This window comes from Methanocaldococcus sp., assembly GCF_024490875.1.
Lineage (GTDB): Archaea > AGJL01 > Methanococci > Methanococcales > Methanocaldococcaceae > Methanocaldococcus.
Genome location: NZ_JACCLX010000007.1, coordinates 1 through 57,671 on the forward strand (window position 1 = coordinate 1; position 57,671 = coordinate 57,671).

General features: G+C 27.6%; 54 protein-coding genes (1 of these 54 running past the window's edge). 34 read left to right on the forward strand and 20 right to left on the reverse strand.

What is annotated here, in order from left to right; genetic code table 11:
• A partial coding sequence (locus tag HZY31_RS01040) for a 5,10-methenyltetrahydromethanopterin hydrogenase family protein (protein WP_297317633.1) occupies positions 1 to 486 on the forward strand: 486 nt, incomplete at its 5' end.
• A 182-nt stretch (positions 487 to 668) separates the two neighbouring features.
• Positions 669 to 1,013: a roadblock/LC7 domain-containing protein gene (locus HZY31_RS01045; RefSeq protein ID WP_297317634.1), complete on the forward strand. Its 345-nt coding sequence runs from the start codon at positions 669 to 671 to the stop codon at positions 1,011 to 1,013.
• On the opposite strand, the gene HZY31_RS01050 is transcribed toward HZY31_RS01045, so the two are convergent.
• From HZY31_RS01050 to HZY31_RS01080, 7 genes are all read right to left on the reverse strand, one after another.
• A complete protein-coding gene (locus HZY31_RS01050) occupies positions 1,010 to 1,948 on the reverse strand; it encodes a PLP-dependent aminotransferase family protein (RefSeq protein ID WP_297317635.1) in 939 nt (312 codons plus the stop codon). The genes HZY31_RS01045 and HZY31_RS01050 overlap by 4 nt on opposite strands.
• A 19-nt stretch (positions 1,949 to 1,967) precedes the next feature.
• Entirely contained in the window at positions 1,968 to 2,759 is a 792-nt protein-coding gene (locus HZY31_RS01055) for an isopentenyl phosphate kinase (RefSeq protein ID WP_297317636.1), read from the reverse strand.
• Between the two features lie 10 nt (positions 2,760 to 2,769).
• On the reverse strand, positions 2,770 to 3,555 hold the full coding sequence (locus HZY31_RS01060) for an RlmF-related methyltransferase (protein ID WP_297317637.1): 786 nt from the start codon (positions 3,553 to 3,555) through the stop codon (positions 2,770 to 2,772).
• 68 nt (positions 3,556 to 3,623) lie between these two features.
• Positions 3,624 to 4,913: an MBL fold metallo-hydrolase gene (locus tag HZY31_RS01065; RefSeq protein WP_297317638.1), complete on the reverse strand. Its 1,290-nt coding sequence runs from the start codon at positions 4,911 to 4,913 to the stop codon at positions 3,624 to 3,626.
• Positions 4,914 to 4,973: 60 nt separating this feature from the next.
• The gene (trxR, locus tag HZY31_RS01070; protein WP_297317639.1) at positions 4,974 to 5,882 is read right to left on the reverse strand and encodes a F420-dependent thioredoxin reductase; all 909 of its coding nucleotides are present in this window, start codon (positions 5,880 to 5,882) and stop codon (positions 4,974 to 4,976) included.
• Between the two features lie 1,445 nt (positions 5,883 to 7,327).
• The gene (gene hisB / locus HZY31_RS01075) at positions 7,328 to 7,909 is read right to left on the reverse strand and encodes an imidazoleglycerol-phosphate dehydratase HisB (protein WP_297317640.1); all 582 of its coding nucleotides are present in this window, start codon (positions 7,907 to 7,909) and stop codon (positions 7,328 to 7,330) included.
• 28 nt (positions 7,910 to 7,937) lie between these two features.
• Positions 7,938 to 8,624 (reverse strand): fibrillarin-like rRNA/tRNA 2'-O-methyltransferase, encoded by a 687-nt coding sequence (locus tag HZY31_RS01080; RefSeq protein WP_297317641.1) that lies wholly within the window; start codon positions 8,622 to 8,624, stop codon positions 7,938 to 7,940.
• Positions 8,625 to 8,708: 84 nt separating this feature from the next.
• Between HZY31_RS01080 and HZY31_RS01085 the strand changes: the two genes are divergently transcribed.
• From HZY31_RS01085 to HZY31_RS01100, 4 genes are all read left to right on the forward strand, one after another.
• Positions 8,709 to 8,939 carry a hypothetical protein gene (locus HZY31_RS01085; RefSeq protein ID WP_297317642.1) on the forward strand — a complete coding sequence of 77 codons (231 nt, stop codon included), beginning with the start codon at positions 8,709 to 8,711 and terminating at the stop codon, positions 8,937 to 8,939.
• Positions 8,932 to 9,246 carry a hypothetical protein gene (locus HZY31_RS01090; protein WP_297317643.1) on the forward strand — a complete coding sequence of 105 codons (315 nt, stop codon included), beginning with the start codon at positions 8,932 to 8,934 and terminating at the stop codon, positions 9,244 to 9,246. The genes HZY31_RS01085 and HZY31_RS01090 overlap by 8 nt, the downstream gene beginning before the upstream one ends.
• A gap of 22 nt (positions 9,247 to 9,268) precedes the next feature.
• The gene (locus HZY31_RS01095; RefSeq protein ID WP_297317644.1) at positions 9,269 to 9,718 is read left to right on the forward strand and encodes a protein-tyrosine phosphatase family protein; all 450 of its coding nucleotides are present in this window, start codon (positions 9,269 to 9,271) and stop codon (positions 9,716 to 9,718) included.
• 99 nt (positions 9,719 to 9,817) lie between these two features.
• The gene (locus HZY31_RS01100; RefSeq protein WP_297317645.1) at positions 9,818 to 10,285 is read left to right on the forward strand and encodes a C2H2-type zinc finger protein; all 468 of its coding nucleotides are present in this window, start codon (positions 9,818 to 9,820) and stop codon (positions 10,283 to 10,285) included.
• Between the two features lie 14 nt (positions 10,286 to 10,299).
• Here HZY31_RS01100 and HZY31_RS01105 read toward each other — a convergent pair whose 3' ends face one another.
• Positions 10,300 to 11,517, reverse strand: coding sequence for a hypothetical protein (locus tag HZY31_RS01105; protein ID WP_297317646.1), 1,218 nt, complete (start codon positions 11,515 to 11,517; stop codon positions 10,300 to 10,302).
• 104 nt (positions 11,518 to 11,621) lie between these two features.
• Between HZY31_RS01105 and HZY31_RS01110 the strand changes: the two genes are divergently transcribed.
• The 4 genes from HZY31_RS01110 (at position 11,622) to pyrG (ending at position 16,559) form a co-directional block, all read left to right on the forward strand.
• Positions 11,622 to 12,239 carry a ThiF family adenylyltransferase gene (locus HZY31_RS01110; RefSeq protein WP_297317647.1) on the forward strand — a complete coding sequence of 206 codons (618 nt, stop codon included), beginning with the start codon at positions 11,622 to 11,624 and terminating at the stop codon, positions 12,237 to 12,239.
• A gap of 139 nt (positions 12,240 to 12,378) precedes the next feature.
• On the forward strand, positions 12,379 to 13,659 hold the full coding sequence (locus HZY31_RS01115) for a proteasome-activating nucleotidase (RefSeq protein ID WP_297317648.1): 1,281 nt from the start codon (positions 12,379 to 12,381) through the stop codon (positions 13,657 to 13,659).
• A 140-nt stretch (positions 13,660 to 13,799) separates the two neighbouring features.
• Complete coding sequence (gene aroC, locus HZY31_RS01120) at positions 13,800 to 14,924, forward strand: chorismate synthase (protein ID WP_297317649.1); 1,125 nt, start codon at positions 13,800 to 13,802, stop codon at positions 14,922 to 14,924.
• A gap of 24 nt (positions 14,925 to 14,948) precedes the next feature.
• Positions 14,949 to 16,559, forward strand: a complete 1,611-nt coding sequence (gene pyrG / locus HZY31_RS01125) for a glutamine hydrolyzing CTP synthase (protein ID WP_297317650.1) — start codon at positions 14,949 to 14,951, stop codon at positions 16,557 to 16,559.
• A 5-nt stretch (positions 16,560 to 16,564) separates the two neighbouring features.
• Here the strand turns inward: pyrG and fwdC are convergent, their stop codons facing one another.
• From fwdC to HZY31_RS01160, 7 genes are read right to left on the reverse strand one after another with little or no spacing between them, the layout of a single operon-like run.
• A complete protein-coding gene (gene fwdC, locus HZY31_RS01130; protein ID WP_297317651.1) occupies positions 16,565 to 17,389 on the reverse strand; it encodes a tungsten-dependent formylmethanofuran dehydrogenase subunit FwdC in 825 nt (274 codons plus the stop codon).
• A 14-nt stretch (positions 17,390 to 17,403) separates the two neighbouring features.
• Complete coding sequence (locus tag HZY31_RS01135; protein WP_297317652.1) at positions 17,404 to 17,673, reverse strand: heavy metal-binding domain-containing protein; 270 nt, start codon at positions 17,671 to 17,673, stop codon at positions 17,404 to 17,406.
• Positions 17,674 to 17,699: 26 nt separating this feature from the next.
• Positions 17,700 to 19,403, reverse strand: coding sequence for a tungsten-dependent formylmethanofuran dehydrogenase subunit FwdA (fwdA, locus tag HZY31_RS01140; RefSeq protein WP_297317653.1), 1,704 nt, complete (start codon positions 19,401 to 19,403; stop codon positions 17,700 to 17,702).
• A 27-nt stretch (positions 19,404 to 19,430) separates the two neighbouring features.
• Complete coding sequence (gene fwdD / locus HZY31_RS01145) at positions 19,431 to 19,832, reverse strand: tungsten-dependent formylmethanofuran dehydrogenase subunit FwdD (RefSeq protein WP_297317654.1); 402 nt, start codon at positions 19,830 to 19,832, stop codon at positions 19,431 to 19,433.
• Positions 19,833 to 19,841: 9 nt separating this feature from the next.
• Positions 19,842 to 20,090: an ATP-binding protein gene (locus HZY31_RS01150; protein WP_214400629.1), complete on the reverse strand. Its 249-nt coding sequence runs from the start codon at positions 20,088 to 20,090 to the stop codon at positions 19,842 to 19,844.
• A gap of 46 nt (positions 20,091 to 20,136) precedes the next feature.
• The gene (gene fwdF, locus HZY31_RS01155; protein WP_297317655.1) at positions 20,137 to 21,207 is read right to left on the reverse strand and encodes a tungsten-dependent formylmethanofuran dehydrogenase subunit FwdF; all 1,071 of its coding nucleotides are present in this window, start codon (positions 21,205 to 21,207) and stop codon (positions 20,137 to 20,139) included.
• Positions 21,200 to 21,646 (reverse strand): 4Fe-4S binding protein, encoded by a 447-nt coding sequence (locus HZY31_RS01160; protein ID WP_297317656.1) that lies wholly within the window; start codon positions 21,644 to 21,646, stop codon positions 21,200 to 21,202. The genes fwdF and HZY31_RS01160 overlap by 8 nt, the downstream gene beginning before the upstream one ends.
• A gap of 261 nt (positions 21,647 to 21,907) precedes the next feature.
• Here HZY31_RS01160 and HZY31_RS01165 point away from each other — a divergent pair, with 261 nt between their 5' ends.
• The 9 genes from HZY31_RS01165 (at position 21,908) to csx2 (HZY31_RS01205) (ending at position 32,932) form a co-directional block, all read left to right on the forward strand.
• Entirely contained in the window at positions 21,908 to 22,861 is a 954-nt protein-coding gene (locus HZY31_RS01165; RefSeq protein WP_297317657.1) for a transcriptional regulator, read from the forward strand.
• 195 nt (positions 22,862 to 23,056) lie between these two features.
• Positions 23,057 to 24,802 carry a TIGR02221 family CRISPR-associated protein gene (gene csx2 / locus HZY31_RS01170; RefSeq protein WP_297317658.1) on the forward strand — a complete coding sequence of 582 codons (1,746 nt, stop codon included), beginning with the start codon at positions 23,057 to 23,059 and terminating at the stop codon, positions 24,800 to 24,802.
• A gap of 167 nt (positions 24,803 to 24,969) precedes the next feature.
• Complete coding sequence (gene csx20, locus HZY31_RS01175) at positions 24,970 to 25,353, forward strand: CRISPR-associated protein Csx20 (RefSeq protein WP_366863776.1); 384 nt, start codon at positions 24,970 to 24,972, stop codon at positions 25,351 to 25,353.
• Positions 25,354 to 25,390: 37 nt separating this feature from the next.
• Positions 25,391 to 28,057: a type III-A CRISPR-associated protein Cas10/Csm1 gene (cas10, locus tag HZY31_RS01180; RefSeq protein WP_297317659.1), complete on the forward strand. Its 2,667-nt coding sequence runs from the start codon at positions 25,391 to 25,393 to the stop codon at positions 28,055 to 28,057.
• Positions 28,058 to 28,062: 5 nt separating this feature from the next.
• Positions 28,063 to 28,476: a type III-A CRISPR-associated protein Csm2 gene (csm2, locus tag HZY31_RS01185; protein WP_297317660.1), complete on the forward strand. Its 414-nt coding sequence runs from the start codon at positions 28,063 to 28,065 to the stop codon at positions 28,474 to 28,476.
• Positions 28,477 to 28,493: 17 nt separating this feature from the next.
• A complete protein-coding gene (csm3, locus tag HZY31_RS01190) occupies positions 28,494 to 29,444 on the forward strand; it encodes a type III-A CRISPR-associated RAMP protein Csm3 (protein ID WP_297317661.1) in 951 nt (316 codons plus the stop codon).
• Positions 29,445 to 29,469: 25 nt separating this feature from the next.
• A complete protein-coding gene (gene csm4 / locus HZY31_RS01195; RefSeq protein WP_463671212.1) occupies positions 29,470 to 30,459 on the forward strand; it encodes a type III-A CRISPR-associated RAMP protein Csm4 in 990 nt (329 codons plus the stop codon).
• Positions 30,460 to 30,471: 12 nt separating this feature from the next.
• Complete coding sequence (gene csm5 / locus HZY31_RS01200; protein WP_297317662.1) at positions 30,472 to 31,587, forward strand: type III-A CRISPR-associated RAMP protein Csm5; 1,116 nt, start codon at positions 30,472 to 30,474, stop codon at positions 31,585 to 31,587.
• Positions 31,588 to 31,597: 10 nt separating this feature from the next.
• Entirely contained in the window at positions 31,598 to 32,932 is a 1,335-nt protein-coding gene (gene csx2, locus HZY31_RS01205) for a TIGR02221 family CRISPR-associated protein (RefSeq protein WP_297317663.1), read from the forward strand.
• A gap of 7 nt (positions 32,933 to 32,939) precedes the next feature.
• Here csx2 (HZY31_RS01205) and HZY31_RS01210 read toward each other — a convergent pair whose 3' ends face one another.
• Entirely contained in the window at positions 32,940 to 33,944 is a 1,005-nt protein-coding gene (locus HZY31_RS01210; protein ID WP_297317664.1) for an HFX_2341 family transcriptional regulator domain-containing protein, read from the reverse strand.
• A gap of 126 nt (positions 33,945 to 34,070) precedes the next feature.
• On the opposite strand from HZY31_RS01210, the gene HZY31_RS01215 reads away from it, so the two are divergent.
• From HZY31_RS01215 to HZY31_RS01280, 14 genes are all read left to right on the forward strand, one after another.
• Entirely contained in the window at positions 34,071 to 34,613 is a 543-nt protein-coding gene (locus tag HZY31_RS01215; RefSeq protein ID WP_297317665.1) for a hypothetical protein, read from the forward strand.
• A gap of 109 nt (positions 34,614 to 34,722) precedes the next feature.
• A complete protein-coding gene (locus HZY31_RS01220; protein WP_297317666.1) occupies positions 34,723 to 35,097 on the forward strand; it encodes a gamma-glutamylcyclotransferase family protein in 375 nt (124 codons plus the stop codon).
• The gene (locus tag HZY31_RS01225) at positions 35,090 to 36,157 is read left to right on the forward strand and encodes a class II glutamine amidotransferase (RefSeq protein WP_297317667.1); all 1,068 of its coding nucleotides are present in this window, start codon (positions 35,090 to 35,092) and stop codon (positions 36,155 to 36,157) included. Before HZY31_RS01220 ends, HZY31_RS01225 begins: the two co-directional genes overlap by 8 nt.
• Before the next feature lie 24 nt (positions 36,158 to 36,181).
• Complete coding sequence (locus HZY31_RS01230; RefSeq protein WP_297317668.1) at positions 36,182 to 36,517, forward strand: DUF6677 family protein; 336 nt, start codon at positions 36,182 to 36,184, stop codon at positions 36,515 to 36,517.
• 51 nt (positions 36,518 to 36,568) lie between these two features.
• On the forward strand, positions 36,569 to 36,889 hold the full coding sequence (locus tag HZY31_RS01235; protein WP_297317669.1) for a hypothetical protein: 321 nt from the start codon (positions 36,569 to 36,571) through the stop codon (positions 36,887 to 36,889).
• A 38-nt stretch (positions 36,890 to 36,927) separates the two neighbouring features.
• A complete protein-coding gene (locus HZY31_RS01240) occupies positions 36,928 to 37,329 on the forward strand; it encodes a hypothetical protein (protein ID WP_297317670.1) in 402 nt (133 codons plus the stop codon).
• A gap of 89 nt (positions 37,330 to 37,418) precedes the next feature.
• A complete protein-coding gene (locus HZY31_RS01245) occupies positions 37,419 to 38,372 on the forward strand; it encodes a hypothetical protein (RefSeq protein ID WP_297317671.1) in 954 nt (317 codons plus the stop codon).
• Between the two features lie 49 nt (positions 38,373 to 38,421).
• A complete protein-coding gene (locus tag HZY31_RS01250; protein ID WP_297317672.1) occupies positions 38,422 to 40,026 on the forward strand; it encodes an McrB family protein in 1,605 nt (534 codons plus the stop codon).
• A 10-nt stretch (positions 40,027 to 40,036) separates the two neighbouring features.
• A complete protein-coding gene (locus HZY31_RS01255; protein WP_297317673.1) occupies positions 40,037 to 41,398 on the forward strand; it encodes an McrC family protein in 1,362 nt (453 codons plus the stop codon).
• 14 nt (positions 41,399 to 41,412) lie between these two features.
• Positions 41,413 to 43,521, forward strand: coding sequence for a sacsin N-terminal ATP-binding-like domain-containing protein (locus HZY31_RS01260; protein WP_297317674.1), 2,109 nt, complete (start codon positions 41,413 to 41,415; stop codon positions 43,519 to 43,521).
• A gap of 149 nt (positions 43,522 to 43,670) precedes the next feature.
• Positions 43,671 to 47,675, forward strand: coding sequence for an AAA domain-containing protein (locus tag HZY31_RS01265; RefSeq protein ID WP_297317675.1), 4,005 nt, complete (start codon positions 43,671 to 43,673; stop codon positions 47,673 to 47,675).
• A 38-nt stretch (positions 47,676 to 47,713) separates the two neighbouring features.
• Complete coding sequence (locus HZY31_RS01270; protein WP_297317676.1) at positions 47,714 to 48,550, forward strand: hypothetical protein; 837 nt, start codon at positions 47,714 to 47,716, stop codon at positions 48,548 to 48,550.
• Between the two features lie 123 nt (positions 48,551 to 48,673).
• Positions 48,674 to 51,163 carry an AAA family ATPase gene (locus tag HZY31_RS01275; protein WP_297317677.1) on the forward strand — a complete coding sequence of 830 codons (2,490 nt, stop codon included), beginning with the start codon at positions 48,674 to 48,676 and terminating at the stop codon, positions 51,161 to 51,163.
• A gap of 249 nt (positions 51,164 to 51,412) precedes the next feature.
• Positions 51,413 to 51,535, forward strand: a complete 123-nt coding sequence (locus tag HZY31_RS01280; RefSeq protein WP_297317678.1) for a hypothetical protein — start codon at positions 51,413 to 51,415, stop codon at positions 51,533 to 51,535.
• Positions 51,536 to 51,655: 120 nt separating this feature from the next.
• Here the strand turns inward: HZY31_RS01280 and mer are convergent, their stop codons facing one another.
• Positions 51,656 to 52,651 carry a 5,10-methylenetetrahydromethanopterin reductase gene (mer, locus tag HZY31_RS01285; RefSeq protein WP_297317679.1) on the reverse strand — a complete coding sequence of 332 codons (996 nt, stop codon included), beginning with the start codon at positions 52,649 to 52,651 and terminating at the stop codon, positions 51,656 to 51,658.
• 217 nt (positions 52,652 to 52,868) lie between these two features.
• On the opposite strand from mer, the gene HZY31_RS01290 reads away from it, so the two are divergent.
• Positions 52,869 to 54,782: a PINc/VapC family ATPase gene (locus HZY31_RS01290; RefSeq protein WP_297317680.1), complete on the forward strand. Its 1,914-nt coding sequence runs from the start codon at positions 52,869 to 52,871 to the stop codon at positions 54,780 to 54,782.
• A gap of 10 nt (positions 54,783 to 54,792) precedes the next feature.
• On the opposite strand, the gene HZY31_RS01295 is transcribed toward HZY31_RS01290, so the two are convergent.
• From HZY31_RS01295 to ppsA, 3 genes are all read right to left on the reverse strand, one after another.
• A complete protein-coding gene (locus tag HZY31_RS01295; RefSeq protein WP_297317742.1) occupies positions 54,793 to 55,050 on the reverse strand; it encodes a DUF2097 family protein in 258 nt (85 codons plus the stop codon).
• Between the two features lie 13 nt (positions 55,051 to 55,063).
• On the reverse strand, positions 55,064 to 55,579 hold the full coding sequence (locus HZY31_RS01300; protein WP_297317681.1) for a nicotinamide-nucleotide adenylyltransferase: 516 nt from the start codon (positions 55,577 to 55,579) through the stop codon (positions 55,064 to 55,066).
• A gap of 64 nt (positions 55,580 to 55,643) precedes the next feature.
• A protein-coding gene (gene ppsA / locus HZY31_RS01305) for an intein-containing phosphoenolpyruvate synthase (RefSeq protein WP_297317682.1) crosses the window boundary here: on the reverse strand, positions 55,644 to 57,671 show its 3' portion. 1,539 nt of this gene lie beyond the right edge of the window; the window shows 2,028 of its 3,567 coding nt (coding positions 1,540-3,567); its start codon lies beyond the right edge, outside the window; its stop codon occupies positions 55,644 to 55,646.

The following is a 57,671-nucleotide window of genomic DNA, read 5'->3' on the forward strand; positions in this document are numbered from 1 at the left end:
GTTAATAAAAAACCTTATGTAGCTCCTGCAGATGTAGTTCCAGTAGTCGCTGATATGGGTGTGTTGGTTACTGCTATTGCATTGGCTGGTATTTTAGATTATTATAGTATAGGTACAAGAGTTATTAAAGCTCCTAAAAAAATGATTGAAATGCAAATTGTTAGGTCTTTAGAGAGTTTAGGATCAATAATTGAAATTTTAGGCGTTCCAGGATTATTAAAAATAATAGATCCAGAATTAGTTGTCAATAGTGTCATATCTATGAAGTTATTAGAAGAGCAAAAAGATATAGATATATGTTTAGAAATCCTTAGAAGAAATATTAATGAGTCATTAATAAAAGAAAGTGAAAAAGTAGAATTAAAACCTATAACCTTGGTAGCCACCCAAGCATTAGTCCAAGAATTAAGAACATTATTGGGTGAAAAGGCATCTGAGGGGGCTATAAAAAGAAGTAGATTAAGATTATTTAAAGAATTCAGATAAATAAATATTAAGGATAATAAGGAAAAACTAATATAGAAGAAGTTATAAACTATTTAATTCAAAATTTGTAATCTACACTATCTTAAATCATATTCAGAAATGATATTTAAAACTTTAAAAAATTTTATATAGTAAAACAATGATATAATTGTGGTGAGGTACTTTATAATTTAGGTGAAAATATGATAGATAGGGTATTAGTAGAACTAAATAAGACAGAAGGAATTAAAGGTTCAATGGTAGTAGGAAAGGATGGTTTAGTCATTGCCTCACAATTGCCAGGAAATATCGATGCTGAACTTGTAGGGGCTATGGCTTCTGCGGCATTTGGGGCTTCTGAAAGAACTGTATCAGAAATAGGGATGGGTAATTTAGAGCAGGCAATGGTTGAAGGAGAGCATGGAAAAATATTGATGATTGATACAGGAGAAGGGATTTTAGTCGTTTTAACAGATGCAAAAGTTAATTTAGGTTTAATTAGAATTAACATGAAAAGAGCCGCTGAAAAGATAAAGGCAATGATTTAATCTAAAATAGAAATTAATATATTAAGAATTTCATTTATAGTTTCACTGTTTAACTCTGAAATTTCAATTTTCTTTGTTTCAAAAACAATTCCTTTTTTTAAAATTCTATCATAATTTGGGCATATAGTTGTTATTGACTTTCTATTGTCTAATTTTATTAGACTGTTAATTTTCTTAGAAATAGTTTTTGGGTTATCACATTCAATAAATGTAGAGATTCCTTCTAAATCCTTAAAATAAGCATTTTTAATATTTTTCTTAATTATCTTATTAACTTCAACATACTTTTTATATGTTTTTTTAGCATTTAATAATTCTTCTTTTAAAAGACCAAAATAGTTTATAGTTTTATATGTTCTATAGATTAATTTAATTCTATTTAAAATATCCTCTAATTTTTCCCCAACTTCATAACTTATTCCTAAAAATCCCCCATACTCACAGTTCAAGATTTTTGGACTACCAGTTGAACATACAATTATATCTCCATAGCCACAATCTCCTCCAATTTTGCCAGATATATCTTCAATAAATAGGATTTCTTTTTCTTCACATATTTTTTTTATGTCTTTCAATGGTTGTGGGGCTAAATAACCTGATAAAGATGTTAAAATTATTGATGATTTATTATTTACTTCTTCTAAATTTTTTATATCTATAATTCCTAAATTTGTTTTTAGTTGTTTGGTTTTAATATCTAAAATTTTTGGAAATTTTAAAAATCCATTCCATCCTCCCATATCTGGAATTAAAATTTCGTCACTATAATATTTAGATATCCACAGTGATAAAAATACTGCTGAACTTCCAGAGGGTAAAAATATTATTTTATAGTCATTATATAAAAGTTTATTTATAATTTCCTCAACTTCTTCTTTATTTCCTTCTTTTTTCACTAATCCATATAAATTTGGTCGTCTATGCCTTAGTATCACTTTACTTCACCAATAAATGTTATATTTTGCTTCTAAAATCTATTTCAGTTCCTCCTTCCACTATGCCCAACAAAGATTTATAAATATTATTTATTTTATTTCCATTAAATATAATACCCTTACATTTATTTTTCATAATTGTTTCTATTTTGTATCTCATTCCACCAGTAACATCTATTTTATTAGATTCCTTTAAATATTCTAAGATTTTAGAAATGTTATTTTTGTCAATCCTTTTTATAGGTTTGTTATTTATCAATACTCCATCAACATCAGTAGCGTAGAGTATTACATCAGTTTTTAACTCCTTAGATAAATACGGAACTATATCATCGCCAGATAGAATTTTATAGTTATTATTGTCATCAACTACTATATCTCCATGAACTACTGGAATTAAATCTCTTTTAATCATCTCCCTTATTGCCGAAGTGTCAAAAATCAATTTTTCTCCAAAGACGACAAATGAAGATGGCTGTATAGAAACTGCTGGAATGTCATAACTCTGTAAAGTGTCTATAATTATATTGTTAAATCTTCTCATAGCCCTTTGAATTTCCCAGAAACCTTTTTCCATATTTACAAATGTTTTTTTGTCATTCTCATTTTTTAAGTATTTTTTAGCAACAGGATGCCCAAAAGAGCCACCACCATGGACTAATATTAACTTTATATCTTTATTTTGGCTTTTGTAATAATCTAAGGCATTTTTTATTTCTCTCGAAATTCTATCAAGATTATCCCAATTAACTGAGTAAGGAATATTTTTATTTGATAAAATACTTCCTCCCAATTTTAGTATAATTAACATTCTATCCCCTTTACTCTTTTATTCCTTTAATTACATATCTTAATCTATTTCCTGTTTTTATTTCATCAACTTCCACATCTAAGTTAATATTTTTCATTTTTTCAATTATTAACTCTCTCCTTTTCTCAGGTTTTTTTGGCATCATTAAAGAAATTACTCCTTTTTTATTTAAAAAATTAATACCTTCTTCAATTATTCTAAATGAAAATTCCTCTCCATACTTACCTCTACCTATCAATTCAACGCTCTTTGCCTTAGCTCCTCCAAATTTTCTTCCACTACTTACAGAATTTTTTGAATAAAATGGAGGATAGGATATAATTAAATCAAATTTTTTACCTTTAATTTCTTCTATTCCATCAATAATTTTTCCCTTAGAATTTATAAGTTTTATATCTAATTTATTTTTTTCAATGTTTCTTTTAGCAAATTTTAAAAATTCTTCATCAACTTCTGTAGCATATACATCAGCATCGTAAAACTTTTTTATTAATAGAGAAATTATTGCTGAATGTCCTGTTCCTATCTCTAAAACTTTAGGTTTTTTTATTCCCAATCTATATAATGTTTCAAAAGTAGATTTTACAAAGTAATATCTGTTTATTGGTGTAGGAACTAAACCATTTTTATGAAAGTCCTCATCTAAATTAAATAAAACCTTTAAAATAGTTTTATTGTATTCTATTAAAGCATCTTTATTTTTAAAATCTATCCTAAGTTTATCCCCTTTTTTATAGACATATTTTTTTAAATTTTCATTGTATTTTAATGCTGTCTCAATTTTAAGTCCTAACATATCCACACCAAGTATTTTTAAATTTTAAAAATTTAAGACAAAAATAAAATCTAAAAAATAATTTAATACTATAATCTTATCTTCTCTCCTAATTTTGGAACTATTGCATCAAATCCATGCTCCAAAGCCCAGTTTCTTAATACTGTTGCCTGAGTTTCCTCTCCATGCTGTATAATTAACAACTCTGGATTTACCTTTTTAATTATTTCATGTAGTTCATCCATTCCAGCGTGGCATGAGAAGTTATATAAACAAACCTCTAAGTTTGGTTTAACCTCATTTTCTCCAATATATATTTTTCCAGTTTCAATTAAATGTCTACCATTAGAATCTCTAACCTGATAACCTGTTAATAATAGAGCATTCCTTGGATCATGCATGAATAATTTTAAATAATATAGTATTGGTCCTCCATCTAACATTCCAGCAGTTGTTACAACAATTCCCCCATTTTTTGATAGATTTTCAATTGCTTTAACTCTATCTTCTGGCTTTTCAATTAATTTAACATTTTTTAAACATTCTTCCAATTTATACCCTTCATTTAATAGTTCTTTATATTTAAGCATCAATTTGGTTACATCAACCGCCATTCCATCTAAGTAAATAGGAGCATCAATATTATAGTCATTCAATATTAATAAAATCTCTTGAGCCCTATCAACAGCAAATACTGGAATTAAGGCAATTCCTCCTTTAAATAATATTTCCTTAATTTTTTCTATAAATGACAACTCAACAGCCTTCCTATTTGGATGGATACTATTTCCATAGGTTGATTCTATAATTAAAATATCAATATCATCTTTTATATAACTCAAATCAGCCCCTTTTGTTAATCTTGTATTTCTTAACTTTGTATCTCCAGTATAAAGTATAGTTTTATTTTTCTCCTCATACTCTAACAAAATTGAGGCACTCCCAGGAATATGTCCAGCATTAAAAAATTCGTATGAAAAATCTTTATAGTATTTTTTATCTTTGTAATTTAAAGGAATTGTATGTCTTATAGTTTCCTTCACATCATGATTATTAAATAAAATTTTTTTATTTTCAAATTCAGCAATTTTAACCATATCCTTTAACAAAATTTTAATTAATTTTTTTGTTAATTCTGTTGTTACTACTGGAACATCTATTTTTTTGTGAAATAGTATTGGCAAAGCCCCAGAATGATCCAAGTGAGCATGAGAGACAAAAACTTTATCAACATCTCTTATAGATTCATCTAATATTGGGTATTCAATAGTTTTTCCAAGTTTAACTCCGCAATCTAATAATATTTTACTTTTATCGGTTTTTATTTCAATACAACTTCTACCAACCTCTAATGCTGCACCCCTAAAAATAATTTTCATAGTTACCCAACCTCTAATAATTTCTTTTTTAATTCTATAAAAAAGTTAGAAAAGATAAAATTACTTTAAGCTTTGCAAATATTTAATAATATTTGCCATAGCAACACATCCATCTCCAACAGCCTTAGCTACTTGCATAACTCCTCCTCTAACATCTCCTACGGCATAAATTCCTTCTATATTCGTTTTGCAATTCTTATCTGTTATAATAAATCCTTTTTTATTTAATTCTATTCCACTATCTTTTAAAAATTCAGTATTTGGAATGTGCCCTAAACTTATAAATATCCCATCAGCCTTTATAATCTCTTCTTTTTCATTGACTAATATTTTTACACCCTCTGCCTTTTCATTTCCAATAATTTCTAAAGGTTTTGCATTGTATATTATTTCAATATTTTTTGCCTCTTTAAGTTTATCTAACATTATAGGCTCAGCAGCCTTTAACTCTGATTTATCAGTAATTACAGTAACTTTTTTGGCAATGTCTTTTAAATTTATAGCACTCATTATTGCTGGAGTATCTCTTCCAATAACAATTACCTCCTTATTTAAATAAAAAAAGGCATCACACATAGTGCAATAACTAACACCCTTACCAATAAACTTATCCTCATTTAAACCTAACTTTTTAGGTCTTGTTCCTGTGGCTATAACGATAGTTTTAGTTTCATATGTTGAATTTTTTGTAATAACTTTGAAGGGTTTTTCTTTAATTTCTATTTTAATAACTTCGTCATATATTATAGGTAGTTTAAACTTTTCAGCGTGATTTTTAAATTTTTCTGCCAATTCAAATCCTCTAATTTCTTCAAATCCAGGATAATTCTCAACAATCCCCGCCTCTGCAATTCTGCCTCCTGCATTTTCTTTTTCTATACATATAGCATTTAACTTACCTCTCATTGCGTATATTCCTGCTGTTAAACCTCCTGGACCAGCTCCTATAATTATTGTGTCGTATATCATATTACCCCTATACTAATTTTATAATATATTTAATCAATATTATCTCTATAATTTCTCTTTTTTATAATTTGTCTTCCCTCGCTAAAAATTTTTATTTTTTAATTTAGAGGAGTTTAATTTATTATTTTTTAATTTTAAGGAATTTTATCAAATTTCGAAGGGTCGCCTGTTTTGATTAATTTTAATATTTAATTTTATTAAATTATTAAGATTTTTTGGAGATTTTATTTAATTGTTTCTATTTTCAATTTTCCCCGATAAATAAATTAATAATAAAAATTTTAAGGATTTTTAAGTAAATAAATAAGAATAGAAAAGTATAAATAAAAGTTCGGAGGTATATAAATAACAGGGGTAATTGACCCTCCGAACTATAACCCCTATATAAAGGAGAATAATAAAGTAATTTTAAAAGTTTATCTCTTCAAATTGTGTCCTGTTTAAAATCAAGCCCCAAAGGGGATGGAAACTTTTTTCCTCGATTGCTTCCTCTATCGCTTTAATTTGGTTTAAAATCAAGCCCCAAAGGGGATGGAAACTACCTGCAAACGTAATCTGTTTCAATTGATATAATAGTTTAAAATCAAGCCCCAAAGGGGATGGAAACTCATTATTGAATTTAAAAATATCGATATAAATAAAGTTGTTTAAAATCAAGCCCCAAAGGGGATGGAAACATCATAATCAATTGTATGTTTTGCCATAAGTTCCCCGTTTAAAATCAGGCCCCAAAGGGGAAAGGCAAAAAGAGGCATTGCTTCTTAAAAGAAGCAATGCATCGGGGGTATCCCAATAGGGCGGAGCCCTATGGGTATAAAATCATGCCCCAAAGGGGACAAAAGCATTTAAATTCTTTATTTTTTTAATAATATAAAATATTTATAGATTTATATATTTACATCTTTTTTAAGAGTAATACTGACCCTCGGGAAAATCTTGATCTGAATATTATAAAATATGAAAAATATCAAAAAAATATTATGGTAATATGAGAAATTTCAAAATTGTAATATTGTTATAATAAAAATTTTCTATTTTTTACGATTTGATATTATCAAGTCCCGAGTGTGGATAATATGCTTATATGAAAATCTATAAGAGTAATATTACGAACATACTTCATAAATTTAAATCTTCCGATATGGTTATAATTTTTAGGTATAAAAGAAAGGCAAAATATCCTTTATTTCCTATTAAACTCATAAATTTTTATATTTATATACTTTTTAAGAGTAATATCGAATCCCGGGAAAATCTCTATCTGAATATTACTAAATCATATAAATATCTAAAAAATATTATACTAATATGAAAAATCTTAAAATCATAATATTACTATAATAAAAATTTAAAATTTTTTACGATTTAATATTATCGAACCCCGGGAAATTTTCTTGCTGAATATGATTTATTATGAAAATTTATAAAAATAGTATTATCAACAATTATGGCAGTTTAACTTCTCCCTTGGTACTTATCATTCCCTTTCTCTCATCAAACTTGGTGGCTAAATCTAAGGCAACACCAAAAGCCTTAAATAATGCTTCAACTTTGTGATGCTCATTTTTTCCAATAACTTCATAGTGTATATTTAGCATTCCATAACTTGCAACTGACTCAAAGAAGTGATTTATATTCTCTAATGATAAATCTCCAATTTTTTCTCTTTCTGGTTTGTAACTTCCCACGCAGTAACTTCTACCACTTAAATCAATAGAAACCATCGCCCTTGCATCATCCATAGGAATTATTGCCCATCCGAATCTGAAAATATTTTTCTTTTCAATTTGATTTAAAGCCAAACCTAAGCAAATTCCAACATCTTCAACTGTGTGATGGTCATCTACATCTAAATCTCCTCTTGCCTTAACAATTAAGTCAAAGCATCCATGCTTAGCAAATGCTGAAAGTAGATGATCAAAAAAAGGAATTCCAGTGTCTATTTTGTATTTTCCTACACCATCAATGTTTATTTTCAAATATACATTTGTCTCCTTTGTCTCTCTCATAACTTCAAAAACTCTCATACTTTCACCATATAATTTAAAAATTGATTTATCCTAACCACTTACCTACAAACATTATGTGATCTTTTTCAAATGGCTCTATATCTACTTCATCGACTATTTTAAATCCATTACTTTCTAAAATTTCTTTTTGTTCTTTAAATATTTCCTTAGGGTCTTTTGTAACATCTATACTTCTGGCTTTTATTGCTATCATTCCATATCCTCCCTTCTTTAAAAACCATTTAGCATTTTTTATTAAAATCTCTGCTTGGTTTGGTTGAGCAACATCCTCATAGATGACATCAACTTTCTCAACGATATTTGAATACTCCTGTGGCTTATTTGCATCTCCTAAAATTGGAATTAAGTTTATTCTATCTTTACATGAATCTAAAAATTCTCTCATAATTCTTGGAGCATACTCAACAGCGTAAATTATTCCTCTATCTGCAATGTCAGAGACATGAGAAGGAGTTGTTCCAGCAGATGCCCCTAAGTATAAAACCTTTGAATTTCTCTTTATAGGCATGACTTTTAAGCCTTTAATTATTGCTGCACCTAACTTACTCTTATGAGGATTCCAAATTCTATATTCTTCATCATCAACTTTTACAATTTTTTCATCATAAACTTTTTTTCCTTTAACAATTGATTTTGTTCCTATCCTTTTTACACCATCTCCTAAATCAATTTCATAAACATTTTCAAAGATTTCTTTTATCTTAATGTCCATTTTATTCACCACAGTAAAAATTATATCTTAAAATAATCTATTATTATTTAATATATTAAGTTATTTGTTAAAATGAGGGAAAATATGGATTTCTTATTATTATTTGTTTTTATGATTCTTATAGATAGTTTAGTAATTTATAGAATAACAAAGTATTCAAAAGATAAAACCTATAATGATGTGATTAAAAAGATAAAAATGAATTATCTCTATCTAATTTATGGAGATAAAGCAAAGTATGATAAAAAATTTTTCCCAATTTTGATAGGAATCTTAATATTATTTGGTAGTTTTATTAAATATTTTTATGTATAATTCAAATATAAACATTTATAAATTAATTGTAGAAATATCTTTTGAAACTATAATAATCTTATTATTAATTATTTTCTGGAAAAATCTAAATATAGAAATAGATGTTTATATTTGCAAAGAGGGAATAGGTTTCAAAAATGTATTCGTAAAATGGGATGAATTTGAAGGCTACTCCAAAAAAGATAACTTTATTATTTTAAAAAGAAAGTTAAAACCACAGATTATTCAAAAACTATCAACGTCAAAAAATATTTATTTAAATAAAGATGTTGAAGATATTATAAAAAATTTTTTACCTAAAAAATAATATAAAATAGGTGTGAATAAAAATGGGAAAGTGTAAGCATAATGGAGAAGTGAGTATTTTTGGTTTAAGACCTGTCAGTTTTCCAAACTTTCCATTTCACTTATTGGATAAAATAGGAGGGTTTGTCATATTAGATGAATTGTGGTTAAGGATGTGGAGTGAAATTATAAAATATCCAATAAGAACTCCAACATTATATATACCTATTGAAGACTATGGAATCCCTACTGTTGAAGATATGGATTTAATCGTTGATTTCATAAAATATCATGTTTCTAAGAAAAAAGAGGTCGTAGTTTCATGTATTGGAGGACATGGAAGAACTGGGACTGTATTATCTGTTTGGGCTGGATTAAATGGTATTGAGAATCCAATAAAGTATGTTAGAGAACATTACTGTAAGTGTGCTGTTGAAACTGAGGAACAAGAGAAGTTTGTAGAATATTATTTAAGCATAAGAAAAAAACATTAATTATTTTAAAATTCCTCCAATGAGAGATGAACCTATATATTATATAAACCATTACTTTTAATATGTTGTTAGAAGAAAATTTTTAGAGAGTTGATAAGAATGGATATAGAAAAAGTATTGCAAAAGTTAGAGATACCAAAAGAGGGAATTTTTTATAAATGTCCATATTGCGACTATAAAAATGTAGATAAGAAGGTAGTGGTAAAGCATATAAAAAGTAAGCATCAGGATGAATTAAAAAAGGAGGTTGAGAAAATGAACAAAAAACAGCAACAGAAGAAAAAACAACAGGCAAAGAAAAAACCACAAAAGAAACAAAAACAAAATACTGAAATAATAGAATACAAAGATTATATATATTTATTTGCTCATAAAAAGACATGTATGATTATATTAGAAGATGGGACTACTATAAAAGGTTTAGTTAAGGCAAAGGATAGATATACAATAATGGTTTTGAATAGCGATTATATACCTAAAGGATTCGATAAACCACCAGAAAGAATTATACTGCATAAAGGACATATTGTTAGTGTCATCCCATTAGAAGAAAATAAAAATGAGTAAAGTAATTAGACAAATTACTTACCTCTCGTCTTACCTATAATTTTCCTCTCTTTTTTTCTCTTTTTGTCTTTCTTTTTAGGTTTCTTTTTACTCTTATCTTTTTTATCTTTTTTCTTTTCTTTAACTTTTTTCTTCTTTGGTTTAGGATACTTTCTCTTTATTTCTTCAACTCTCTTATTTAATTTCTCTAACAATTCATCTGCAATATAATCTCCAATATAATCTCCTCTTGCCGCTATTGCCAACTTACATGCCAAAGCCCTTGCTATCTTACCTCTCTGCCATGGAGGAGAACCTTTAATTAAAGGATGATTAAATATAATTCCATGCTTTGGTGGAGTTGCTTTATTTCTCAAATGTGCAAACAACGCCTTTTCAGCACCTAAAACTTGTATAGTTGAGGCGGGCATCTTAGATAACTTTTCCAAACCTCCTGCCAGTCCTATTAATTTTGCCCCCAAAGAAACGCCAGCGAGTTTTGTAATATTTGGACATTCTTCACTCATCAATTTCTCTAAGTATTCATAAAGTTCTTTTCTCTTTTCATATAGATGATTAATTTCCTCGGTAAATTTACCTATTACATCTAAATCGTAATCTTCTAACTCTCCACCCATTGAATTTTTTGCCGCCTCAGCAATTTTTTCAGCCAACTTTGATGGTAGTATCTTTTTTAATTGGCTCTTTGTAAAGTTCTCTCTCTTTTTTAACTTTGCTACTAAATAGGCATAAACCTCGTGCTTACTAACTAAGTGGTCCAACTCTGGGAAGTATAAGGAATACCACTCCCTTAATCTTTCTGAAAGTAAATTTAAAGTTTTATCTAAATCAGATATTGCCTCAGCAACTTGAATAATTATTTTATCTTTCTGTTGAGTATAACTTTTTATAAGTTTTTTTGTTAGTTCTGTATTCCAATAGTGCATTTTATTTTTAAAATCCTCATAATCTTTAAAGTATTCAAACTCCTTACCAATTTCAAATAAATTATTTCTCAAATACTCTCCAATTTTGAATGGCTCAATACTTAAAATTTCTAACTTTACTTCCTCATTCCACTCTTCTTTTAACTCATCTGCCATTTTATTTGGATTAGTTCTTAATAAAAACAGTATTTCTGGAATTTCTTTCTCATCAAATAATTTTTTATATTCAATGTCATCTAAATTATTAACTTCCTTGTTATCTTTAACTCCAAACGCACCATAAGGAGTAAATGCTACATATATCAAAGTAATCCCCCCATAAATGTCATAATTTTTTAAGAATATTTTTATAATAAAGAGTTATCAATATAAAAGTTTAGTTATAAAATATTTTTGAATAGGAGATACTTATGAATGTTGAAGATTTAGAGAGGATGTTAATTCCTAAGGGAGAGGTTTCAGTTATAGGTTGTGGTAGATTAGGAGTTAGAGTTATATTTGATTTATTGGAAGTGCATAGGGGTGGAGTAGAGAAAGTTTATGTTTTTGACAGCGCTAAGATAGAGAAAAACGATATTATTCATAGAAAATTAGGAGGAAATGTTGGTGAGTATAAAGTAGATTTTATAAAAAGATTTTTTAAAGATAGAGTAGAATCTTACAAAGTAAATATAAATGAAAAAAATTTAAACTTAATTAGAGGAGATGTTGCAATTATATGTATCGCTGGTGGTGACACTATTCCAACAACAAAGGCTATTATAGAATACTGCAAAAGTAAAGGTATTAAAACGATAGGAACTAATGGAGTATTTGGCATTGATGAAAAAGTAAAGGTTTGTGATGCTAAGTATGCAAAGGGTCCAGCAAAGTTTTTAAATTTAAATGAAGATGGGCATATTGTAGTAGGAACTGAAAAGTTTATCAAAGATTTTGAGCCAATAACTCCTTATACATTAGATGAAATTGCCAAAAGGATGGTTATTGAATGTTTAAGAATACTGTGGAAAAAATATTATTCTAAATAATAATATAAATAATAATATAATTCATTAACCCAAAGGTATAAATATAATAAGATAGTAATAAATTATTACCAAACATTATTTAAATAATTAACAATACAATTATACCGTGTAATGATTATTATTTCACTTGGTGATGATTATGGTTTTTGAAGAATTTTTAGGATTAAATAAAGAAAAAAAATCTTTTGAAGAATTTAAAGAAGAAAAAACTAAAAAAGAAACTTTAAGTAACAATATAATTAATAATGATCTAAAAGATAAAGCAACTATTGCAGAATTAGAGAGTAAAATTTTAAAATTAGAATTAGAAAAAAAAGAACTTGAAAGAGAAAATTTACAATTAATGAAAGAAAATGAAATTTTAAGAAGAGAATTAGACAGAATGAGAGTTCCTCCATTAATTGTAGGGACAGTAGTTGATAAAGTTGGAGAGAGGAAAGTAATTGTTAAAAGTTCAACAGGTCCAAGTTTTTTAGTTAATATTTCACACTTTGTAAATCCAGACGATATCACTCCAGGAAAAAGAGTATGTCTAAATCAGCAAACATTGACTGTTGTTGATGTTCTTCCAGAAAATAAAGATTATAGAGCAAGGGCTATGGAAGTCGATGAAAGACCTAATGTTAGGTATGAAGATATTGGAGGTTTAGATAAACAAATACAAGAAGTTAGGGAGGTTGTAGAACTTCCAATGAAACATCCAGAATTATTTGAAAAAGTAGGAATTGAACCACCAAAAGGAGTTTTACTTTATGGACCACCAGGAACTGGTAAGACATTATTGGCTAAGGCTGTTGCAACAGAAACCAATGCAACATTTATAAGAGTTGTTGGTTCAGAATTGGTTAAAAAGTTTATTGGAGAAGGTGCTTCATTAGTTAAAGATATATTCAAATTAGCAAAAGAGAAGGCACCGTCAATAATATTCATTGATGAAATTGACGCTATTGCCGCAAAGAGAACTGATGCTTTAACTGGAGGAGATAGAGAAGTCCAAAGAACTTTAATGCAGTTATTGGCAGAGATGGATGGTTTTGATACAAGAGGAGATGTTAAGATAATAGGAGCTACAAACAGATTAGATATTTTAGATCCAGCAATATTGAGACCAGGAAGATTTGATAGAATTATTGAAGTTCCACCACCAGATGAAAAAGGTAGGTTAGAGATATTGAAAATACATACAAGAAGAATGAATTTAGCTAAAGATGTTAATTTAGAAAAAATAGCAAAAATGACAGAAGGATGTGTAGGGGCTGATTTAAAGGCAATCTGTACAGAGGCAGGAATGAATGCTATAAGGGAACTTAGAGATTATGTAACTATGGAGGACTTCAAAAAAGCAGTTGAAAGAATTATGGAAAAGAAAAGAGGTAAAGTTAAAGAAGAACCAAAACATCTATCAGTTCTTTACAGATAAAATTAAACTTTTTTATTTTTGAAAATTTTAATTTTTATTTTGAAATATTTTAACTATTTTAGTTATATTTTAATTTTTATGAGAAGATTTTTATTTTACTTTAATATAAAATAAGATTATTAAAATTTTGGTGATTTTAAATGAACACCTATGGGGATATGTTTAGAGTTACAGTTTTTGGCGAGAGTCACGGAAAGGCTGTTGGGGCAGTTGTTGATGGCTGTCCTGCAAATTTACCATTATCTGAAGAAGATATTCAAAAAGAGCTTAATAGGAGAAAGCCAGGAAGTAGTATATTCTCGACTCCAAGAAAGGAAGATGATATTGTAAATGTATTATCAGGTATTTTTGAGGGAAAAACTACTGGAACGCCAATATGTGCAATTGTCTATAATAAAAATGCAAGACCAAAAGATTATTCATTGATAAAGGACACTCCAAGACCTGGACACGCAGATTTAACCTATAAATTAAAATATAAAAATTATGATTATAGAGGAGGAGGTAGAGCCAGTGGAAGAGTAACAGTAGGGCATGTTATTGGTGGAGCAATTGCAAAAAAATTACTTTCTTACACATATAACATAAAAATCGTTGGTTATACAATAAAAATTGGAAAAATAAAAGGAGATTTTAATTATTACAAAAATCCTGATATATTTGAAGATGAAAAATCTCTTGAAAGTTTGATAGAAAAAATTGAAAGTAATCCTTTAAGATGTCCTTCAATGAATGAAAAAGAGATGGAAGAGTATGTGTTAAACGCCATGAAAAATAAAGACAGTGTTGGTGGAGTTGTAGAAATAATAGTAGTAAATGTTCCTGTTGGAGTTGGAAATCCAATATTTAATAAGTTAAATGGAGAATTGGCAAGAGGTTTAATGAGTATAAATGCAGTTAAAGGTGTAGAGATTGGAAGAGGTTTTGAATCAACTGAATTGTATGGAAGTGAGATGAATGATGAAATGTATTTTGATGAAGACAAAAATATAAGATTTAGAACTAACAACTGTGGAGGAATTTTGGGAGGAATTAGTTGTGGAACTCCAATTGTTATAAGGATTGCTGTAAAACCAACGCCTTCAATAGGTAAAAAGCAAAGTACTATAAATTTAAAAACATTAGAAAATACTGAAATTGAAATTAAAGGGAGACATGATCCAATTATAGTTCCAAGAATTATCCCAGTTGCAGAATCTATTGTAGCAATAACCTTAGCTGATTTAATGATTAAAGGAGGTTTTATTCATCCGTGTAGTTTATAATTATATTTTTTGTATGGTGAAAAGATGAAGTTTATATTTATTACAGGAGGAGTTATATCATCATTAGGGAAAGGAATTACAGCGGCTTCTTTGGGCAGATTGTTAAAAGCAAGAGGTTTTAAGGTAAATATGGTTAAGGTAGATCCTTATTTACAAATTGACGCTGGAACGATGTCTCCCTATGAGCATGGGGAAGTATTTGTTACAGAAGATGGTGGAGAGACAGATTTAGATTTAGGACATTATGAGAGGTTTATTGATGAGAATTTAACTAAACATAATAATATAACAACAGGAAAGATATATTGGAGCGTTTTGACAAAAGAAAGAAGAGGAGAGTATTTGGGAAAAACTGTTCAAGTTATTCCTCACATAACTAACGAAATAAAAGATTGGATTAAAAAACTTGGAGAAAATTATGACATTACAATTGTTGAGATTGGAGGAACTGTTGGAGATATTGAGAGTTTACCATTCTTAGAGGCTATTAGACAGTTTAAAAAAGATGTTGGCAAAGAAAATGTTTTATACATTCATGTCTCTCTTTTGCCATACATAAAAGCGGCTGGTGAGTTAAAAACAAAGCCAACACAGCATAGCGTTAAAGAGTTAAGAAGTATTGGAATTCAACCTGATATATTAATTTGCAGAACTGAATATCCAATAAGTAGTAAAATCAAGGAAAAATTATCCCTATTTTGTGATGTAGATAGAGAGGCAGTTATTGAAGCAAGAGATGCAAAAACCATATATGAAGTTCCACTTAACTTAGAAAAGGAAGGTTTAGGAAAATTAGTCACTAAAAAATTAAATCTTCCAGATAGAGAGCCAAATTTAGAAGATTGGAGAAAATTCGTTGATAGAGTAATAAATCCATTAAATGAGGTTGTTATAGCAGTGGTAGGTAAGTATGTTGAGTTAAAAGATGCCTATCTAAGTATAAATGAGGCTTTAATTCACGCTGGGGCTAAGAATGACACAAGAGTTAATATAAATTGGATACATTCAGAAAGATTGGAGTGTGAAGAATTTGAAGAAATTTTAGATAAATATAGAGAAAATAATCAATTAGATGGAATTTTAGTTCCCGGAGGATTTGGAGATAGGGGAGTTGAAGGAAAAATAAATGCAATAAAATATGCAAGAGAAAATGACATTCCATTTTTAGGCATTTGTATGGGTATGCAGTGTGCTGTTATAGAGTTTGCAAGAAATGTATGTGGCTTAGAGGGGGCTAATTCAACGGAGTTTGATGAAAATACAAAATATCCTGTTGTAGATTTGTTGCCAGAACAAAAAGAGATTGACGCAAAAGGAGGGACTATGAGATTAGGGGCATATCCGGCAATACTAAAAGAGGGAACATTAGTTCATAGATTATATAAAAAGATCAAAGTTTATGAGAGACATAGACATAGATATGAGGTAAATCCTGAATATCATGAAATATTGGAAAATTATGGCTTAACAATTTCTGGAAAATCTCCTGATGGTAGATTGGCAGAGTTCATAGAGATTGATAAAAATAGATACTTTGTAGCAACTCAGGCACATCCAGAATTTAAATCAAGACCAAATAAGCCACATCCTTTGTTTGATGGTTTAGTTAGAGCGGCATTGGGTGAAAAAATTTAAAAATTTTAAATTAAATCTGGGTTGCTATCTACTGAAATATACAATTGCCCTTTTGGTTTTCTATTTACATAGTCTCCTGTAAATTTGTAGAATGTTCCTTCTATTGGAACTCCTTCATCTTTTTTACGTAATTTGATTATTGGATTTTCTACTATTCCTTCAAACTTAAATGAGGGTAAAACATCCTCAACCTTTCCATAAACTACTATAGCTCCTGCTTTCATTTCACCTCCTACTCTAACATCTACATTTCCATCAATATATATTATTCCCCCATTCTGGTGAATTCCTGCCATTATACCTACATTTCCTTTTATATGAATAACTCCATTTTTCATAAACTCTCCAATTTCATCTCCAGCATTACCTTCTACAATAATTTTTCCTCCACTCATCCCTCTCCAATCTCCCCTATAAGATGAACCAACGTAATCTCTTGCATTTCCTTTAATTAGTAACTTTCCTCCTTTCATATTCTGCCCAGCCCAACTGTCAGCATTTCCATTTACAATAATTTTTCCTCCTTTCATTTCAGCGCCAACATACATTCCTACATCTCCTTCAACAATTATCTCCCCTCTACTCATCTTTGAGCCAATATATTTTAATTTTTGATTTGAATTCTTTATAATAATTCTTGGCTCTCCTTCAATATCATTTAATTCAACATCAAAAATATCGCCAACTTTAACTTTTTTTCTACCTTGTATTAACTCAATATTTTTTATTTCATCTAAACTCATCTTTTCAATAACTTCTGGCAATACTTTGTCCATCTCTACCGGAACAATTATATCCTCCTTTTGTAGAGTTAGTATTAACTCTTTCATAACATCACCAATTTTTATTTTTCATTATCTTTTGGTTCGACAATAACAGCAGTTCCATATGCATAGTATGTTAATTCAGGAATAGAATAATTTTTATCACATGCGATTTCTGTCATAATTTCATTAGAAATTCTTATCCCTATGATTGCATTAGCTCCTAATTCTTTAGATACATCTATTAAATCATCTAAGGCATCTTCTGGATCATCTCCATATCCTATTACAACACCTAAATATTTTACAATTTTAAAACCTTCTAAATGGTCTGTTGTCGATGTTATCATTAAAATCCCTTTATTAAAAATTATAATTAGGTAATATCAGTTGCATCTATCTTTATAACCTTCCAACTATTTGCATATTCCTCAGTAACTGGATAGTTATCTAAATTGACTGAATAGTATTTTGTGAATTTCTCTTTTAAATCTTTCATAATTTCCTGTTCTAATGTTTCATCTACTTTAACATCTACATATATTGTGTCTCCAAAAATCTCTTTGACAACATTTCCATCTTTAACGACTAATTTTCCTCCTTTCAATACATACTTAGCATATCTAAATGCTCTCTCTATTTTCTTACCATCTTTTTCTTCTGGGTTTATTTCATAAATTGCTATATCTGCATCAGCCCCAATACCTAAATGACCTTTCTCTTTGCTTAATCCTAAAACTTTTGCTTGATTTGCTCTTGTAACTTTTGCTATTTCATACAAGTCATATTCTTTATCACTATCAGCCACATGGCTTCTCTGTTGAGCCCACTTATGAACTTTGTTATATAACCACTCATCTCTGTATTTTTTACTCATTAACCATGCAATAATTCTTGGATATCTTGTGAATGGCCCTGCATTGGGATGATCAGTTGTTAATAATACTTTATCTGTGTCTATATTTAGGAAGATATCCAAACCAATTGCCCATTGTAGAGCATAAACAGGGCCCTTTGGAGAGTAAATAAATGGAACGACTCCTGAACCTGTTTCAAGTTCAACATCACAGTTTGCCCATTTTAAACCATTTGTCATGTGTAAATCATATTCCATTGGTCCATCTGCTGTCATTGTTGTAGTTTCATCTAATGTAATTTGCCCTACATCAACCACTAAATGGTCGTTTTTATTAACATATTCAGCAATTTCTAAACCTTTACTTACAAAATCTTTCCATGAAGTTCCTCCATAGGAGTGGAATTGGACATGAGTATTGTAGTAAATGGTTTCTCTCTCTCCATATTTTGGTTTTGCTTTTATACCTTTAACACAATCCATTGTTTCAAGAGTAGTTTCCCAGTTTCCAGGGTGTCCTAAGTTGTTTGGATGGACGTGGATTGAGTGAGGTAATCCAAGAAGTTCATTAACTTCACATAAACCTCTTACAATTTCTCTTGGAGTTATATCAAAGTATGGAACTGGATCATCAAGGCTATGGACATTTTTACCCCAACCCCATGCCTCAGTTCCTCCTGGATTAACTATCTTTATTGCAAAACCCCTTGTGGCTTTTAAAAGCCATGCTACATAAGCGGCACATTTTTTAATATCACCTTCTTTTAAATACTCTAAAACAAACCAATTATTACCAAATAGTGTTAGAACTCCTTTATCTACTTGAGGAGTTTCTATAAATTCCTCATGTGTATGTCTTGCTAATAATGGAGGCATTGCTGCTTCAAAAACTGTTGTATATCCCATCTCTGAGTATTGATAACCAGTTTTGTATGTTGATGGGACTGAAAACCCAGTTCCAGTTCTTAAACCTTTTTTTGCATAAATTTCTTTTTTACTGTCCTCTGGTCTAAACATTCTACCTACATTAACTTTTGGTCCTGCAACGTGGGTGTGGGAATCAATACCCCCTGGCATAACAACGCAGTTTGATGCATCAATAATCTTTGCATTTTCAGAAACTTTTTCAACTATTTTCCCATCTTTTACACAAATATCCATTTTTTCTCCATTAATGCCATTTAATGGATCATAAACAATTCCATTTTTTATTATATATTCCATATCTATCACCATAAAAGATTTTTAGATTTACTCAAGATTTTCAATGTATTTTTTTCTCATTAAAGTTTTCATATCTAAAAATTCTTCATCAGTTTTTTCTATCTCAACATAAAATCCAGGATATCCTTTAAGACAGGGCATTCCTGTACTGTGAGTGTCTGGCTTAACTACACAGTTTGCCCATGGGCCCATAGGGATAAATACCATACCTTCTGGCATTCTCTGGGTAGCTTTTTTTACATAAACTACAACCTCTCCATATTCAGACTTAACTTTTACTTTATCTCCTTCTTTAACTCCTAATTTTCTCATATCTTCTTCATTAATGTAAATAACTCCTGCTGCTTTAACATACAAATCGAGATTTTTTCCAGCCTCTATTGCTTCACCTTGCCAAATAGTTCTACCTGTATTTAAAATAAACTTCATTTTTTCACCTTATTTTCTTATGAAAACTAATTCTATGGCGTTAACTGGACATGCCTCTATACATGCTCCACATCCTCCACATAAATCAGGATTTACTATATTAACTACTCCATTCTCAACTCTAATAACTACATCGTCACTGTATGGTCCCTTTCCTCCCCATGTTTCTGGATGTTTAGCATTGACAGGACATGAAACTACGCAATTACCACATCCATGACATCTTTCTGGATAGACAACTAATTTATAAGCTTTCATTTCCTCACCTTTAAAGTTTTTAATATTTTTTAATGATTATATAATATTAATTTTGTAATAGTTTTTCAAACGCCTTTTTCCAGGCAATTGCTTTTGGTTCTCTTTCAAAGTTAATCTCTTTTCTAACTACCTTTATAGCATTAATTGGACATGCTTTGCTACAAGCTCCACATAAAACACATAAGTTTTGATTAACGATTAATCTTGGAACTTTTTCAGCCTTATCTTTTGGTTTAGGGAATTCTAAAGCACCACATGGACATATTGAGATACAAGCTCCACATGCGTTACAGGCATCAACATCAATTATAACCTCTCCCTTGAATGGTTTCTCAACTTCTATGGCATTTGCTGGACATATATAAGCACACCATCCACAGGTTACACATAAATCTTTATCAACGACCGTTTTTCCTTGAATATCTTCATATAACTTTGCTTGAGGTATTCTTTTCATCATTGGACACTTATAACAAATAACCTCTATTGCATCATGAGGACAAACAAATTCACAAACTTTACAATAGACACATTTATCACTATTAACTTCAATGTCAGTTATTGGTTTTGGATTTGATGGAGTAGGATAGTTGTATTTTAAATCAATAGCATCTGCTGGACAGTATTCAGCACAAATTCCACATAAAACACACTTATCTTTTTTTATATTTACCTCACCAATAACAAATTTACTTCTTTCTGCTAAACTTCTATCAACGGTAATAGCCGCCTGAGGACAAACCATTTCACACTGCTCACACAAGACACACTTATCTTGATATATCTTAATATCTCTTTTAATTTTTGGATATCTTTCATCCTCTTTTATTGATTTTCCATTGATTTTTAAATCTAATGCGTCAAATGGACATGCTGATGCACACATTCCACATAAAACACAAGTATCTTTATCAATATCTAATTTTGGAGCAACAACATCTCCTTTAGCAATAGCCCCTAATGGTCCCATAGCTATTGCATTTACTGGACAGATATCGGCACAGATTCCACAGCCAACACAAAATTCATCGTTCCAGAAAAGTTCTCTTTTTTCAATTTTTCCATCTCTATATATTGTGAATCCATTTTCATATACTTCTTTTACCTGTTCAATCATAACTCTCCCTCACAAATTTTAATGAGTTAGTTGGGCAGTTTATTATACAATTTCCACATAGTATGCAAGAATTGTAATCGATATTTATAGTCAAATAATCGAGTGTGAGTGCTTCACACATAAGGCAAGTGCCACAAAATATACATGAATCTTTATCCCAAGAAAGTTTTATTCCATATAACTCTTTTATTAAATTCTTTGCAAGTTCTTTATCATCAGTTAAAGAATGTATTATTCTTGCTCCATATTCAGGAGGGATCTCTCCAATAGTTTTTGCTATTTTTAAAATTTTTTCCTTTGGATATCTTCCAGAGAGATAGTGAGAAACTATTGACCTATCACTCTTAATAATTTTTGCTATTTCTTTTTGTGTTAAACCTTTTCTTCTCAGTTTCATTGAAACTATTGCCTTTATTCCAGAGAGAATATGATCTGGCATTGTCTCACATTGACATAATTTTAGTTAGTAATACTCACTATATAAATGGTTTATACTAAATTTAAGTAGAAATTAATATATAATATTGTGGGTTTTACTCACATCATTATCTCTATTGTAGAACTATTATTCAAAATATATGAATGATTTATCTATTTTTGGTAGATAAAGTTTATATTAGTAAAGTTCAATAATATGAAATATAAATCGTAAAAAATAAATATAACCTTGATTTGAATTAGAAAAATTTATGGTGATATTATGAGAGAAATGTTAATATCCGAATGTATCGAATTATTAAGAGCACATAAATTTATTGTTTCAAAACCATTAAGTAGAAGTTGTTTTGACATAATTGCAAGTAAAGATAGTATTAGACTTATTTTGAAAGTTTTAAAAAATATTGATAGTTTAAGTAAAGAACAATCAAAGGAATTAAAAAAAATTAGTAGAATATTACGTGGAACTCCTTTAATAATTGGTATCAGAACAAGAAATGCTCCAATGGAGCATGGAGTAGTTTATGATAGATACAACATAAAGGCTGTAACTTTTAAAACATTTAAGGACTATTTAGAAGGTAGTCCGCCAGTTGTTTATGCAAAGAGAGGAGGGTTTTTTGTAAATATAGATGGAAAAGTTTTAAGAGAGGCTATAGAATCTATGGGTATATCTGTTGGAAAATTGGCCGAAGTTGCAGGAGTTTCAAGAAAGACAATATATAAATATGAGACACAAATGGCTAATCCTTCTGTAGAGGTAGCAATGAAAATTGAAGAATTTTTAGATGTTCCATTAGTTAAAGGAATTGATTTATTTGAACCTATTGAAGAGGAAGATTTTGAAAATAAATTAGAAAAATTAGAAGACTACAAGAAAGAAGCTTTACATTTCCTAAATAGATTAGGATTTAACTTATTTGTTATTGATAAAGCTCCATTTGATGCTGTAGCAGAGAAAGATTTAGGAGAATCTCAAAATATTCTATTGACAAATATTGAACAACAAAACAATGAGGAAGTTAGAAGAAAGGCATTATTTGTCAAAGAATTATCAAAATTATTGGAAGGTTATTCATTATTGATATTAGAGAAAAAAGAGAAAGAATATAAGAACTTACCAGTAGTGAGTATTGAAGAGCTAAAAAAGATGGATGATGCTCTTGATTTAATTGAGCACATAAAATCAATATTAAGAAAAAATATGTCATTTTAAAGTCTATTTTTATTAATTTTTTACTTTAAAAAAGTAAATTTATTCTTAATACTTTACACTTTGCATTTAATTTTTATAGAGGTATATTTCGAAAACTTTATATATTATTTTGTTGTTCTACTTATCATAATTTTAAAGTTATTCTATAGGTTTAGTAGGAGAATTTTATTATTTTTTAGTGTTAGGTGATGATATTTGGCTAAAATATTAATAGCCCCATTGGGTGTGGGAGATACTAACGAAGATATATACAAAAGGCAATATCGAACCGCAAAATACAGATTCGAAGGGGATAATAAAGAAATAGAGAGTCCATTTGTTTTATCAGTTTTAGTTGAAAAGTTAAAGATAGATAAGATTATAGTTGTTGGAACAAGTAAATCTATGTGGGAGGAACTCTATAAACATTATGCTCAAAAAATTGGGAAATTTAATGAAGAATATTGGAAATATATCGGAGAAAATGTTGGAAAATCTAATTATAAAAATCATGAATTGAAAGAAGAGGATTTAAAAGAACTATGTAATGTTTTAGATGAATATTTAAAAAAGATTAATCCTAATGCAAAAGGAGGCTCTAAGTGTTTGCTTATTAAGTATGGAATAAATAAAGAAGAAATTTGGGAGAATTTCGATATTTTTATGTCTTTAACTAATGAAATAAATGACAATGACGAAATTTATTTAGATATTACTCATTCATTTAGGTCTATTCCTCTATTTATGTATGTAATGTTAGAGTTCCTTAGATACTTCAAAAATGTTAAACTTGAAGGAATATATTATGGAATGTTAGATGTTTATAAAGAACTAAATTATGCTCCAATTGTGGATTTAAGCCCTATATTTGAAATTCTTGAATGGATTAAAGGAATGTATGAATTTACAAAATATGGAAATAGTTATTTAATCTCTGATTTGTTGGAAGAGGAAAACAAATTATTGGCTAATAATCTTAGAAAAATCTCAATCCATATAGATGCAAACTATTTAAGGGAAGTTAGGGAAGATATAGAGGAATTAAATAAAATATTAAATAACATCAATGAAGATTCTGGAAGATTTACAAAATATATTATTCCAAAGTTAAAGGAATTTAGTGAAAGATTTAATAATGTATCTTCATACTATGAGTTTCAAAAATTAATGGCAGAGTGGAATTTTGATAATAAAAAATACAGTTCTGGCTATCTATGTTTAACTGATTCTATATTTTGGATGCTATGTGAAAAATATGGATTAACTCCAACACACAAAAATAGGGACTTAATGAAAAGATTATCTTATGCCGTAGATTTATTGTTCTTTAAGGAAGTTAATGCAATTTATGAAAAATTGAGAGATATAAGAAATACAATAGCACATGCAGATGCTGTCCGTAAAGGTGTGGAATTTAATACTGAAAAAGATTTAGAAAATATTGAAGAATTATATAAAAAGAACCCTCCAGATATAGAGGAAGTTATAGACAATTTAATAGAGAGAATTAATAATAATGAGAAAAATAGAGAATATTATTTAAATTTACTAAATAGATTACTTAAAACTTTGCTAATTCAAAAAGTTATTAATGCATATAAACTTGAAAATAATGAAATATATTGGAATTTTGTAGAGAAGAATTTGTTATCTCCTAAATGTAAAAATAGATGTACTAATGAAAAATTAAAGGATGTTATTGAAATTTTGGAAGAACTTGATAATAACGAGAATGTAGTAGAGAAGGTTAATACTATAATGAATATAGTTAATAACTACAAAGATGAGGATTTCTATGATTTTAATGCTTTAGAATTTGCTCTATTAAATTATATTTCCTTCAATCTATCAAAAACATACAATGTGAGGGGTAAATATTCTTTCGAATTATTTAAATGGCTCATATTGAATAGAAGATTATGCTCTAAAAATCAGATTATGAATTCTCTAAATAATAAATAATAATAAATATTATAAAATTTTCAGCTATATAACGAAATTCTTTCCTATGTGAAGGATATAATAAATCAATTGAATGAGGATTTATCGTCTATTAAAGAAAATTTACCTCTTGATATGTTAAAAAAAGAATATGAAAAATTCTCAAATTCTAAAAATAGGTGATAATTTTGCCAAAGATGTTTTTATTATTTTCTCATAATCTTACTGATGACCAAATAAATGATGCAAGAGAAAATTTAAAGGTAGATAAATTTATATATTTACCAAAAGAATTACAAAATATTTGGAGCAATATTCCTCCAGAAATTGAGGATATAACCGATTATCTAAAACCAATAAAAGAATTTCTAAAAAATAATGCAAATGATGGGGACTATGTATTAATACAGGGGGACTTTGGAGCAACATACAATATGGTTAATTATGCCTTTGAGAATAATTTAATTCCTATTTATGCAACTACAAAAAGAGTGGTTAAAGAAGTTATAGAAGATGGTAAAGTAATAACAATTAGAGAATTTAAACATTGTAGATTCAGAAAATATAAATAGATCTATTAACAAATATTACTTATTATGGGGGATTGGTATGGATAACGATTATAAAGCGTTAATGATTGGAAGTTTATTGCACGATATTGGGAAGTTTATACAGAGGGCTAAAAATCCAAGAATAAAACATCAAAAGTGTGGGCCAGAGTTTATTGAAAAATATTACAAAAACTTAGGAATTAATGAAGAGATTAAAAATTTAGTCATTGAATTGATTAGAGAGCATCACAATAAAAGTAATTCTAACCCCTTAGTTAAAATTCTAATATTATCTGACTGGCTAAGTAGTGGAGAGAGGGAAGATTTTGAAGAATGCCTAAATGTACCAAAAAAAGATCAGGCATTACTGTCAGTTTTTGAACTTATAGATATTAGTGATGATAAGTTTTATCATAAAAAAATAAAGAAAAACAAAGAGGAACTATACAGAAATGGAATGAAATACTATTTAAAACCTCTTTCAATTAAAGAAGAGGTAATTTTTCCATACTTTAATGATGAAGAAAAGCAATCAAACAGTTCAAGTTCAGATAATCCCTATAAAGATTTATACAATGCATTTAAAAATGAATTAGAAAATAAAAATAAAAAAGTAAAAATTGACAACTTTGAAAAGTTATTCCAGTTAATTCAAAAATACTTATGGTGTGTTCCCTCAGCAACCAATTGGAAAAAGGAAGGTTATTTGCCAGATATCTCATTATTTGACCATTTAAAAACTACTTGTGCCATTGCCTGTTGTTTATATAAATTATATAAAATAGAGGAACATTTAGATGCTAAACTAACTGATGATATGTTATCTAAATTATTAAAAAGAATCCCATTAGAAAAAGGGAAATATAAAAAAGAGTTAAATCCTTTCTGGGAAAAATATGAGTTATTTTCATTAATTCACGGAGATATATCAGGAATTCAGAATTTTATCTTTAAAGTAACTACAAAATATGCCACAAAGTCGTTAAAAGGTAGGAGTTTTTACTTAGATTTTTTAACTGAAATAATTGCAAACTACATAATACAAAAGTTGGATTTGCCAATAACAAATATACTATTTTGTGGAGGAGGACACTTCTATATTTTATCATATAAAGTAAAAGATAATTTTATTAAAGATATTGAAGAAGAAATAAATGACTTAATCTATCAGAAATTCAGAACTGATTTATACATTACTTTGGGAAAAGTAAATATTAAACCATATGAATTCTTATCACAAGCAGAATCTAACTTTTCAAAAAAATGGAAAGATGTTGGAGAAGTTACTGCAATAAAGAAAATGCAGAAGTATCATTATAAGATAAAATTAAGTATTGAAAAGTTCTTTAAACCAGAAGGTTCTGGTGATGAAAATAAGATATGTAGATGTTGTAGAGGAGAATTTGAAAAAGGAATACAACTATATGATGAAGGAGAAGACAAAGTATGTGAAAATTGTTATTCGTTCGTAGAATTGACAGAATTTTTAAAAGAATTTAAAAAATTAGGGCAGATAGATTATAACTATGAAAAACCTTCAAGAGCTAAGGTTATAGAAAACCCAGATAGAGAAATTACAATGAAAAAACTTCCAGCCCTGCAAGAGTTATTTGAAAAAGTTAAATTTGAAAATGAAACATATTACCTTCCAAAAGAAAATGGAGATTTAGAAATTCCCTATAAAATTTGGAGTATTGCCTTTCCATTAGACGATAATAAAAAAATAAAAGATTTTGATGAATTGGCAGAACAGGCAGAAGAAAGAACTGGAACTAATAAGATAGGAATTTTAAAGATGGATGTTGATAACTTAGGAAAGGTTTTTACTAAGGGTTTAGGAGAATTTGCATCTATATCAAGAATGAGCACATTGAGTTCTATGCTAACTTTGTTTTTCACTGGCTATATTCCTCACTTAATTGAGACAGGATATTGTAAAATTAAAGATAAAGAAGTACCTTACAAAGATAATGTTTATTTAGTTTATTCTGGAGGGGATGATACTCTTATAGTAGGTTCCTGGGATGTTATATGGGAGTTAGCAAAAGACATTAGGAGAAAATTTAAAAGATTTACGTGCTACAATCCTAATTTATCTCTAAGTGCTGGAATTGTTATAGTTAATCCAAAGTTTGAGTTTAAAAAGGCAGTTAATATGGCTAATGTAGAATTGGACGATATTGCAAAAGAAGATAAGATAGTTTTACCAGTTAATGGTAAGTATGAGGATATTAAGAAAAATGCCATATCTATCTTTGGTTGTCCATTAAATTGGGACTTTGAAGTTTATTACGATGAAGATTTAATAAAAAGATTAGAAAAACTTTACTCAATAAAATATAATAAAGAAATTAAAATCGACGATAAGATTAAAGAACTTATGAAAAAATACAACGAGACAGAGTTAGAGAATCATTTTGAAAAAGCCCTTAAGTCAAATATTAGTAGAAGAATATTATTTATCTCTCAAACTGTTGCAGATAAGTTAAATAGAGTTATAGAATACAAAGGAGAGGAATTCCTTATAAACTTTCCATATTATTGGAGAATTTTGTATTACTTACATAGAAATTTCAAAAGTGGTGATAAATTGGATGTAAATGTTAAATTCTTAGAAGATTATGTCAAAGAGAAAATAACCTATGGGCTTAAATGTGGAAATGTAAGATTCAACGACTTAAAAGTTTCTGCAAAAATTATAGAACTTAAAAATAGAAATGGGTGAGAATTATGAATGGATATGTGAAAAGAACAGAAATTGACAATAATTTGAATGATATATTAAATCTAAATGAAAATAATGCTCTAAAAGTTATGAATCTTGCAGAACGATTTGGAAAATATAATCTTAGGAACTTAGCATCAACAAAATTAAGAAAGTTTTATGATTATATTCTTGATATTGATACCAATAAAAAAGAATGGTTTGTTAGGTTGGTTTTATTAAAACCAAAAATAGCTTATAATATAGGTAAAGAAACAAAAGAGGCTAAAAAATCTTTAGAAGATTTGGAATACTTAGTTAATAAAGTTATTGATAAAATTGAAGAAGCTAAAAATGACGAAAAAATTAAGAAATTCAATAATTTTAAAAAATTCTTTGAAGCAGTTGTTGCATATCACAGAATCGTAAATAAAAATTAATTGTGGGGTGTTAATATATGGAATTAACATTGAAAGGAAAAGTAATCTTAAAAGGTTATATCATAACTGAAACTGGATTACATATTGGGGGTTTAAGTGAAACTTTAAAAATTGGGGGTGTAGATATTCAAGTTATTAAAGATCCAGAAGGAAAAATTATAATCCCAGGAAGTTCATTAAAAGGAAAAATTAGAAGTTTATTAGAAAAGAAGGATGGTCAATATAATATAAAAGTAGAATACTATAAAGAAGTTGAAAAAAAGGGTAAAAAAGATTTCGAAAAGACAAGAACTATAGAAATATACTATGAATATGACGAAAAAAGGGAGAGTATTAATAAAAAAATGAAAATAACTTATGAAAATGATAAAAGCAATCCAATAATAACTGATTTTGATGCAGATAAATTAAAATTAGATGATAATGAAGTTCATAAAAAAGTTTCAGGTATGCCATGTAGTTGTGGAGCGTGTGATATTTGTAAATTATTTGGACCACACAATTCAAAAAATATTAAAGAATCTGCAAGAGTAATAGTTAGAGATGCATTTTTAATTAGCAAAGATAATGATAAAATTTTAAATAAAAAAGACAAGAACTATGAAAATTATTTAGAAATAAAACCAGAAAATGTTATAGATAGAGTTAAAGGGATTGCACAACACCCAAGGCAAATTGAAAGAGTCGTCGCAGGTAGTAAATTTAAGTTTGAAGTTGTATTTAACATATACAAAGATGGAGACAAAGAATTAATAAAAAAATTTGTTGAAGGGATGAAACTTTTAGAAGATGACTACTTAGGGGGAAGCGGTTCAAGAGGTTATGGTAAAATTAAATTTGAAAATATGGAATTAATTTATAAACCAAAAGAATACTATGAAGGTAATAATGAGGCAATAGTAATAAAAGAAAATATTAAAGATGTTGATGAAATGTATAACAAAGTTGAAGAACTTCCCTTTAAATAATTTATTTTAATTTTTTGGTGAAATTATGATGAAGTTAGTGAGATTAATACCAAAAGAAAACAGTAAATATCATTTTGGGGAGGGATATTTGGAAGAGAGTTCTTTAATATTCCACTCTCACAGTTTATTTTCTGCAATAGTTAATAATTTTGTTAAACTATATGGAGAATTTGATAAAAGATTATTAGATTTAAAGGTATCATCATTACTATTTAAATTTGAGGATATTTACTTTATACCTAAGCCAATAGTTCCTTTTTTTAATATTCCAAAAAGTGACGATGCTAAAAAAATAAAAAAGATAAAATTTATATCTTTAGAGGCATTTAATGAATATTTAAATAAATCTCTAAATATAGAAAACATAAAAGAACGAATTATTGGAAAAGAGTTTCTTATCGGAGAGAAAGAAGTTGATAGTTTAAAAAAATATGGCAGTTTAAATGAAATAAATCTTATCTCAAAAGAAATTGAACAAAAAGTAGCAATAGATAGAATTAAAAATACAACTCTCGAAAAAGATGGAAGAGGACAACTTTACAGTGTAGAATTCATTAGATTAAATTATGGAGCAGAATTTTATTTTTTAGTTGATTATGATGGATTAGATAAAGATTTAATAAAAAAAATAAATGCTTCAATAAAACTTATTGAAGATGAGGGATTAGGAGGAAAAAGAAGTGTTGGGGCTGGATTTTTTGATAAAGTGATTATTGAGGATTTAGATAAAAGATTTATTGAGTTGTTTGATAGAGAGAAGAATTGTTATTTAACATTATCCACAGCAATTCCAAAGAATGACAAAGTAAAATATTACAATTTAGTAGAAATTGGTGGCTACATATATACACTAAAAAAATTAACATACTTAAAAAAGAGAATTTTGGCATTATCAGAAGGCTCAATTGTTGAAAAAGGATTTGTTGGAGATTATAAAGATTTAAAACCAAATAATAGTATAAATCCAGTTTATGTTAATGGAAAACCAATTTTAATGCCTACTAAGGTTTATTGAGGAGGGAAGTTTATGGAAGTTAAATGTAAAACTATAACACCAATTTTTATAGGTTGTGGAGATGAATATTCTCCTTTAGATTATTATATAGTAGGTAAAACGGCAAAAATCATTGATTTAGAAAAGGCTATGATGAGTTTAAAAAATATTGATGATATAAATTATTTATCTGAACTAATAAAATCATATATCTATAACAACAGATTAGAAGTTAATGTAAAAGACCTTTTAAAAGAAGTAGGTATTGACGCTGAGAAATATGTGATTAGAGAAGTTGAATGTGAAATTGAAGAGCATAGAAATATTAAAGTTAAAAAATTCATAAATCAAAATGGGTTTCCATACATTCCCGGAAGTTCAATAAAAGGGGCTATAAGAACGGCGTATATCTTTGATTACTATGATGATAAAAAAAGAATTTATGAACTTATAGATATTTTAAAAAGAAGAGATATCGAAATCTGGAAGAAAGGAGAGGCTGTTGTTAAAAATGCTATTTCAAAAAATATTCAGGATGATTTTTTTAAACATTTAATAGTTTCTGATAGTGAATGTTTAAATGGAAAATTTAAGTTTATTATGACAAAGAGATGGAATATTAAAAAGAGAAAACTTCAAGTTCCTACACCATTAGAGGCGTTTATGAATAACAATGAATTTAATTTAAGAATAATAATTAAAGATGAATTTATAAAAGAAATGTTTAAAAAAACTGAAAGGACTTACAAGGATATGGACGAAAAGAAAAAATTTGATGAATTAAAAAGAATGTGTAATAAATTAACTGAAACTGTTATTGATTTTGAATTAGAAAGAGAAAATAATGAAAATTTAAAAAAATTTTATAAAGATTTAAAAAATAAACTGAATAATAAAGAAATATATTTAAATGTTGGCTTTGGTGGAGGTTTTTTAACAAAAACGATTTATTTATTGTTATGGAAGTATGATAAAGGAAATAAATATCTAAATCTAATGAAAAAAATCTTTAGGAATGAAAAAAATAAGAATTTAAGGACATCTTGGAATAAAACCTATAAATATTATGATTTCCCAAAGACAAAAACCGTTTATGTTAAAGATGATGAGATAATTAGTCCATTAGGATGGATTAAAATAAATTATTGAGGTGGGTGTATTGACATTGCTAACTTTTTTAGGAACAGGAAATTATGATGAAGTAAAATATTACTATGGAGATAAAACAAATTATTTTAAATCAAAGTTTATTCAAGAAGCATTAATGAACATTTTTAATGAGAATAAAATGATAGTATTTGTAACGCCTCAAGCAATCGTTAATAAAAATTTTGAGGAACTCTTAGAAAAATTTCCAAACTTAAAAGCTGTTGAAATACCAGTCCCTAAATCAGAAGAAGAGTTTTGGAAATTATTTGAAATTATAATTGAAAGTGTTGGTGAAGGAGAAGAGATTATATTTGATATAACTCACTCATTTAGATCAATTCCATTTATTGGATTTTTAATAGCCCTATTTTTAAAAGAAGTAAAAAATGTTAAAATAAAAGGAGTTTATTATGGGGCATATGAACCTAATAAAGAGTATGCTCCAATAATTGATTTAACTCCAATGATTAACTTGGCTGAGTGGATTTATGCAGTTAAAGACCTAAAAAAATATGGTAGATCTGACAGTATTAAAGAATTTTTAGATAATTCAAGAGGTAAAAAGTTGGGTAGTCTTTTGGACAATATAAGTAAGTCAATCTATTACAATTTGTGTGGAATTACTATCTCAAAAGCATATGAATTAAATAGCCAAAAAGAAAAACTAAATAAAATTCTTCCACAGATAAAACCAATGGAATACATTAAAAATGATATATTTGAATTCACAAAATTTGGAATTAAGGATTTTGTTAATAAAAGTGACAATAGTATTAAAGCCAAATTGAATATAGAAATTTTAGAAAAACTATTCGAGTTAGCAAAATATCAAAAAGAGAAGCAACTTATACCTCAATTTTTCCAATCTATAAGAGAGTGGTTAATTGATATGTTAATTTATGAAGTTGGAAAGGATAATGAATATTTCTTGAACACATGGGTTGATGAAAATACAAGAAAATTTATAGAATATATCCTCTACAATATTAGCATTAACAAGGACAAAAGTGAATCTAAAATAGTTAAAATAATTGAAAATAGCTTAAATAATGATGAAAAAGAAAATAAAGAAATTGAAGAGTATCTAAAAGAACTAAAGGAAAATAATATAGAAATTAAAGATGTAGTTAGTAAATTAAAAAACACAATTGACAATTTCAAAGAAGAAAAAATTGACATAATAAAATTGCTAAATGATATAAGAAATATTCGTAACCCTATATCACATGCTGGAAGAAAAAAGAGTGTCAGTTACAAGAAATTAGATAAGATTGAAAATCTTGCAAACAATATTCTTAAAGAATGTGAGAAAATACTTTCATATATAAAAACTGTTGAAAAATAAATTATCTTTAACCAACATAGTTTAACAACATCTTACCTTTTTCACTGATTTTTATATATCTTGACCTACCTATTCTTTCAGGCTTTTCTATTAACTCCAACTCTAAAAGTTTTTCAACAACATTTTTATTGATCCATACTATATCATTTTGGCTTGTAGTTTTTTTAGATACTTTACTTTTATTTCTCCACTCAACAATTTTTTTTAAATCTTCTATATCATTACCAACAAGTTTCCTTAGTTTTATAACTAATTTTTTCATATTTTTAATACTTTGAGGGCTAACTTCTTTTTCATTCTTTCCTTCTACCACCATTACTAATTTTTTCACACTCTCATCATTATTTAAATCCACATTTAAAAACTCCTCTTTTGTTAAAATACTAAGTTCTTTTATTGTCAAACCTTTATCTCCTGCTCTACTAATAAATTTTAAAAATATTAACAATTCGTCTCTTGGCAAAGTTACTTCAAAAGGATAGATTAACTTAATTCCTCTAACTCCAAAACTCCTTGGAAGATAAGAACAATTATATTTGCTTAAATATTCTTTTTTTAATTCTTCTTTTTCATTTTCAGATAAATCATCAAACAATCTTTCAGGAACTACATAATATGGAATTATCTTCGAATTTTCTTTATTCAATATCATTGCACATGTTATTCCTGCAATACAACCAATTGTAGAGCCAGATGAAACATTAATGTAAAATTTAACATCTCCAAACTCTTTTCTTTCATATTTTATAATTGATTTTATTTTTTTAATAATATCTTCTAAATCAAATAAATCCGCCTCAACGATCTCATAATTTATTCTATTTTCTTCAAACTTTTTAATTATAACATTTTTAAATGCCTTTCCTCTTTCAGAATCAATATTTTCAGGCATACAAATTAAATAAACCTTCTCAGCCCTCCTCATTATTGGAATTTCGGTAATTCTATCTACTTCGTATCCTTGAACTGCTATATGAACGCCTCCTCTTATTTTCTCAATATCATTTATCATTCTTTCACCAATATTAATACACCAATATTAATAATAGTAAGTATTGTAAGTTTAATTAGACAATTAGCATTATATAAATTCTGGTATATATTAATTTTTGATGTTTTAGAATAAGAGGTGGAAAGTATGGGTTCTGCAAACGCCTTTATAATGGTAGGATGGTCAGATTTTCTGCATAATGGAATTTATCCAACACATTGTTTAATCCTTCACGAGAACGATAGACCTTGGTGGGTTTTAACACCAATCTTTAGATTCCAAGATGAGTGCAAGCCTGAGAATTGTAAAATTGTTGTATGGATACCTACAGCTGAACATATGCTTGAAGATGCTCTGTTGATGATAGGAATATATGTGCTCAAGGATAAAGAACTCGTAACTCTTGCCAAGAGATTTTTCAGAAATAAAGAAAAGAATAGAATTTGGCTATACGAGGATATTGATAAAAAAGATTTGGAAAAACTTAGAGAAGTTTGTAAAAAAGTATTACCAAAATATAATCTTAAGATTATAGTAACTATAACTTGTGATAGTACAATTTTATATCAAATTGATGTTTTAAAAGATTATAAAATAATGTGTGAGGTTTGTACTACAAGATTTAGGAGAGAAGAGGAAGATTTTGAGGAATATGATATTATTTCCATGAGAAGGAGTGAGTTGTTATAAATAATAGTAAGCATAGTAAGTATAGTAAATTTAGTAAGCATAGAAAACTATATAAATATATTCATCAATACTATTATTCATGAAAATAACAAACTCAACTCGTGAGATTATGGAGTATGTGTTTGTCTATGGAAGTTTGAGAAAAGACTTTTGGAATCATAAACATTACTTAAAAAATTCAAAATTCATTGGAAAAGGCAAAACTAAAGAAAAATATGCAATGTATGCTGATATAATCCCTTATGTTGTTGAAAATGAGAAAATCTCCCATATTGTTGGAGAAGTTTATGAGGTTGATAAAAAAACCTTAGAAAGAATTGACTACCTTGAAGGGCATCCTAATTATTATTTTAGGAAGAAAGTTCCAATTGTGTTAGAGACTGGGAAGGAGATAAAGGCTTGGATGTATTTTTATCCAGAACCTTATGGAGTTTTAGTGAAATCTGGAGATTACAAAGATTATATGGGGGATAGGCATGTGTGAATTGCTTGGAATCTGCTTTAATAAAAAAGTTAATGTTGAATTGACCCTAAATAGTTTTAAAAAGGATAGTGAGATGCATCCAAATGGCTGGGGGATTGCATTCTATCCAGATGAGTTTGTTAGGGTGATAAAGGAGCCAATTAAAATGAATGATGCCTTATTACCAAGATGTATTAATTGGAATAATATTAAATCAAAGATTTTCATAGCACACATAAGAAAGGCGAGTACTGGAAGTGAATCTTATGTTAATACTCATCCATTTGTTAGAAAATTGGATGATAAAGAGATTGTATTTGCCCACAATGGAACTTTGTTAGGTTATGAGGATTTAGAACTTGATGGCTATTATCCAATTGGAGACACGGATTCTGAGTATGTATTCTGCTATATGCTATCCCAAATTGAAAAGAGAGAAATTACATGGGATAAGGAGGGATTTGATGAATTATTGGATATATTGTTGGATATTAACTACTATGGTGCATTTAATTGCTTATTCTCTGATGGAGAGTATTTATTTGCTTATAGGGATTGTAAAGGAAAGAAAGATTTGCATTTCCTAAAAAGAAAGCCTCCCTATGGAAAAATTAGGTTGAAGGATGAAGATTATGTTATAAACTTAGGAGACGTTAAGAATGTGAGCGAAGAGGGGTTTATTATTGCTACAAATCCTTTAACTAATGAAAATTGGGAATCTTTTGAAAATGGAGAGTTGATAGTATTCAAAAATGGGGAAATGATTTACTCTAATAAAAGATTAACAGATTTAGAGTTAAAAATCTTAAAAATCCTTAGAAAAAGCCCACATAGAGTTAGTTTAAAGAAAATTATTGAAAATATTAGAAATTCATACAGAAATATTGAATACACATCACATATGGTAAAAATTGGAATTAAAAGTTTGTTAGACAAGGAATATATTAAGCAAGATAGCACGGATTCTGTAGATTGGGATGATTTGGAAGCAACATTTTATACAAGAAAAGGAAAAAGAAAAAAAATTGATAAAAAGCTTAAAGAATTTGAAAGGAAAGAAACTGGGAATATTTTATATTAATTTGTCATAAAATAGGGTGATACTATGAATGAAATGGAATTAATGCAAATAAAGGAGTTTGTTAAAGATATGGACAAACAGCAAAAAATTGTTTATTATGAGCAAAAGAAAAAGAATGCTGGAATTGCAGTATTGCTTAGTGTTATAATTCCCGGGGCTGGACAAATATACCTTGGAAAGGTTGGAAAGGGAATTATATTGTTCATAACTACTGGAACATTAATTGCATTTGGATTATTGCTATCTCTATTGGTCATTGGAATACCTCTTTTGTTATTAGGTGTCTTATTATTTGGATATATAGTATTTACGACGCCTATAAGTCAGCAAAAGATTACAATGCCCAACTTTATGAAATAATATTTGGCAATAATACTCATACTGAAAATAAATCTTAGTAAATGTGAGAGTATGGGTAGTAGTTCCTTAAAGACTTTCTTTATCTTATTAACTTTATCATTCATAGGTTTTATACTTGGAGTTGCTGTAAGAAATTATTGGTTTTGGTTTTTGGCTGCAATTCCAACAATTGTATTGGAAATCTGGATTATTTATAAATTTATCACTTGGAAGCATTTCTGGAAAGTCGTTTTGCCATTTCTAATAATCATATTTATAGCCTCTCCAGAATCTGCAATACTTTTGGTTTTTAGTTTATATATTCTAAGACAGGCACTGCTTTGTATAAAAGAGAGTTCAAAGACAGAAAATAACAAAAAAATATATGAATAATTACATATATTAAAATTGAGGGATTGAGGTGGGATATTATGGAAATTAGGATATATATTCCAAAAGAAAATGAAAAGGGGGAGTTTTACAGAAGATTGCTTATAATATCAAACAATGAAATAAAGTATAATTTAAAAATTGGTTTTTTAAGTTATTCAAATATTGATTTACCAGAGGAACTATACGAATCTTTAGTATTAATCCATAATTGTGGTAGAGCCTATTTATTAAACTTTGGAGACATATCTGAGGATGAGGAGTTAATAAGATTAATTGTAAAGGAAGTAATAAATGAAATGGCTCCACTTAGTGATTTTTTAGAAAGTCCAGCATTGTTTGTATTTCTAAATGAAGACCAAAAAATAGACTTAGATAATTTAGACTCTGAATTAAAAATAACTTTATATTATTTCATGTTTTTCATAGGAATGAAAGATTAAATCCCACAAAAATAGAAATTGTTGAGTTTGAATTATAGTTAAAAATAATACCGTTGAAAATTTTATTATAACAACATATAGGTGATAAAGTGATAGTCATTCAAAAATCAGATCTTTCTTATGAAGACCTTGACAAATTTTTAAAAAGTATAAAATATTTAGAAAATAATATCCGAGAAAATCCTGATAAGTTCAATATGGAGTTAAATAATGAATTGAGAGAGATTTACCATATACTATATTTAGTTAAAAAGCAGAATCCTCATATTAACTTAAAATCTGAAATTAATAAAATATTAAACAATCCAAATTATGATGGAATTATAGGATATTTCATCCATAATAATAAAGCTATATTTTATGTAAAATATGGAGATAAAATTTACATTCCACACTATAATGTCATATTTTTAGCATCAATGTTTTTAGAACATAATGTTAGTGTTGATAATGTCAAATTAAGTATCGCTAAAGAACAGCGCGGTACATTATACATAAGAGTTATTTCTCCAGAACTCAAAAAAAGGAATTTTTATTATTTATTTAATGGAAAATATACTGTAGATGATAATGGCTACTTAATGGATGGACCTAGAAAAAAAGTTAAAAGTTTTTTAAATATTAAAATTCTGGGAATGGAAAATAACGACTCTATTATAAACAATAGTGAGGAAAACTCAAATCCTATAGGAATCGTTGCAAAACTTGCATGGTCATTTAATAGGTGGGAAGGATTAAGTCCAGATTTAAAGGAATTTAAGTTTAGAGATAGATATGGTTTTGAATTTGTAAAGAAATGGGGATATGCCCATGAATTTTGGAACTTTAATGAAGATTTTAATTCAAAGTATTATTATGGCTGTATGACAGGGAAAGTAAATAATTTTAGAGAAGGTCTAATTATATTCATATCAAAAAATATTGAAGATGGTAAGTGGTATTTTGTTGGATTATATGGTAAAGGCAAATATTTAGAAACTCCTAAGGATACTGGAATAAAAATGTCAGATTTACTTCCAGAAAAAATAATAGAACATAATTAAAAATAATATTGAAAAGGCTGAAGGTAATGAAAAAGAATATCTTGAAAGAGTGCTGAGTGGTGAGGAAACATATAAAGTAAAAATATGTGGGGAAAAGGAGTATTCTACAGTTTTTGATGAGGAAGGATATGTAGAAGTTCCTAACGATAGAATTTCAGTAGGAATGGCTGGATTTTCATACATTGGGGAAAATAATAATATAAAACCAGAAACAATAAAAGAAATTTTAATTAAAGCAAAAAATAAACATGAAGAATTATTAAAAAATGAAAATATAGATGAAAATAGAAAAAAAGAGTTAAAGGAAATTATTGAAAAGATAGATAAGGTTTTAAAATTATATTTTGGGGGTGATACTATTATAGACAAAATTTTAGATAAAAAAGGACAAATTATTCTTTATGGAGTTCCAGGAACTGGAAAAACATACTTAGCAAGGAAATATGTTGAAGAAAAAACTAACGATAATAAAAATAAATATGGATTCATTACATTTCATCAATCTTATTCCTATGAAGATTTTATTGAAGGCTTTAGACCAAAAACTAAGGATAATGGAAATGGTAATAATATCATTTATGAAGTTGAGGACGGGATATTTAAGAGAATGTGTATTTTGGCTATTTGGGAAGTTCTAAAGAAAAAAGAATACAATGAAAATATAATTGTCAGTAATATTGATTTTAGCACATTAATTGAAAAATTCAAAGAAAAATATCCTGTAGGAAGTACATTAAAAACAAAAACTGGAAAAGAGTTTGAAATATGTAGATATACTGATGCTACCATTTATGTAAAACCACTTAATGGAAATAATGAACAGGACCTATCAATTTTAATTAATAAATTAAAGGAATTTTACAATAATAATCCCAACATAAAAAAACCTTCAGATATTAAATTTGCTCATCCATCATACTACTATGCAATCTTAGAAGAATTAAGACAAATAGAGAATGAATTAAAAAATACTAAAAATGAAAACTTAACATACGACCAAATAAAACAAAAAGTAATCGAAGCTATTAAAAATAAATCTCTAACAAAAGAAGACTTTGAAAATGCACCAAAATACTACCTAATAATTGATGAAATAAACAGAGGAAACATATCAAACATTTTAGGAGAGTTAATCACACTTTTAGAAAAAGATAAAAGATTAGGGGAAGAGAACGAAATAATTACAACTTTACCATACTCAAAAGAGCCGTTTGCTGTTCCACCAAACTTATACATAATTGGAACGATGAATACAGCAGATAGGAGTATTGCATTATTAGATATTGCTTTAAGAAGGAGATTTGGATTTATAGAAATTGAGCCAGATTATGATGTCTTGAATGACAAAAATATTGATGAAATTAACTTAGCAGAGTTATTAAAAGCTTTAAATGATAAAATTGTTAAATTAAAAGATAGAGACCACAGAATAGGACATTCATATTTCTTAAATGTAAATAATAAAGATAATTTATGGTTTGTTTGGTATCATGAAATAATCCCATTGTTAGAAGAATACTTCTATGGGGACTTTGATAGTTTAAAAAAAGTTCTTGGAGAGAAATTTGTAGATGTTGATAATTGTGAAATTAAAAAACTTGAAGGAGATGAGTTTATCAATGCATTAAAAGAAATTATCCAAAATAACCAATAAGGGGAGGGGAATGAATAATACACTTACTTTTTATGAACATCAATCCATAAACTTTGAAGACTTGAAAGAAAAATTAAATTTGAGTAAAAATAAGATTGTAGAACTATTTAAAACAATTAATAGAAAAAATAAATCAATTGTAAAAGATAATGAATATGAAGAGAATGAATATGACAGTATTTTTAGAATTTATTATAATGAAATAAAAGCTAAACACTATGTTGGATTTGTAGCAGTTGATAACAAAGTTATCCAAATTCTACCAAAAGTTTTTAAAAATGAGGATTACTCTGACATAGAAAAAATCCTCGCCTTTGTAAAAATGATGAACTATGCATATAACTTAAACATCAAAGAGCAGGAATTGGCAAAAGTAAAAAATGAGGAATCAAAAACAACAATATTAGAAGTTTTTATTTATCTCTTTGCTTATTCATTGTTAAAAGAAATTGGGAGGGGATTTTATAGGGAGTATGTGAGAGTTAGAGAAGAGAAAAAATTCTTAAAAGGGAAGTTATTGATAGATAAGCAAATAAGAAAACTTCCTCATCAAAGGCATAAATTTTCCATAGAATATCATGTATTCACTGAAAACAATCTTCTAAATCAAATATTTTACTACACAACCTACATTTCAATGAAAAAAACAAAATGGCAAATAAATAAAAAACTCCTAAGTGAGTTAATGTTAATTTTTGATGGTATTAACTTAAGAAAAATAACTATTCATGATTTTAAGAAAGTGCATTTTATTCGACTGAATGAGAGGTTTAAAAAACCATTCAATTTAGCCAAAATAATCTTATCAACATTTGGAGAAGTTGAAGGAGAAGATGCGGTTGGATTCTTTGTAGATATGAACGATTTGTTTGAGAAGTTTATTTGTTCAATATTATCAAAGAATTTAGACTTTGAAATTAGATATCAAGATAGTTTTGATTTATTTAAAAAAGAAACATTAAAAGGATTAAAAAATATACAACAAAAACCAGATTATGTTATTTATAAAAACAATAAACCATTGTTAGTTTTAGATGCAAAATATAAGGAAATTAAAAAAGAAAATGGAAAAATAGACTTATCATCTGATATACTAAGGCAAGTTTATACTTATGCAAAATACTACTCTACAAATGATAAAAATGTCAATGCTGTCCTAATCTTCCCAAAATATAAAAACTATAATAGTTTTAGAAGAGAAAATCCAATAATTGGTGAGGCTACATTCTTTGATAATGAGATAAAACTCTATGTATTAACTTACGATATGGAAAAGTTGATTACTGGGGATGGGATTGATGAGGAGTTTATAAATTGTCTTAATACACTAATAAATGAACAAAATTATTTAATTAATTTATCCAATATTTAAATTGGTGGGGGATTATGGAATTAAGAGTTAGAGATATGAGTAGGTTTAGGGAAGATTGGATAAAAAATAGCATACTTGGAAAAAGGCTTTCAGAAAAAGATTATGATGAAGTGTCAAAGAATATAAGAGAATTTTTTCATATAGTTCATGGTGATAAAAGTAATATTGAAAGTTTTCTAAATAAAGAAATAAATTTAACTGGAGACTACCAAATAATCTATGAATTAATGCAAAATGCTGAGGATGCAGATGCAGATAAATTACTTGTGTATTATAATGATAAATATCTTCTTTTTGTTAATAATGGAGAACCATTTTCAGATAGAAATATAAAATCAATATGTAATGTTGGGCAATCAACTAAAAGTTCTAATAATGAAAATAGTTTAATTAAACATAGAAAATATATTGGAAAGTTTGGAATTGGTTTCAAACTTGTATATCATTTATTGGGAGGAGTAGAACAAATAATGAAATATAAAGCACCAATAATTTTTAGTTGGGGTGATAAAAAAGAAATAGAAGATTTTTTAAATTGTGATAGTTTTGAATCTGCAGATGTTGAACATCCTGTATTGTTTAAGCCAATTTTAACGGCTGTTCCAGTAGGAATTAACGAAAAAGTTTATGATTTAGATGGAAATGAAAGAATATTATTTGAAGAAAAAGAAATTATTGAATTGAAAAAATTCATAGAAGAAATGAATATTAATGATACATTAAAAAATTTTGAAAGAGGTAGTTTATTTTTCTTGGAATTAATAAATAAAGATAATTTTGAGGAAAATTTAAAGAAACAAATAAATGAGATAGAAAATTCATTAATATTCTTAAGTAGCTTAAGGAAAGTAATAATAAATGGAATATCTTTTAAAAAACCAGAAGAAAATATAAAACACATAATATTAAAAGAAAACAAAGAAAATAATGAAAAAGAGATTGTTTTTGCATACAGTCCATTTAACGATATTTTAAAAGATAGACCAAACTTTTATTGTTATTTCCCTATTGCAGATGAAAAACATGGATTAAACTTTATAATTAACTCTTCAAAATTTAAAATTGAAACATCAAGAAGGAAATTAAAAGGAAGTGGTAAAGATAATATAAATATTAATATCCTTAAAGAATCTGTTAAATTAATAAAAAATAAATTGGAAGAAATAAAAGAAATTACTAAAAGAACTAAAAATATCAAAGAATTTGAAGAGTTATTTTATGCAATATTAAGTAGTGATGAACCAAAAGATGAAAATGTCAAAAAGTTCGTGTATGATGAGTTAATGAGTTATATTAGTGAAAATATCCCTTGTAAAGATAAAAATGGAGATATTTTATTTGAAAATAAAGATAAAGTTATAATTAAAAATACTGAGCTTAATATACATCCAAAAGATTTTGGAATTAATAAATATTGGCTATATGTTGATAATAAAAAACTTGAAAAACTTATTAGGAGTAAAAAATTCAAAAATAAAAAGTTTTTAAAAAATTATTCTATCGTTAGTTTATTGAAGGATAGTGAAGCAGATTTTGAGAAGATTAATGAATGGATTAAAAATCTTGATTATAGTATTTATCTTAAATTTCTTAATGAACTAATCGAGAATTGGAGCGAAAATGATGAATTTTTAGACAAAATAAGAAAGTTAAAGTTTATATTAACAGAATCTGAAAATTTTGTATGTTTGGATGAGGGCGTATATTTCCCTGTTAAAGATAGCGAAAATCTTAAAATTGAAAGATTTAATTTTATTAATAAAAGATTGTTGAAAGATGATAAAATCAAAAAATTCTTTGAAGAAAAACTTAAAATTAAAGAATTAAATGAAAAGATTATAATTTTAGAGGGAATTTTGCTAAAATATGAAAATGAAGTACCAGATGTTAGTTATGAAGAAAATATTGAAGATTTAAGATATATTAAAGAAAATTTAAATAAGTTGAAAGGAAGTGAGAAAAAAGAGGTTTTGGATAAAATAAAAGAAAGTTATATTATTCAAGTTAGGGATAAAGATGGAAATATTAAATTTTCAAAACCTATAAATGCTTATATTCTAAAAAAGTATAGTGGCGATGATTCACTTGAAGTGTATTTTACTGGATATCCGCTGATTTCGTAATTGAAAATTATTTAGATAATGAAAAAGAAAGAAAAGAATGGTTCAAATTTTTAAAAGAGATTGGATGTAATGATAAACCAATTTTGAAGTATAAAATATGGGTTTGTGAAAAAAGGGGTTGTTGTTACGATTATAACTATATAATTAAAATGGAAACAGAAAAAAACCAATTTAGTGAAGTTATATATATTAGTAGTGAATGGGGCATAATACCTTTAATTGAATCTAGATTAAAAAGAAGATTATATGGAGATGAATATTCCAACCATTGTTATATTTTATGTGATTGGGAAATTGAAGGTCTTGAAAATGCATTAAATAATATAAAAAATGGACAAAATGCTTTTGAAATTTCTAAAAGTATATGGAAGTTTTTAAAAGACATTACATTAGAAAATGAAAATACATTAGAAAATGAAAAATTAAAGGGAATGTATCATTGGTTTTATCGTGGTCATAAAACAAAATCTTTTGATAGTTATATTTACACACTACTTAAAGAATCTGAATGGTTATATGATGAAAATAGAGTATTTAGGAAACCTACTGAGTTATTCTATCCAACAAATGAAAATAAAGAACTATTGGGAGATAATGTTAATTATCTACATTCAGATTTTGTTGATGAATATTCAAAATCCATTGCAGAAATTGTAGGAATTAAAATAAATGCTAATATTTATGATATTTTGGACTATCTTAAAGGTTTAAGCGGAAATGATGTAGAATTCAATAAAATACTTAAAATTTATAAGTTTATTTATTCTGAAATCATAAAAAATAATAATATAGAGAAAGTAAAAGATTATTTCTCAAAGTATCCATTAATATATATCCCAAAATCCAAAAAATGGAGAAAAATTGATGAAGTATTTTGGGAAGATGAAAGCATTGTATTTGAAGATCTAAAAGACTATTTAGTCAAATACTATAAGGATGAAGAAATGAAACTATTCTTTGAAAAAATTGGAGTTAAAGTAAAAGCAAACATATCTGATTATATTAACGCTATAATAGATATTAGTGAGAATGTAGAAGCAATAAATGACAAAATTAAAAAAAGGATTCAAAGATTGTATAAAAAAATTTGGGATGATTTAAAATTAGATGAAAACTTATGGATAGAGTATGAATCTGAACTCAATAAATTAAAAAATGGGCGATATTGGCTTGCTAATAAAAATGGGGAGTATAAATTTTATTATATTAATGAAATTGTTATAAACGACCATAAACATTATTATGAATTATTTAAAGACAAAGTACCATTTTGGGAATTTAATAAAGAATTTACAAAAGAATTTGGTGCGGAAAGTTTATCTGAGAGTATAAAAATATCGATAAAATATGGAAATAAAGAAAAGGAATTGAGTGTATGGACTAACAAACTTAATGAAATCATGCCTGAGATTATAAAATTTATATTATCAAAAAATGAAGAAGATGAGGAACTTGAGGATATTCTTAAAAAACTACCAAAAATAAAGATTTGGAAAACTGATAAAATATTTGCAGAATATGAAATTAAAAATAAAACTGCTAATGATGAAATTGAAAGTTATTTAGACTTAGAAAATAGAACCCTTTATGTTTCAAGTGTTGAAGATATACCTGATTTAATTGGCGATGCTTTTGAAGAATACTTTATGAAATATAAAATTAATAATTTGAGAGAATTCATAAAAGATTTAATGATTACAAAAAATAAAGAAAAAATATTAAAAAAATGGTGTAAAAGAGGCATTAACTTTGATATTGATGTTAAAAAATATTTTGAAATAACTGATTATGAGGATACTAATGAAGAAAATGCCATTAATAACAATATTGACACTAATTTAAATGAAATAAATAAAGAAGATGAATCTAAAAATATCGAAAAAATTGAAGAAAGTAACAAAATAGATAATGGTAAGATAAAAGAATACGATAAGACTAATGAAATAAAAACAGATGACAAAAAGGATAATGATATAACTGAAATAAAAGATTTAGGAGATAATAAAAACAATCATGAAGGTATAAAACCTGATATTGGTGGATCTAATAAAATTTATAAAGAATATGATAATTATGATAAATTAATATCTAAAAGGAATGAAAAAATAAAGAAAACAGAAAGTTTAAAAGATAAAAAAAGATTAAAAAATAAAATTTCTGATAAGAAACAAAAAAGAGAAGAAAATTATATAAAAGATGATACAAACAGTGTCGAATGTTTAAAAAGCAATTATGAATGTAGAAAAATTACAAAAATACAAAAACCAATAAAATACTATGAGAATGAGAGAAATGATTACATAAATAAATTAATAGAAAAATTAAATGAAACATTGGAAGAATTTTATTCATCAGAACCATATTCAGTAGATTGGTTTAAAAAACTTATAGAAATTGAATTAATGATGTCAAAAAGAAAATTTGTAAGTAATACATTAAAAATAACTTTCTATAAAGTTAAAAAAATATCTAACTATTTATTGGAATTATCATTGTCAAATAAACCTGTCCCACAATTTATTGAGGATTTACCAAACATTAGAATTTATGATGAAAATAATAACCTAATTGAATTCTCTGCAATTTCAGTTGATAAAAACAAAGTAAGAATTAAAGTTAAATCAATTACCAGAGAACCCAAGAAAATAACCATTGAAATTGGGGATTTAAGCTATTTATTAGAAACATTAAAAGAAATATATGATTCGTTATCTTATAATATTAAAGGAGAAATATTAAATAAACTTAACAAAATAAAAATCATATATGGACCACCGGGGACGGGGAAAACAACAAAAATTGTTGAAGATATTTTAAAAATTGAAGATTTAAAAAATAAGAAAATATTATTCCTTGCACCAACAAATAAAGCAGTGGATGTATTTGTCCAGAAGATTAGAGATGTTTCCGAAGGAAAAATTGAACATTTAAAACAATATCAAAATAAAGCAGAAGAATTAATTAATAACAAATTGGTTGTAAGATACAAATCAACTTCAAATGAAAAAATTGAAGATTTAGCAAGTGAGAATATAAACAATGCAAGTATTGTAGCTACAACCATTGTAAAAATAAGTTATGATGAAACATTACAGAATTACAATCCTAACATTTTAATTATTGATGAATGTTCAATGATTCCATTGCCTTATATAATATGTGCAATACTACATTATGATAATGACAATTTAGAAAGTATATGGATTTCAGGAGACCCAAACCAAATACAACCAGTAGGGATGTCAGAATATTGGAGAGAATACAACATTTACAAAATGTTTAATGATTTATTGGAAATAGACATGCATAACATTACAGAAGATTATGAGACTCATTTTAGATGTGGCTATGTTAGATTAACAAAACAATATAGAAGCATAACACCAATTGGAGAATTGTTTAGTAGATACACATATAATGGAATTCTAAAACACTATAGAGAATCTGAAAAACCAGATTACTTATCCAATATGACTAATTCAAATATATGCGTCGTTAAGTGTGATATTAAAGAAGGTGAAAGGTTAAAAGATGTCTATAAAATTGAAAATTCACCAATAAATATTTACTCTGCAATATTGGCAACAGAATTAGCCCTAAAGATAAAAGAAATATTTAAAAATCAAAGATTAAAAAAATCAATTGGTATAATTTCTCCATATAAATTTCAAAGCCATTTAATCGAAGGTTTAATTTCAAACCAAATAGAAGATGACGATATTGAAATTTATGCTTCAACTGTCCATAAATTCCAAGGAGAAGAGTGTGATATTATAATTGTTGTATTAAACCCACCAAATACTAACAATATTAACAATAATTCCCTTCTAAATAACAAAAACTTGCTAAATGTTGCCATTAGTAGGGCAAGAGACTATTTATTTATTCTACTCCCAAATGTCAATAACATTTCAGAAAATTTAATTAGATTGTATGGGTATATTAAACAGTTAGATGGTGGTGTTAAAATAATAGGTAGTGAAGAATTAGAAAAATCACTCCTCAATGGAAAAATAATAAAGAATATATCCTTTATTTCAACTCATGGAAAGATAAATACTTATGGAAAGGATATTGGTGTAAAATATGAAATAAAACTTGATGAAATAAATAATAAGAATCTAAATTCAATTGATGTATTTATTAATAAATGAATAATGAAATTAAAATTACAATTTTTGGGAGGGGTAGTATGCATCTCACCACATTAATAGCATGGCATGATAGTGGATGGAATGGAAAAATCTGTAGAAATCCTGAAAAGAATAAATATTGTGAGAGTTTTAGACATATTAAAAAAGGAAAATTTGGATTGCAATATGGTAAAAATCCAATTGAAGAAATTAAATGCGAAAATAATGCTGGAAAAATAGCAAATGAAGTTGAATATAATGGTAAAAAATGGGACGCATGTGGTAATGAAATAAATTTATTCTATCAATACAAATTTAACAGCATGGTTTATGGATGGACTACAATTAAAGAGGAAAATAATAAGAAAATTGATGTATTAAAAGATATTTTTTTAGATTACTGGTTTAATTTCTACTACAACGATGATGCATTATGCTTTTTGTATTGTAGAGAAAACCCTGTTGTTGATGATAGATTTTTAGTAGCATGTGTTAAGCCAAAAGATAAAAAATTAGTAATTGAATGCTCAGTTAAAGATAATAATGGAAATTATCAAAAATATCTAATATCTATCGAAGATAAAGATTTTAATAAACTAAATGATGTTAATTTTTATAAATCACTCTTTAAAAATTTAAATTATGGAAAAATATATCCATATATCTCTATTGAATTTGATCCAGAGGATATTATATTTATCATCCCATACCAAGAACTGGGAGAATACTTTGGATATGAGAATATTCCTGAAGATTTAATATTAAATATTCCAAATGAAATGAAAAAATCATTTTTATATACCACAAACTTCCTACCAAATGAATTCTCATGTATTATCTTAGAAAAAGCGTTAGAAATTATAAAAAATATCAAAAATTTAATGGAAGAACATTAAGGGCTAAAAGGTAAGTTAAAAGAGTTTAGGAAGGTAGAAATTGAAAAATATGAAGAAAGAATTAAAAAGCAATTAGATGAATTAAAAAAATTAAAATTTAAGTATCCTTCTCTACCTTCAGTTTTGAGATTTTGTGGAGTAGAAGATGCTATTTCCATGTATATTGATGCAGTTAAAAATGGAAAAGAAGAGGAGATGTATAAGGAAGTTAAAGAATCTTTAGAAGAAAACAAACCTAACCCTAAGTGGAAAATTGATAGAAATGTTTTAAATAATTTTAATAAACTATCAAAGCCAGAACAGAATTTTTTAATAAACTATATCCCATACTATTCATTAACTAAATCACAAATTGAAGAAATTTTTAAACAGTATAATAAGAAAAAATTTATTAATATAAATAAAGTTTTAGAAAATCCATATTTACTTTATGAAGAGTTAAAGCCAAAAGAACAATTGTTTTTAGATATAAGCTTTTGGGAACTTGATAGTTGGGAAAAGAGAAGATTGAAAGATAATTTTGATATTACAAATAAGCATAGAATAAGAGCTTTACTTATTGCTATATTAAAAAAAGCGTTGTCTGATGGGTATACTGTTCTACCATTACCCCCAAATGATTTACCTTCTGTTAAAAAGGATTTGAAATATTATTATAACGAAATAAACAAATATGTTCCTGAAGAAGTTAGATTTGATTTTGATAGATTTTTGGAGTTGATTGATGAACATATAGATTACATTAAAGAAAAAATTTGGATAGGAGAGACAACATTTAAAGATGAACTTGATAGACCCTATAACCTAAAATTATTTGCATTAAAAGATATTAGAGAAAAGGAAACGTATATTGAAGATAGGATTAATGAAATGTTAGAAAAATCTTGGAATGTTGAAATCAGTGAAGAAGAGATAAAAGAAAAATTAAAAGATAAAAAACCTATTAATATACCTGAAGAGCTATATAAAAAAGCTCTTGAAGACCAAACAAATGCTATAAAATTATTATTAGAAAATGGATGCTCCATATTAACAGGTCCAGCAGGTACTGGAAAGACATCCGTTATTAGAGTGTTATTAGAGATTATCTGTGAGAAAGAAAAACCAAATAATATTGTAATTTTAACCCCCACAGGAAAAGCAGGAGTTAGAATTAAAAAGGCACTTGAAGATATTGCAGATAAGTATGAATGTATAAAAAGCCCAACAACAATTCATAGATTTATAAAAGAATGTGGTAGATTTGATTGGGAGTATAAGGAGTTTGAAATAACTACTAAAAAAGATGTAGATGTCTTAATAATAGATGAGGCATCAATAGTAGGAACTGAAATGCTTTACAATCTATTAAAATGTATAAATTTAGGGAAATTAAAAAGGATTATATTTATAGGGGATGTAAATCAACTTCCACCTGTAGAGCCAGGAAAACCATTCTTTGATTTATATCAATACTTAAAAAGAAAAGAAAATAAAGATAAACAATACATTGCTGAACTTAAAATTTGTTTAAGAGCAGAGTCAAAGAGAATAGTTGAATTCTCTGAATTATTCTTAAATGTTAACAAAGAGAGCAAATACAAAATTATTAAGGAATTAAAATTATCTGAGGAGGTAATGAGTGGATTTACAAAATATTCCCTTAAAGATGAAAATGGAATAGAGAGAATAATTGTTTTAGTTTGGAAAGATAATCCACAAAAGGCATTAGAATATGCCATTGATGAAATAATAAAAGATAATAATGGAAATCCAGAGAATTATAGGGATTTCTTTAAATGTTTTGTATATGATGATAAGGTTCAAATTTTAACTTACACAAAAAATAGAGGTTTCTTAAGTTCTTATTGGATTAATCAGTGGATTAGAGATGATTCAAAATATATAAATGAATCTATTAGAAATAATTTTATAAGGTTTAAATTTACTTGTGGTTGGGGCTATGCTGACAAAGTAATACAAACAGAGAATATTTGGAATTTAGATGTTTGGGATTATAAAAGAAACAAACCTATATACAATCATGGAGTTTTTAATGGAATGATGGGATATATTGATAAAACATCTCAAAATAGGACATTTGTTGTGAAATTCTATTTCCCACAAGTTCAGGTATTTTTAGAAAAATTAAAGAATACACTAGAACATGCTTATGCAATAACTACGCATAAATCACAGGGTAGTGAGTTTGAAAATGTTATATTTGTTCTACCAAAATATAGCAACATCTCAAAAGAACTTATATACACTGCTATAACAAGGGCTAAAAAGAAACTATATATTATTACAGATAGTTTAGATACTTTATTTAATGCTGGAAAATATTCTGAAGTTATTGGAAGATATTCAATATTGTTTAATTCACCAATAGACCCAAGACATTACCCAGAACATTTGAAGGTTATTACTTTAAAAGGTGATATTGTTAGAAGTTGGCAGGAGTGTTTAATTGCCAATCTGCTGTATTATGAAAATATTAACTATGAGTACGAAGTTCCTTATGGTGATATGCTTCCAGATTTTAGGTTAAATTCTAATTATGAAAATAAAATAATACTTTGGGAGCATTTAGGAATGTTGAATAATGAGGATTATAATAAAACTGCAGAATAGAAACTAAAAGTATATGAAAATGAAGGATTTTGTAGAATATACATTAAAGATTTAGATAAAGAATGTTTTGAGAAGATATTTGAAGAAAATGACAAGATATTAATCATATCTACTACTGAAGATGTTAGGAATTCGAAAGAACTATACAATAAAATTAAAATCCTAAAGGAATGTTTAACCTTATAAATTTTTAATTAAGAAATCCTCAAGAGTTGGGGAGGGGAATTAATATGAAAATAACCATTTACGATGGGGCAAATAATAGAAGAGAATGGAAATGGATTATTCTTAGATTTTGGTATGAATTTTGCTAAATATTCCAAATATTATGAAGAATATCTTAGTGAGAGAACTGTAAGGGGAGAGCTTTAATGTTTAAAATTAGTTATTATTAAGGTTAAAAAATCTGTTTTTAAAAGATTAATATCCTAATTAAATGTTAAGTATCCATATTATTATATTATGAATAAAAAAGAAAAATAGAGAAAAATATTATTCTTTTAATGCTGGAATTATCTTCTTACCTATTAATTTAATTGCTGTTTCTTTGTTTGGTCCAATTGGTGATCCAGCAACTATTTGAGTTACTCCCATTTCTGCTAATTTTTTACATTTTTCAATAACTTCTTCTGGTGTACCGTAAATTGAGAATGCCTCTAACATAGTGTCATCAACTGTTCCAAAGGCTGTTCCAAAGTCTCCTTTTTTCAATGCCTCTCTAATTTTATTAACTTTTTCTGCATCAATACCATGTCTCTCTAAAACTACTGGTGGAGATCCTGCAGCAATGAATGCAACGACAGGAACAGCTGCTTGTTTAGCTTTTTCTGAGTTTTTATCTACTGACATACATGCATAAGCGGCAACATCAATTTCATCCATGCTTCTTCCAGCAGCTTCAGCTCCTTTCTTAATTAAAGGAATTGCCGCTTCAAAGTCTTTTGGATTTGATGCGTTAATTAAAACACCATCTGCAATCATTCCAGCAGTCTCTAACATCTTTGGCCCTTGAGCCCCCACATAGACAGGGACTTTCTTTTGAATAGGCTTAACTGCTAATGCAGCTCCTGCCAATTTAACGACTTTTCCTTCAAAAGAGACTCTCTCTCCTGCTAATAATTTTCTAATAACCTCTATACTTTCTTTTAATGTTGTAACAGGCTTAACCCACTCAATACCCAATGTGTCAAATGTTGCTTTGTCCCCTGGACCAATACCTAAAACAGCTCTACCTCCAGATAATTCATCTAATGTAGCGATTGCTGAAGCAGTAATTGCTGGATTTCTAACATATGGGTTGGTAACTCCAGGACCTAACTTAATTTTGTTTGTATTCATTGCTATAGCAGTTAAAGCCATATATACATTTCTATTGTTGTAGTGGTCTGTAATCCAACAGTATTCAAATCCATTATCTTCAGCCAACTTTACATAGTAACAGAGTTTTTGTATAGGTTCATTAGGAACAAATTCTATTCCAAATTTCATTATCTCACCTTTTTTTATTATTAACAATTATTATATTATTTTAGTGATAGTAATTAAGTTTTCTATTTACCACAAATCGAAAAATATTTATAGAGGTAAAATTTCCTAATATGGGGTATTAAATTTTCTAAAAATTTTGTAAAAATGTTTCTATTAAACTATTTATATTATTTTATACTAACAAAATAAATAATTATAATAATTTACGGTGATTATTATGAATCTTGAAGAAAGAAAAAAGTTAGAAACTAAATCAATTGATGAACTAAATCTTATAGGGAAAAAAGTTTGTGTTGATACTTGTGTGGTTATTGATGGAAGAATTACTGAACTAATTGAGAGAGGAAATCTCAAAGATGCTGTAATAATAATTCCTGAGGCTGTTGTTTCTGAATTAGAATATCAGGCAAATATGGGTAGAGAAATTGGTTATAGAGGAATAGAAGAGTTAAGAAAACTTATAGAAAAAGCCAGTGAGCATAATATAAAAGTTGAGTATGTTGGAGAAAGACCTACAAGGGAAGAGATATTTTTAGCAAAAAGTGGAGAAATTGATGCGATGATTAGAAAAGTGGCTAAAGAGACAAATTCTATATTATTAACGAGTGATTGGATTCAGTATAATTTAGCTAAAGCCCAAGGAATTGAAGCATATTTCTTAGAAACCTTAGAGGAAGAAGTTGAACTTGTATTGGAAAAATACTTTGATAACGAAACGATGTCAGTTCATTTAAAAGAAGGTTGTCTTCCTTATGCTAAAAAAGGAAAACCTGGAGATGTTAAATTAGTCCCTATTGGTGATAAGGAATTAACTAAGGAAGAAATGGAGGATATAATAGATAACATTATAAAATATGCCGAACAAAACAATGGATTTTTTGAAATTCAAAGAAAAGGAGCCACTGTAATTCAATTAGGAAATTTAAGAATTTCCATAGCAAGACCTCCATTTTCTGAAGCGTTGGAAGTTACTGCTGTAAGACCAATAGTTAAAGCATCATTAGAAGATTATGAACTGTCAGAGAAACTATTACAAAGATTAAAAGAAAGAGCAGAAGGAATTTTTGTCTCTGGCCCACCTGGAAGTGGAAAATCTACATTTGTAGCGGCATTGGCAGAATTTTATAGACAGCAAGGAAAAATAGTTAAAACAATGGAAAGTCCAAGAGATTTGCAAGTTAGTAAGGAGATAACTCAATATGCACCATTAGAGGGCGATATGGAAAAAACTTGCGACATCTTACTGTTAGTTAGACCAGATTATACAATCTATGATGAAGTTAGAAAAACCAGAGATTTTGAAATTTTTGCAGATATGAGAATGGCAGGAGTAGGAATGGTTGGAGTAGTTCATGCCTCAAAACCAATAGATGCTATTCAAAGATTAATTGGGAGAGTAGAACTTGGAGTTATTCCACAAGTTGTAGATACAGTAATATTTATAAAAGATGGTAAGATTCAGAAAGTTTATGAAATTGATTTTACAGTTAAAGTTCCTTATGGAATGGTTGAGGAAGATTTAGCAAGACCAGTAATTGAAGTTATGGATTTTGAAACTGGTAAAGTTGAATATGAGATTTACACTTATGGAGAGCAAGTCGTAGTTATGCCAATTAAAGAAGATACAAAGAAATCTCCAATCTATGGATATGCTGAGGAGAGATTAGAGGAAATTTTAAAAAAACTTCTACCAAGAAAAGCTAAACCAATGGTAAAAGTTACAGGAGATAACTCAATAGATTTAATAGTTCCAGAGAAATATGTTGGGACTATAATAGGAAAAGGAGGAAAAGAAATATCTAAGTTAGAAGATATGCTAGGTTTAAAGATTTCAGTTAAAGAAAAAGAGACTGAAGAAAAAAAGGATATGGAAAAAATATATAGAAAGTATGAATTTGTAAATGAACTTGAATCTACAAAAATATATGAAACTGATAAATATGTTGTTGTTGATGTTGGGGAAGATTACGCTGGAGAGAATATAAAGATATATATTGATGGGAAGTTACTAACAACTGTAACTGTTAGAAATGATGGAACAGTTAGGATAAACAAAAAAACAAAGGTTGGTAAAGAAATTTTAGATGCAATGATAAAAGGAAAAGATATTTATGTTGATATACATTCATAAAGATTAAAACTCAATAAAATCTTAATACAATTCTTTTATCTTTTTTAGTATGTGCTACCTCTATTATATCATCTAAAATTTTCTCAATCTCTATCTCAATAATTCCATATTTTTCATGAAATAATCTTAAAAATCCATCTTCATAAAGCAATAATTTTCCTTCAACATGAACTCTACCAAAGTATATTTCAATATACTCTCCATAATCTACATTTTCAAAATAAGCATAGATTTCTTCAGAATTTTTAATATCAATAAATTCTTCAATCATAATATTAACCTCATTCTATTATTTTATCAGTTTGAGATAATTTTTTTAATCTTTCAACTCCATTAATCTCTTTAATTACTTCAACAACTGCCTTAGGGACTAAATGTTCCCATTTCTCGCCATTTAATATTCTTCTTCTAATCTCAGTTCCAGAGTATTCTTTTCTATTGAACATTTTTGGCTTTTTTACTATATAACCTCTTTCTTCAAATAAAACTCTAACTAATGGATTTCCACTATATACAATATTAAAAGGAGGAGTTAAAGATTCAACATAAGAAACCCAAATTGAATTAAATTCAATATCTTTTATTGGAATAGGATAATAGGTTATATCATAATCTTTAAGAGTTTTAGTAATCATAAGAATCCTTTCTCCGGCGGTAAATGGATCCTCTAATGTGTGACTCTTTTGAGCACTACCTATTCCAATTATTATCTCATCAACTTCTTTAGATATTTTTTTGATAACCTCTAAATGCCCTTTATGAAATGGTTGAAATCTCCCTATTATAAACCCTCTCAACATATCACCAAAAATAGATAATATAAAATAACTAAAATAAAAAATAAAAGAGGAATTATTAAATTTATTCTTTTTCTAAGTAAGATTTTCTAATAAAGTTCAATATTACTTTCTGCTCAGTTCTTGCTACTACTCTTCTTATTGTTTCTACAGCGTCAATATTTGCCGATACACTGTCAATTCCCCACTCTACTAATTTCTCAACTATATGAGGCCTACTTCCCGCTTGCCCACATATTGATGTTTTTATTCCATGTTTCTTACAAGTTTTTATAACATATTCCACCAATTTTAATACAGCAGGATGATCCTCTTTATAGTATTTTGAAACTAACTCGTTGTTTCTATCTATTGCTATTGTGTATTGAGTTAAATCATTAGTTCCTAAACTTACAAAGTTAATTCCCTCTTTTATAAAGTCCTCAATGATTAAAGCTGCAGCAGGTGTTTCAACCATAATTCCAAATGGAATATCCTTCCCTAATTCTAAACCAACATCTCTTGCAATTTCTTTAACTTTTCTAACTTCATCAGGATGAGTTACAAGAGGAATCATAATTTCTATATTCTTATAACCTTCCTCTCTCAATCTCTTAATAGCCTTTAATTCACATTTTAATATATCAACTTCATCTAAACCTCTTCTAATTCCTCTCCAACCTAACATTGGGTTATGTTCAATAGGCTCGTTTTCTCCTCCTTCTAAACCTCTAAATTCATCTGTTGGAGCATCTAATGTTCTATAAGTTACAGGTCTTGGATAAAATGCATCTGCAACTTTTCTAATACCTTCCATTAGTGCCTCAATTAAAGCCTCTTCTCCCTCTTCCTCTAAAATCTTTTTTGGATGCTTACCTAAACCTAATATCATATGCTCTGCTCTCAATAAACCAACTCCATCTGCTCCTGTTGCTGCCGCTCTCTCAGCAACCTCTGGCATACTAACATTAACTTTAACTTCAGTGGCTGTAATAATTGGAACTTGTTGAACTATTGTTGTACTAACCTCTGGTTTTTTCTCCTCTTCAACTTTTTTAATCTCCCCTTCATAGACAATTCCTTTTTCCCCATCAACTGTAACTATCATACCATCTTTTAGAATCTCTGTTGCCTTCTTTGTTCCAACAACGCAAGGAGTTCCCAACTCTCTTGAAACAATTGCCGCGTGGCAATTAAATACTACTATTGGAGTGTAATTTTTAGTCCAAACTACATAGTTGTGGTCAAAGTCATTGTTTGCCTTTACAGTAATGTTATATACCTCACCATAATCTTCGTTAATTTTTGTTAATCTTATGCTATGTATATCAGAATCTTTTATTAATTCTACTTTTTTCAATAGAGATTTTAAGCCAGTATCTACTTTTTTACACTCTTTTAAGTAGGTATATAATTTATTAACTCCAATAAATGATTTATTTTTGAAATACTTGTATAAATATCTTCTATAATCATATTCTTTACACTCTGGAAGCATCTGAGCAATGTCAATTAATTTTGCATCAACTTTTATCTTAGAATCAAATTCATTCAATTTTTCAATTGAAATTCTTTTAGTTTTTGATAGTATTTTTTCAATGTTGTTCTTTATTGATATAACTGCGGTTTTTGTACCTTTTTTGACTCTCATTCTTGGTATTGCTCCAATTCTATACAACGCTAAAATAATTCCTTCAATTTTCTTTTTATGTTCTACATTCTCATATATCTCTAATCTACATCTTCTGCTTATACAGCCATCACCATCAACATAACCTGCTAAGAAATCTATTAACTCACTTTCTGTTGCATATAATGGAATTGTATTAATGTTATCTTCATATCCTAATATTTCTGATGGCTGTTTTTTACTTGTTTGATATTCTACAACTCCATTTCTTACATTTGAAAATGGTCTAAATTCTCCATTTATATGTTTAATATCCTCTAAAACTTTATTTATAAACTCTCTTTTTTCTTCTGTATTTTTCGTATTTTTCTGAGTAAATCTCACTCTGAAAGGTCTTCCATCTTTTTTCCTTACTATGTGACCATCTGATAAAATTGCTCCACACAAATACATTATATCAGATAGAGTTTCATATTTCTCCTC

What these genes read in the sequence shown, in the direction of transcription:
- HZY31_RS01045 (WP_297317634.1), top strand. Translation starts at nt 669, where the DNA reads ATGATAGATAGGGTATTAGTAGAACTAAATAAGACAGAAGGAATTAAA.
- HZY31_RS01055 (WP_297317636.1), bottom strand. Translation starts at nt 2,759, where the DNA reads ATGTTAATTATACTAAAATTGGGAGGAAGTATTTTATCAAATAAAAAT.
- HZY31_RS01060 (WP_297317637.1), bottom strand. Translation starts at nt 3,555, where the DNA reads ATGTTAGGACTTAAAATTGAGACAGCATTAAAATACAATGAAAATTTA.
- HZY31_RS01065 (WP_297317638.1), bottom strand. Translation starts at nt 4,913, where the DNA reads ATGAAAATTATTTTTAGGGGTGCAGCATTAGAGGTTGGTAGAAGTTGT.
- trxR (WP_297317639.1), bottom strand. Translation starts at nt 5,882, where the DNA reads ATGATATACGACACAATAATTATAGGAGCTGGTCCAGGAGGTTTAACA.
- hisB (WP_297317640.1), bottom strand. Translation starts at nt 7,909, where the DNA reads ATGAGAGTTTTTGAAGTTATGAGAGAGACAAAGGAGACAAATGTATAT.
- HZY31_RS01080 (WP_297317641.1), bottom strand. Translation starts at nt 8,624, where the DNA reads ATGGACATTAAGATAAAAGAAATCTTTGAAAATGTTTATGAAATTGAT.
- HZY31_RS01085 (WP_297317642.1), top strand. Translation starts at nt 8,709, where the DNA reads ATGGATTTCTTATTATTATTTGTTTTTATGATTCTTATAGATAGTTTA.
- HZY31_RS01090 (WP_297317643.1), top strand. Translation starts at nt 8,932, where the DNA reads ATGTATAATTCAAATATAAACATTTATAAATTAATTGTAGAAATATCT.
- HZY31_RS01095 (WP_297317644.1), top strand. Translation starts at nt 9,269, where the DNA reads ATGGGAAAGTGTAAGCATAATGGAGAAGTGAGTATTTTTGGTTTAAGA.
- HZY31_RS01100 (WP_297317645.1), top strand. Translation starts at nt 9,818, where the DNA reads ATGGATATAGAAAAAGTATTGCAAAAGTTAGAGATACCAAAAGAGGGA.
- HZY31_RS01110 (WP_297317647.1), top strand. Translation starts at nt 11,622, where the DNA reads ATGAATGTTGAAGATTTAGAGAGGATGTTAATTCCTAAGGGAGAGGTT.
- HZY31_RS01115 (WP_297317648.1), top strand. Translation starts at nt 12,379, where the DNA reads ATGGTTTTTGAAGAATTTTTAGGATTAAATAAAGAAAAAAAATCTTTT.
- aroC (WP_297317649.1), top strand. Translation starts at nt 13,800, where the DNA reads ATGAACACCTATGGGGATATGTTTAGAGTTACAGTTTTTGGCGAGAGT.
- pyrG (WP_297317650.1), top strand. Translation starts at nt 14,949, where the DNA reads ATGAAGTTTATATTTATTACAGGAGGAGTTATATCATCATTAGGGAAA.
- fwdC (WP_297317651.1), bottom strand. Translation starts at nt 17,389, where the DNA reads ATGAAAGAGTTAATACTAACTCTACAAAAGGAGGATATAATTGTTCCG.
- HZY31_RS01135 (WP_297317652.1), bottom strand. Translation starts at nt 17,673, where the DNA reads ATGATAACATCGACAACAGACCATTTAGAAGGTTTTAAAATTGTAAAA.
- fwdA (WP_297317653.1), bottom strand. Translation starts at nt 19,403, where the DNA reads ATGGAATATATAATAAAAAATGGAATTGTTTATGATCCATTAAATGGC.
- fwdD (WP_297317654.1), bottom strand. Translation starts at nt 19,832, where the DNA reads ATGAAGTTTATTTTAAATACAGGTAGAACTATTTGGCAAGGTGAAGCA.
- HZY31_RS01150 (WP_214400629.1), bottom strand. Translation starts at nt 20,090, where the DNA reads ATGAAAGCTTATAAATTAGTTGTCTATCCAGAAAGATGTCATGGATGT.
- fwdF (WP_297317655.1), bottom strand. Translation starts at nt 21,207, where the DNA reads ATGATTGAACAGGTAAAAGAAGTATATGAAAATGGATTCACAATATAT.
- HZY31_RS01160 (WP_297317656.1), bottom strand. Translation starts at nt 21,646, where the DNA reads ATGCCAGATCATATTCTCTCTGGAATAAAGGCAATAGTTTCAATGAAA.
- HZY31_RS01165 (WP_297317657.1), top strand. Translation starts at nt 21,908, where the DNA reads ATGAGAGAAATGTTAATATCCGAATGTATCGAATTATTAAGAGCACAT.
- cas10 (WP_297317659.1), top strand. Translation starts at nt 25,391, where the DNA reads ATGGATAACGATTATAAAGCGTTAATGATTGGAAGTTTATTGCACGAT.
- csm2 (WP_297317660.1), top strand. Translation starts at nt 28,063, where the DNA reads ATGAATGGATATGTGAAAAGAACAGAAATTGACAATAATTTGAATGAT.
- csm3 (WP_297317661.1), top strand. Translation starts at nt 28,494, where the DNA reads ATGGAATTAACATTGAAAGGAAAAGTAATCTTAAAAGGTTATATCATA.
- csm4 (WP_463671212.1), top strand. Translation starts at nt 29,470, where the DNA reads ATGATGAAGTTAGTGAGATTAATACCAAAAGAAAACAGTAAATATCAT.
- csm5 (WP_297317662.1), top strand. Translation starts at nt 30,472, where the DNA reads ATGGAAGTTAAATGTAAAACTATAACACCAATTTTTATAGGTTGTGGA.
- HZY31_RS01210 (WP_297317664.1), bottom strand. Translation starts at nt 33,944, where the DNA reads ATGATAAATGATATTGAGAAAATAAGAGGAGGCGTTCATATAGCAGTT.
- HZY31_RS01215 (WP_297317665.1), top strand. Translation starts at nt 34,071, where the DNA reads ATGGGTTCTGCAAACGCCTTTATAATGGTAGGATGGTCAGATTTTCTG.
- HZY31_RS01220 (WP_297317666.1), top strand. Translation starts at nt 34,723, where the DNA reads ATGGAGTATGTGTTTGTCTATGGAAGTTTGAGAAAAGACTTTTGGAAT.
- HZY31_RS01225 (WP_297317667.1), top strand. Translation starts at nt 35,090, where the DNA reads ATGTGTGAATTGCTTGGAATCTGCTTTAATAAAAAAGTTAATGTTGAA.
- HZY31_RS01230 (WP_297317668.1), top strand. Translation starts at nt 36,182, where the DNA reads ATGAATGAAATGGAATTAATGCAAATAAAGGAGTTTGTTAAAGATATG.
- HZY31_RS01235 (WP_297317669.1), top strand. Translation starts at nt 36,569, where the DNA reads ATGGGTAGTAGTTCCTTAAAGACTTTCTTTATCTTATTAACTTTATCA.
- HZY31_RS01240 (WP_297317670.1), top strand. Translation starts at nt 36,928, where the DNA reads ATGGAAATTAGGATATATATTCCAAAAGAAAATGAAAAGGGGGAGTTT.
- HZY31_RS01255 (WP_297317673.1), top strand. Translation starts at nt 40,037, where the DNA reads ATGAATAATACACTTACTTTTTATGAACATCAATCCATAAACTTTGAA.
- HZY31_RS01260 (WP_297317674.1), top strand. Translation starts at nt 41,413, where the DNA reads ATGGAATTAAGAGTTAGAGATATGAGTAGGTTTAGGGAAGATTGGATA.
- HZY31_RS01265 (WP_297317675.1), top strand. Translation starts at nt 43,671, where the DNA reads ATGGAAACAGAAAAAAACCAATTTAGTGAAGTTATATATATTAGTAGT.
- HZY31_RS01270 (WP_297317676.1), top strand. Translation starts at nt 47,714, where the DNA reads ATGCATCTCACCACATTAATAGCATGGCATGATAGTGGATGGAATGGA.
- HZY31_RS01280 (WP_297317678.1), top strand. Translation starts at nt 51,413, where the DNA reads ATGGGGCAAATAATAGAAGAGAATGGAAATGGATTATTCTTAGATTTT.
- mer (WP_297317679.1), bottom strand. Translation starts at nt 52,651, where the DNA reads ATGAAATTTGGAATAGAATTTGTTCCTAATGAACCTATACAAAAACTC.
- HZY31_RS01290 (WP_297317680.1), top strand. Translation starts at nt 52,869, where the DNA reads ATGAATCTTGAAGAAAGAAAAAAGTTAGAAACTAAATCAATTGATGAA.